The organism is Nonomuraea sp. NPDC050790, assembly GCF_044456745.1.
In the GTDB taxonomy this organism is placed as follows: Bacteria; Actinomycetota; Actinomycetes; order Streptosporangiales; family Streptosporangiaceae; genus Nonomuraea.
Window position 1 is genome coordinate 374,927 of sequence record NZ_JBITGF010000001.1, and the last position, 55,962, is coordinate 430,888.

General features: G+C 72.5%; 51 protein-coding genes and 1 riboswitch (1 of these 52 running past the window's edge). Of the genes, 24 read left to right on the forward strand and 27 right to left on the reverse strand.

All coding sequences use genetic code 11. The features are described 5' to 3' along the window. Positions 1 to 271: 271 nt before the first annotated feature. Together ACIBEJ_RS01810 and ACIBEJ_RS01815 are read right to left on the reverse strand one after the other, a co-directional pair. Entirely contained in the window at positions 272 to 961 is a 690-nt protein-coding gene (locus tag ACIBEJ_RS01810) for a CHAP domain-containing protein (RefSeq protein WP_397180661.1), read from the reverse strand. Between the two features lie 13 nt (positions 962 to 974). Further along, positions 975 to 1,111, reverse strand: a riboswitch (cyclic di-AMP (ydaO/yuaA leader). Positions 1,112 to 1,263: 152 nt separating this feature from the next. Further along, a complete protein-coding gene (locus tag ACIBEJ_RS01815) occupies positions 1,264 to 2,088 on the reverse strand; it encodes an aldo/keto reductase (RefSeq protein WP_397180662.1) in 825 nt (274 codons plus the stop codon). Positions 2,089 to 2,172: 84 nt separating this feature from the next. Here ACIBEJ_RS01815 and ACIBEJ_RS01820 point away from each other — a divergent pair, with 84 nt between their 5' ends. After that, on the forward strand, positions 2,173 to 3,093 hold the full coding sequence (locus tag ACIBEJ_RS01820) for a hypothetical protein (RefSeq protein ID WP_397180663.1): 921 nt from the start codon (positions 2,173 to 2,175) through the stop codon (positions 3,091 to 3,093). Continuing rightward, a complete protein-coding gene (locus tag ACIBEJ_RS01825) occupies positions 3,090 to 4,289 on the forward strand; it encodes a DUF6716 putative glycosyltransferase (protein WP_397180664.1) in 1,200 nt (399 codons plus the stop codon). The genes ACIBEJ_RS01820 and ACIBEJ_RS01825 overlap by 4 nt, the downstream gene beginning before the upstream one ends. Before the next feature lie 113 nt (positions 4,290 to 4,402). On the opposite strand, the gene ACIBEJ_RS01830 is transcribed toward ACIBEJ_RS01825, so the two are convergent. The 6 genes from ACIBEJ_RS01830 to ACIBEJ_RS01855 are packed head-to-tail and all read right to left on the reverse strand — an operon-like array spanning position 4,403 to position 11,826. Next, a complete protein-coding gene (locus ACIBEJ_RS01830; RefSeq protein WP_397180665.1) occupies positions 4,403 to 5,350 on the reverse strand; it encodes an FkbM family methyltransferase in 948 nt (315 codons plus the stop codon). A 41-nt stretch (positions 5,351 to 5,391) separates the two neighbouring features. Continuing rightward, the gene (locus ACIBEJ_RS01835; RefSeq protein WP_397180666.1) at positions 5,392 to 6,633 is read right to left on the reverse strand and encodes a polysialyltransferase family glycosyltransferase; all 1,242 of its coding nucleotides are present in this window, start codon (positions 6,631 to 6,633) and stop codon (positions 5,392 to 5,394) included. After that, positions 6,630 to 7,607 carry a glycosyltransferase family 2 protein gene (locus ACIBEJ_RS01840; RefSeq protein ID WP_397180667.1) on the reverse strand — a complete coding sequence of 326 codons (978 nt, stop codon included), beginning with the start codon at positions 7,605 to 7,607 and terminating at the stop codon, positions 6,630 to 6,632. The genes ACIBEJ_RS01835 and ACIBEJ_RS01840 overlap by 4 nt, the downstream gene beginning before the upstream one ends. Beyond that, entirely contained in the window at positions 7,607 to 9,655 is a 2,049-nt protein-coding gene (locus ACIBEJ_RS01845) for an N-acetylneuraminate synthase family protein (RefSeq protein WP_397180668.1), read from the reverse strand. Before ACIBEJ_RS01845 ends, ACIBEJ_RS01840 begins: the two co-directional genes overlap by 1 nt. Before the next feature lie 60 nt (positions 9,656 to 9,715). Further along, complete coding sequence (locus ACIBEJ_RS01850; RefSeq protein ID WP_397180669.1) at positions 9,716 to 10,381, reverse strand: response regulator; 666 nt, start codon at positions 10,379 to 10,381, stop codon at positions 9,716 to 9,718. After that, entirely contained in the window at positions 10,378 to 11,826 is a 1,449-nt protein-coding gene (locus tag ACIBEJ_RS01855; RefSeq protein ID WP_397180670.1) for an ATP-binding protein, read from the reverse strand. The genes ACIBEJ_RS01850 and ACIBEJ_RS01855 overlap by 4 nt, the downstream gene beginning before the upstream one ends. A 100-nt stretch (positions 11,827 to 11,926) precedes the next feature. Here ACIBEJ_RS01855 and ACIBEJ_RS01860 point away from each other — a divergent pair, with 100 nt between their 5' ends. Further along, complete coding sequence (locus ACIBEJ_RS01860) at positions 11,927 to 13,264, forward strand: cation:dicarboxylate symporter family transporter (protein WP_397180671.1); 1,338 nt, start codon at positions 11,927 to 11,929, stop codon at positions 13,262 to 13,264. A 4-nt stretch (positions 13,265 to 13,268) separates the two neighbouring features. Here ACIBEJ_RS01860 and ACIBEJ_RS01865 read toward each other — a convergent pair whose 3' ends face one another. The 4 genes from ACIBEJ_RS01865 to ACIBEJ_RS01880 all read right to left on the reverse strand — a co-directional run bounded on the left by ACIBEJ_RS01865 (position 13,269) and on the right by ACIBEJ_RS01880 (position 17,346). Further along, a complete protein-coding gene (locus tag ACIBEJ_RS01865; RefSeq protein WP_397180672.1) occupies positions 13,269 to 14,117 on the reverse strand; it encodes an SAM-dependent methyltransferase in 849 nt (282 codons plus the stop codon). A 33-nt stretch (positions 14,118 to 14,150) separates the two neighbouring features. After that, on the reverse strand, positions 14,151 to 15,530 hold the full coding sequence (locus ACIBEJ_RS01870; protein ID WP_397181983.1) for a sensor histidine kinase: 1,380 nt from the start codon (positions 15,528 to 15,530) through the stop codon (positions 14,151 to 14,153). Positions 15,531 to 15,689: 159 nt separating this feature from the next. Next, a complete protein-coding gene (locus ACIBEJ_RS01875) occupies positions 15,690 to 16,850 on the reverse strand; it encodes an MFS transporter (RefSeq protein WP_397180673.1) in 1,161 nt (386 codons plus the stop codon). Positions 16,851 to 16,857: 7 nt separating this feature from the next. Next, a complete protein-coding gene (locus ACIBEJ_RS01880) occupies positions 16,858 to 17,346 on the reverse strand; it encodes a VOC family protein (protein ID WP_397180674.1) in 489 nt (162 codons plus the stop codon). 139 nt (positions 17,347 to 17,485) lie between these two features. Between ACIBEJ_RS01880 and ACIBEJ_RS01885 the strand changes: the two genes are divergently transcribed. Then, positions 17,486 to 17,794, forward strand: coding sequence for a hypothetical protein (locus ACIBEJ_RS01885; protein ID WP_397180675.1), 309 nt, complete (start codon positions 17,486 to 17,488; stop codon positions 17,792 to 17,794). On the opposite strand, the gene ACIBEJ_RS01890 is transcribed toward ACIBEJ_RS01885, so the two are convergent. Genes ACIBEJ_RS01890 through ACIBEJ_RS01905 form a run of 4 tightly spaced genes read right to left on the reverse strand, consistent with a single transcriptional unit; the run spans position 17,754 to position 22,299 of the window. Next, positions 17,754 to 18,314 carry a TetR/AcrR family transcriptional regulator gene (locus ACIBEJ_RS01890; protein ID WP_397180676.1) on the reverse strand — a complete coding sequence of 187 codons (561 nt, stop codon included), beginning with the start codon at positions 18,312 to 18,314 and terminating at the stop codon, positions 17,754 to 17,756. The two genes, ACIBEJ_RS01885 and ACIBEJ_RS01890, sit on opposite strands and share 41 nt — an antisense overlap. 9 nt (positions 18,315 to 18,323) lie before the next feature. Then, complete coding sequence (gene pulA, locus ACIBEJ_RS01895) at positions 18,324 to 21,287, reverse strand: pullulanase-type alpha-1,6-glucosidase (protein WP_397180677.1); 2,964 nt, start codon at positions 21,285 to 21,287, stop codon at positions 18,324 to 18,326. Then, on the reverse strand, positions 21,227 to 22,048 hold the full coding sequence (locus ACIBEJ_RS01900; protein WP_397180678.1) for a hypothetical protein: 822 nt from the start codon (positions 22,046 to 22,048) through the stop codon (positions 21,227 to 21,229). Before ACIBEJ_RS01900 ends, pulA begins: the two co-directional genes overlap by 61 nt. Further along, positions 22,045 to 22,299, reverse strand: a complete 255-nt coding sequence (locus ACIBEJ_RS01905; RefSeq protein ID WP_397180679.1) for a hypothetical protein — start codon at positions 22,297 to 22,299, stop codon at positions 22,045 to 22,047. The genes ACIBEJ_RS01900 and ACIBEJ_RS01905 overlap by 4 nt, the downstream gene beginning before the upstream one ends. 217 nt (positions 22,300 to 22,516) lie before the next feature. Between ACIBEJ_RS01905 and ACIBEJ_RS01910 the strand changes: the two genes are divergently transcribed. The 6 genes from ACIBEJ_RS01910 to ACIBEJ_RS01935 all read left to right on the forward strand — a co-directional run bounded on the left by ACIBEJ_RS01910 (position 22,517) and on the right by ACIBEJ_RS01935 (position 27,639). Continuing rightward, positions 22,517 to 23,806 carry an extracellular solute-binding protein gene (locus ACIBEJ_RS01910; RefSeq protein ID WP_397180680.1) on the forward strand — a complete coding sequence of 430 codons (1,290 nt, stop codon included), beginning with the start codon at positions 22,517 to 22,519 and terminating at the stop codon, positions 23,804 to 23,806. Positions 23,807 to 24,004: 198 nt separating this feature from the next. Continuing rightward, positions 24,005 to 24,868 (forward strand): carbohydrate ABC transporter permease, encoded by an 864-nt coding sequence (locus ACIBEJ_RS01915; RefSeq protein ID WP_397180681.1) that lies wholly within the window; start codon positions 24,005 to 24,007, stop codon positions 24,866 to 24,868. Further along, on the forward strand, positions 24,865 to 25,713 hold the full coding sequence (locus ACIBEJ_RS01920) for a sugar ABC transporter permease (protein WP_397180682.1): 849 nt from the start codon (positions 24,865 to 24,867) through the stop codon (positions 25,711 to 25,713). The genes ACIBEJ_RS01915 and ACIBEJ_RS01920 overlap by 4 nt, the downstream gene beginning before the upstream one ends. Next, entirely contained in the window at positions 25,710 to 26,729 is a 1,020-nt protein-coding gene (locus ACIBEJ_RS01925; RefSeq protein ID WP_397180683.1) for a LacI family DNA-binding transcriptional regulator, read from the forward strand. The genes ACIBEJ_RS01920 and ACIBEJ_RS01925 overlap by 4 nt, the downstream gene beginning before the upstream one ends. Before the next feature lie 101 nt (positions 26,730 to 26,830). Further along, entirely contained in the window at positions 26,831 to 27,169 is a 339-nt protein-coding gene (locus ACIBEJ_RS01930; protein ID WP_397180684.1) for an ArsR/SmtB family transcription factor, read from the forward strand. After that, the gene (locus ACIBEJ_RS01935; RefSeq protein WP_397180685.1) at positions 27,166 to 27,639 is read left to right on the forward strand and encodes an SRPBCC family protein; all 474 of its coding nucleotides are present in this window, start codon (positions 27,166 to 27,168) and stop codon (positions 27,637 to 27,639) included. The genes ACIBEJ_RS01930 and ACIBEJ_RS01935 overlap by 4 nt, the downstream gene beginning before the upstream one ends. Before the next feature lie 270 nt (positions 27,640 to 27,909). Here ACIBEJ_RS01935 and ACIBEJ_RS01940 read toward each other — a convergent pair whose 3' ends face one another. Next, positions 27,910 to 29,766 (reverse strand): beta-N-acetylhexosaminidase, encoded by a 1,857-nt coding sequence (locus ACIBEJ_RS01940; protein ID WP_397180686.1) that lies wholly within the window; start codon positions 29,764 to 29,766, stop codon positions 27,910 to 27,912. Between the two features lie 58 nt (positions 29,767 to 29,824). Here ACIBEJ_RS01940 and ACIBEJ_RS01945 point away from each other — a divergent pair, with 58 nt between their 5' ends. The 4 genes from ACIBEJ_RS01945 (at position 29,825) to ACIBEJ_RS01960 (ending at position 33,888) form a co-directional block, all read left to right on the forward strand. Further along, positions 29,825 to 31,423 (forward strand): ROK family transcriptional regulator, encoded by a 1,599-nt coding sequence (locus ACIBEJ_RS01945; RefSeq protein ID WP_397180687.1) that lies wholly within the window; start codon positions 29,825 to 29,827, stop codon positions 31,421 to 31,423. Between the two features lie 91 nt (positions 31,424 to 31,514). Next, positions 31,515 to 32,126 (forward strand): amino acid-binding protein, encoded by a 612-nt coding sequence (locus tag ACIBEJ_RS01950; protein ID WP_397180688.1) that lies wholly within the window; start codon positions 31,515 to 31,517, stop codon positions 32,124 to 32,126. A 66-nt stretch (positions 32,127 to 32,192) separates the two neighbouring features. Then, positions 32,193 to 32,711: a MaoC family dehydratase gene (locus ACIBEJ_RS01955; RefSeq protein WP_397180689.1), complete on the forward strand. Its 519-nt coding sequence runs from the start codon at positions 32,193 to 32,195 to the stop codon at positions 32,709 to 32,711. A 13-nt stretch (positions 32,712 to 32,724) separates the two neighbouring features. Then, complete coding sequence (locus ACIBEJ_RS01960) at positions 32,725 to 33,888, forward strand: acyl-CoA dehydrogenase family protein (RefSeq protein WP_397180690.1); 1,164 nt, start codon at positions 32,725 to 32,727, stop codon at positions 33,886 to 33,888. On the opposite strand, the gene ACIBEJ_RS01965 is transcribed toward ACIBEJ_RS01960, so the two are convergent. Continuing rightward, positions 33,889 to 34,983: an FAD-dependent oxidoreductase gene (locus tag ACIBEJ_RS01965; RefSeq protein WP_397180691.1), complete on the reverse strand. Its 1,095-nt coding sequence runs from the start codon at positions 34,981 to 34,983 to the stop codon at positions 33,889 to 33,891. An 83-nt stretch (positions 34,984 to 35,066) separates the two neighbouring features. Between ACIBEJ_RS01965 and ACIBEJ_RS01970 the strand changes: the two genes are divergently transcribed. After that, on the forward strand, positions 35,067 to 35,645 hold the full coding sequence (locus ACIBEJ_RS01970; protein WP_397180692.1) for a TetR/AcrR family transcriptional regulator: 579 nt from the start codon (positions 35,067 to 35,069) through the stop codon (positions 35,643 to 35,645). A 34-nt stretch (positions 35,646 to 35,679) separates the two neighbouring features. Continuing rightward, a complete protein-coding gene (locus ACIBEJ_RS01975; RefSeq protein WP_397180693.1) occupies positions 35,680 to 36,153 on the forward strand; it encodes an NUDIX hydrolase in 474 nt (157 codons plus the stop codon). Here the strand turns inward: ACIBEJ_RS01975 and ACIBEJ_RS01980 are convergent. Both ACIBEJ_RS01980 and ACIBEJ_RS01985 read right to left on the reverse strand, forming a co-directional pair. Beyond that, positions 36,150 to 37,649: an MmgE/PrpD family protein gene (locus tag ACIBEJ_RS01980; protein WP_397180694.1), complete on the reverse strand. Its 1,500-nt coding sequence runs from the start codon at positions 37,647 to 37,649 to the stop codon at positions 36,150 to 36,152. The genes ACIBEJ_RS01975 and ACIBEJ_RS01980 overlap by 4 nt on opposite strands. Beyond that, positions 37,646 to 38,419, reverse strand: coding sequence for a cyclase family protein (locus ACIBEJ_RS01985; RefSeq protein ID WP_397180695.1), 774 nt, complete (start codon positions 38,417 to 38,419; stop codon positions 37,646 to 37,648). Before ACIBEJ_RS01985 ends, ACIBEJ_RS01980 begins: the two co-directional genes overlap by 4 nt. A 72-nt stretch (positions 38,420 to 38,491) precedes the next feature. Here ACIBEJ_RS01985 and ACIBEJ_RS01990 point away from each other — a divergent pair, with 72 nt between their 5' ends. The 3 genes from ACIBEJ_RS01990 to ACIBEJ_RS02000 all read left to right on the forward strand — a co-directional run bounded on the left by ACIBEJ_RS01990 (position 38,492) and on the right by ACIBEJ_RS02000 (position 40,565). Then, a complete protein-coding gene (locus ACIBEJ_RS01990) occupies positions 38,492 to 38,836 on the forward strand; it encodes a hypothetical protein (RefSeq protein WP_397180696.1) in 345 nt (114 codons plus the stop codon). Positions 38,837 to 38,847: 11 nt separating this feature from the next. Next, positions 38,848 to 39,609: an IclR family transcriptional regulator gene (locus tag ACIBEJ_RS01995; RefSeq protein ID WP_397180697.1), complete on the forward strand. Its 762-nt coding sequence runs from the start codon at positions 38,848 to 38,850 to the stop codon at positions 39,607 to 39,609. A 239-nt stretch (positions 39,610 to 39,848) separates the two neighbouring features. Then, a complete protein-coding gene (locus ACIBEJ_RS02000) occupies positions 39,849 to 40,565 on the forward strand; it encodes a FadR/GntR family transcriptional regulator (protein ID WP_397180698.1) in 717 nt (238 codons plus the stop codon). Between the two features lie 69 nt (positions 40,566 to 40,634). Here ACIBEJ_RS02000 and ACIBEJ_RS02005 read toward each other — a convergent pair whose 3' ends face one another. Further along, entirely contained in the window at positions 40,635 to 41,918 is a 1,284-nt protein-coding gene (locus ACIBEJ_RS02005; protein WP_397180699.1) for an ABC transporter ATP-binding protein, read from the reverse strand. 297 nt (positions 41,919 to 42,215) lie between these two features. Here ACIBEJ_RS02005 and ACIBEJ_RS02010 point away from each other — a divergent pair, with 297 nt between their 5' ends. The 3 genes from ACIBEJ_RS02010 to ACIBEJ_RS02020 are packed head-to-tail and all read left to right on the forward strand — an operon-like array spanning position 42,216 to position 45,573. Beyond that, complete coding sequence (locus tag ACIBEJ_RS02010) at positions 42,216 to 43,679, forward strand: glycoside hydrolase family 13 protein (protein WP_397180700.1); 1,464 nt, start codon at positions 42,216 to 42,218, stop codon at positions 43,677 to 43,679. Positions 43,680 to 43,684: 5 nt separating this feature from the next. Continuing rightward, positions 43,685 to 44,710: a LacI family DNA-binding transcriptional regulator gene (locus tag ACIBEJ_RS02015; protein WP_397180701.1), complete on the forward strand. Its 1,026-nt coding sequence runs from the start codon at positions 43,685 to 43,687 to the stop codon at positions 44,708 to 44,710. Then, the gene (locus ACIBEJ_RS02020; protein WP_397180702.1) at positions 44,707 to 45,573 is read left to right on the forward strand and encodes a carbohydrate kinase family protein; all 867 of its coding nucleotides are present in this window, start codon (positions 44,707 to 44,709) and stop codon (positions 45,571 to 45,573) included. Before ACIBEJ_RS02015 ends, ACIBEJ_RS02020 begins: the two co-directional genes overlap by 4 nt. Before the next feature lie 119 nt (positions 45,574 to 45,692). Here ACIBEJ_RS02020 and ACIBEJ_RS02025 read toward each other — a convergent pair whose 3' ends face one another. After that, entirely contained in the window at positions 45,693 to 46,757 is a 1,065-nt protein-coding gene (locus tag ACIBEJ_RS02025; RefSeq protein WP_397180703.1) for a hypothetical protein, read from the reverse strand. A 128-nt stretch (positions 46,758 to 46,885) separates the two neighbouring features. Here ACIBEJ_RS02025 and ACIBEJ_RS02030 point away from each other — a divergent pair, with 128 nt between their 5' ends. Together ACIBEJ_RS02030 and ACIBEJ_RS02035 are read left to right on the forward strand one after the other, a co-directional pair. Then, positions 46,886 to 47,905, forward strand: a complete 1,020-nt coding sequence (locus tag ACIBEJ_RS02030) for a sensor histidine kinase (protein WP_397180704.1) — start codon at positions 46,886 to 46,888, stop codon at positions 47,903 to 47,905. Beyond that, positions 47,902 to 48,549, forward strand: coding sequence for a response regulator (locus ACIBEJ_RS02035; protein WP_397180705.1), 648 nt, complete (start codon positions 47,902 to 47,904; stop codon positions 48,547 to 48,549). The genes ACIBEJ_RS02030 and ACIBEJ_RS02035 overlap by 4 nt, the downstream gene beginning before the upstream one ends. Positions 48,550 to 48,561: 12 nt before the next feature. On the opposite strand, the gene ACIBEJ_RS02040 is transcribed toward ACIBEJ_RS02035, so the two are convergent. The 5 genes from ACIBEJ_RS02040 to mreD all read right to left on the reverse strand — a co-directional run. Then, entirely contained in the window at positions 48,562 to 50,553 is a 1,992-nt protein-coding gene (locus tag ACIBEJ_RS02040) for a protein kinase (RefSeq protein WP_397180706.1), read from the reverse strand. A 446-nt stretch (positions 50,554 to 50,999) separates the two neighbouring features. Continuing rightward, positions 51,000 to 52,445: a thiamine pyrophosphate-dependent enzyme gene (locus tag ACIBEJ_RS02045; RefSeq protein ID WP_397180707.1), complete on the reverse strand. Its 1,446-nt coding sequence runs from the start codon at positions 52,443 to 52,445 to the stop codon at positions 51,000 to 51,002. A 106-nt stretch (positions 52,446 to 52,551) separates the two neighbouring features. Further along, positions 52,552 to 53,664, reverse strand: a complete 1,113-nt coding sequence (rodA, locus tag ACIBEJ_RS02050; RefSeq protein ID WP_397180708.1) for a rod shape-determining protein RodA — start codon at positions 53,662 to 53,664, stop codon at positions 52,552 to 52,554. Then, entirely contained in the window at positions 53,661 to 55,532 is a 1,872-nt protein-coding gene (gene mrdA, locus ACIBEJ_RS02055; RefSeq protein WP_397181984.1) for a penicillin-binding protein 2, read from the reverse strand. Before mrdA ends, rodA begins: the two co-directional genes overlap by 4 nt. Then, positions 55,414 to 55,962: the 3' portion of a rod shape-determining protein MreD gene (gene mreD, locus ACIBEJ_RS02060; RefSeq protein ID WP_397181985.1), read on the reverse strand. It continues 81 nt past the right edge of the window; the window shows 549 of its 630 coding nt (coding positions 82-630); its start codon lies off the right edge, out of view — the gene reads right to left on this strand; it ends in the stop codon at positions 55,414 to 55,416. Before mreD ends, mrdA begins: the two co-directional genes overlap by 119 nt.

Sequence of the window (55,962 nt, forward strand, 5' to 3'; positions counted from 1 at the left end):
GAAGGGCGAGAGGCGTGGCGTGGAGAGGTGCGGAGGGGCGAGGGTGCGGGGAAGGGCGAGAGGCGTGGCGTGGAGAGGTGCGGAGGGGCGAGGGTGCGCGGAAGGGCGAGAGGCGTGGCGTGGAGAGGGGCTCAGAGGCGAGGTGCGAGGGGCGCGGAGACGTCAGCGGGAGGCGAGGAGGAGCGGAAAAGGTGGGAAAGCGGAACGGCGCGCCCGAGGGGAGTGGGCGCGCCGTTCCTGGGGGGAGTGGAGCAGGGGAGATGGGGGGAGGCTAGGCGGAGTAGTCGGGGTAGCCGTAGCCGACGACCTGGGAGGTGGGGCGGGTGCGCTGCTCGACCTTGCCGTTGCCGGTGTTGCCCTCGACGGTGGTGATGGTGCCGTTGCCGTTGTCCTTGATGACGAACCCGACGTGGTTGATCGCGTCGAGGCTCTTGCTGCCGCTCCACGCGAAGAACACCACGGCGCCGGGCTTCGCGCTGGTGCCCCAGCGCTTGTTGTTCTTGAACCACTTGGCGTGGGTGACGGTGTAGGCGTCCCAGCCGACGGTGGTGCGGGCGCCCATCTCCTCGCCGACCCAGCTCACGAACATGGCGCACCAGGCGGCGTTCAGGTACGCCTGCCGGTTGCCGCCGTCGCGTGCGACGGTCTCGGCGGCGCGGGGCGAGTCCATGTACCACTTCTGGAACTTGGTGCCGCCGCCCCGGGAGTCCTCGCGGGTGCCGATCTGCTGCTTGGCCAGGGCCAGCACCTGGGCGGCCGTGGGCTTGGGCTTGTCGCTGCCGGTCTGCTTGCCGGGCTCTGCCTTCACGGCGGCCTCGGGCACCGACTGGGTGGCGGCGGACGCGTTGTGCGTGTCCGCCTGCGCGGGGGTCGCGAACGCCGCGGTGGCGGCGATGGTCACGCCGAGAGCGGCGCGGGTGAGGTTGATCTTGGGGGCACGGGTGAGACGATGCTTCGCCATCGGGTGGGGTGACTCCTTGCTTCCATGCCGCTTACCGGGTTAGCTGACGGGTTCGGGCGTGGAAGCTGCCCTACGGCGCGAGGCGCCGATTCACCCCAAAGGACCTGGGTCCCCGGTTCCGCGAGGGTGCGGATTCAGCGGTCACAGGCAAAGCCTGTGATGTGTGTGCGATGGTCTGGCAACGAACGGGTAGCCCGGACGTATGCCTTGGATGACCTGAAGGTAATACATGGGGCAAGGGGATTACAAACTCATAAATGACCTTACAAGGCTTGGTGCGGCCAAAAGGCCGCACCAGCCGGTCATCCCATCCAGTTAAAATTTGCTGGATCAGGTCCCAGACGGGTCCCGTTGTTGAGGGCTCCTATGGCCGCCATGTCCTCCGGGTCGAGCGTGAAGTCGAAGACGTTGACGTTCTCCTTGATCCGCGCCGGCGTGACCGATTTGGGGATCACCACGTTGCCGAGCTGGATGTGCCAGCGGAGCACGATCTGGGCGGGCGATCTGCCGTGTTTTCCGGCCAATGTGGCCAGCGCGGGGTGGTTCAGCAGGCCCTTGCCCTGGCCCAGCGGGCTCCATGCCTCGGTGAGGATTCCGTTGGCCTCGTGGAAGGCGCGCAGCTCCCGCTGGGGGAAGTTCGGGTGCAGTTCGATCTGGTTGATCGACGGGGTGATCTCGGCCTCGTCGATGAGCCGGGTGAGGTGCTCCACGCCGAAGTTGGATACGCCGATCGCGCGCGCCCGGCCATTTCGGTAGATCTTTTCCAGGGACTTCCATGCCTGGACGTATTTGTCCTGATCCGGAACCGGCCAGTGGATGAGGTAAAGATCGATGTAGTCGAGGCCGAGACGGGCCAGGCTCTCCTCCAGGGCCTGCTCGGCGCGGCCGTGGTCGGCGTTCCAGAGCTTGGTCGTGATGAACGCCTTCTCCCGCGGCACCCCCGACTCGCGGAAGGCGCGGCCGACCCCCTCCTCGTTGTAGTAGAGCTTGGCGGTGTCGATGTGGCGGTATCCGGCCTGGAAGGCGGTGGCGACCGCGCGTTCCGCCTCGTCGTCGGGCACCTGCCAGACGCCGAAGCCGAGCTGCGGGATCTGCACGCCGTCGGTGTTGAGCAGCAGAGAGTTCATGCGACCCATTGTTCATATGGCGTTCCCTGCGGCTTAAGGCGGCCGGGCTAGCTTGAACCCGTCGTGAAGAAGCAATGGGCTTGGGTGGAATCGCCGCTCCAGATGCTCTGCGCCGTCGAGGCCCATCACGCCGGGCTGCTCGGTGAGCGCACGGTCATCGTGCCGAGGGCGCGTCAGCGTGCGCTCGTGGCCACGCGCCGCGAGCTGGCCGGGCTCGACCTGCCGGACGGGCTCGAGCTGGCCAGGCCGAGCGAGGAGATGCCGCGACCGGTTCAGGTGGTCGGTGACGCCTTCTCCGGGAGGGTGCAGCTTCGCTGGCTGACCTCGCGGCCGGGCCGCATCGTCATCGTGGACGACGGGCTGGCCACGATCCGGCTGCTGGAACTGCTGGCCGCGGGGCCGTATCGGGCGCTGCTGCGGGCCAGGCACAAGGCGGGACTGCCGCGCAGGGTCCTCGGGACGGCGGCGGCGCTGCGGCTGGCCGCCTCCAGCACCGCGGTGTTCACCGCGCTGCCCGTCAAGGACGACCTCGCCGGCGCCGTGCGCGAGCGCGGCATCGACCTCGTCTCCCACGACTTCGGCTGGCTGCGCGCGCAACCCCTGCGCTCGCCCGGCCCCGCCGAGCGCACGGTCGTGCTCGGCACCTCGCTGGTGCGCAACGGGCTCGTCCACCGCGAGCGCTACCTGCGCTGGCTGACGGAGCTGGCCGCCAGCGAGCCGCTCGCCTACTTCCCGCACCGCCGCGAGGACCCCATCGACGTGGCCGTGATCAGGGAACGGCCCGGCATCACCGTGCACGACGCCGGGGTGCCCGCCGAGCTCACGCTGCGCGGCCTGGACGCGAGCCAGCGCGTCCTGAGCCTGCCCTCGACCGCCATCACCTCGTTGCGCGTGCTGCTCGGCACCCGCGGGGTCGCGGTCGAACCGGTCGAGGTGCCGGACGACTGGTGGACCAGCCGGGCGGCCCCGGCACTACGCTCACATCTGACGGGGGTTGCCGGGTGAGGATCCTGGCCGTTGCCGATTCCGACTCGTACTTGAAGTGGGCGTCCTGCCTGCTCGACGACCTGCCCGGGGACTGGGAGCGCGAGCTCGCGGTGGTGCGCACGCCGATCGTGCCCTCGCCGCAGCAGATCGCCGCCGCCGTCGGCGAGCGTCCCCTGCCGCCGGTGCTGTCGGCCCGCTCATTGCGGCGAACGGCCCAGCGGACGATGCCCGACGCGATCGTGGTGGCGTGCACAGGGCCGGTGGTGGACGTGCTGGTCGCCGAGGTGCTCGACGAACTGCGGCCCAGGCCCGTCTTCGTCACGGGATTGCCCGGCATCTCGGTCCCGGCCACCGACAAGGCCTGGCTGTTCCGCAGCGGGTGCGACCTGTTCGTCGTGCACAGCGAACGGGAGGCGGCCGAGTTCGGCGAGGTGGCCGGGCGGCTCGGTGGCGGGGGGCGGGTGGGGCTGGCCCGCCTGCCGTTCCTGCGCACCCCCGAGGAACTGCGCGGACCCGAGGGGATCGCCCGCTTCGAGCCCGACGGGCGCGAGCGCGACCGGGTGGTCTTCGCCACGCAGGCCAAGGTGCCGCGCGGGCGCGAGGAGCGCGAGCAGGTGCTGATGGCCCTGGCCAAGCTGGCCGAGCGCCGTCCCGACCTGGACGTCGTGGTCAAGCTGCGCGCCCTGGACGGCGAGCGGCAGACCCACAACGAGCGCCACCCCTACCAGCGGCTCTGGCAGGACCTCGGCGAGCCTGGACGGCTGCGCTTCGCGGCGGGCTCGATGGACGAGCACCTGGCGGTGGCGGCCGGGTTCGTGACGGTGAGCTCGACGGCGGCGCTGGAGGCGATCGCCCGTGACGTGCCGTCGCTGGTGCTGGAGGACTTCGGCGTCAGCGCCGAGATGATCAACCTGGTCTTCGAGGGCAGTGGGCTGCTGGGCACGCTCGACGACCTGGCCGACGGGGCCTTCCGCGAGGCGCAGGGGGCGTGGCGGTCGGCCAACTACTTCCACCCGGCCGAGGTGGGGACGTGGGTGCGGCTGCTGGATGAGCTGCTGGCGGGGCCGCGCGAACCGGCCCGCTCGCTGCTCGACGGCGCCGAGCACCTGGCCGCGCGGCGGCGGGCACGGCTGCGGGTGGAGGTCCCGCCCGAGGTGCTGCGCATCGGCTACCGCACCAAGCGCAGACTCTCCCGCGCCCTGCGCACCGGCTGAGCGCCGCGACCAACTGAGCGCCCAGGACAAAGCTGGGCTGAGCGCCGCGAAAAATCCCCCTAAGTCCGGAAAACTGGAACGTCCCGGAAACTACGATCAGACGTCCCGGACAACTAGGACGGGGCCACGTGGGGGCGGAGCACGTCCAGGTGTTCGGGACGGCTCGCCGCGACGACGTTCGAGCGGTAGAGGCCCACGGCGTCGGGCCGGTCGAAGTAGGCGCGGTCGCACGGCACCAGCGTGTTGTGGAGCTCGTCGATGAGGTAGACCCGCGGATAGTGCGCGTAGACGAGGTCGAGCAGCTCGCCGGTGTCGCACCCGCAGTTGGCCTGCAGCTCCGGATGCAGCTCGAACAGCAGCGCCGGCCGCGCCGCGAGCGTGGCCGTGGCGCCCTTGAGCACGAAGCCCTCGTACCCCTCCACGTCGATCTTGACCAGGTCGGCGGCACGCCCGCCGAGGTAGTCGTCGAGCGTGGTCATCGCGACCGTCACCGACTGCCCGCCGGGCCCGGCGTTGCGCGCGTCGGCCGAGTGCTTGCCCGACTGCTCGGCCGAAAGGTGCAGCTCAAGGGAACCGGCCTCGGCGCCGACGGCCGTCTCGGCCACCTCGACCCGCTCGCCCAGCCCGTTGCGCTCGATGTTGGCACGCAGGTGACCGAGGTTCTCCGGCACCGGCTCGAAGGCGATCAGCCGCCCCGACGGCATCCGGGCCCCGCCCGCGCAGGCGTAGACGCCGATGTTGGCGCCGACGTCGGCCACGAGCCCGCCGAGCGCGGCGAGGTCCTCGAAGAGCGAGACCTCGAACTCCTCGTAGTAGCCGCCCGAGATCGACGGCATGATCGTGTTGTCCCACGCGGGCCCGGTCAGGCGCACGCCGCGATAGGACACGACGGCGCCCGGGGCCACGCCCATGCGGAAGACGCGGTGGTAGACGAGGTTGACCAGCGGCAGCCTGCGCACGCTACGCCCGCGCAGCAGCACGCGGGCGAGCCGGCTGCGGTTGGCGGCCCGCGCGGCGCGCATCGTGGTGATGGCGAGCTTGTGCCTCAAGGTGCCGACCATGACACCACCCTGTCACGCGGCCAGGGTGGTGTCAGGAGATCTCAGGACAGCGCCCGGCTGAGCTTCCTCTTGAGCCGCGACAGCGGGCTCGGCTGCTCGGAGCCGGGCAGCAGGCCGACCGCGGACAGCCGCTGCTTCTTGAAGTAGCGGCCGCTGCCGTGGGCCTCGATGAACGCCGCCGCGTCCGGGCGCAGCTCCGGAAGCGACTCCGGCTGCATGCAGTAGCCGACCGCGCGGACCACCTCCTCCACCGGCGGCCGCCCGTCACACAGCAGCGCGTCCACGATCGTGGCCGGGATGCGGTTGCTGTTCTCGTACGGCGAGAGCCGTTCCAGCACCAGCTCGGTCCCGAACGCGGCGGCCGGCAGCCCGTAGAAATGCCGGGCGCTGACCAGGCCGGTCGAGAAGCAGCCGACGACCAGCTCGGGACGCAGTGCGGCGAAGCACACCTCGGCGGGCACGCTCTCGTCGGCCACCGACAGCTTCACCCCGAGCGGCTCGGCCGCCGCCCGCAGGAGCCGGGCGTGGCGCCGTCCGGCCGCCGGGTGCGGCTTGAACACCACGCTGGAGTAGCCGAGGTCGGCCAGGGCCCGCAGCATCGACTCGTGCAGCGACGCCTCCTCCTGCGGGGTGAGGATCTCCAGCGCCGACAGGTACTGGCCCAGGATCATCGCCTGGCCGGCCAGCATGTCGGGGGCGGTCGCGGCCACCTCGGTGACGACCCGCAGGAAGGCGTCGTCGGAGATGGTGGCGGCGGCCACGCCGTACTCGCTGAGCAGGAGGGGCGTGAGGCCAGGCAGCAGGTCGAGGTGAAGCAGCCGGGTGATGCGGCGGAAGATCTCGGCGGGCAGCGGGTCGCGGGTGGGGCCGTAGCTCATCAGGCCGTCGGCGTAGACGGTGATGGGGCAGTCGCGCACCAGGCCGGCGATCGTGCGCGCGGGCGGCACCGCGATCGACTCCAGCACCAGCTCATCGACCTGGTCGAGCTGGAGCCGGGTGCGCAGCAGCCGTTCCAGCATCGGCACCTCGATGACACGGGCCTTCCACGCCGACGGGTGCAGCGGCGCGATCAGCTCGTTCCACGACACCACCTCGTCGAAGCGCGAGCGCAGCACCGCGAAGCCGGGCGTGCGGTCCAGCGGCAGCGACACCTCGGGCACCGCGGCGTTGTTCGACACCAGCAGCATCCTGCGGCCCTCGTGCGGGCCGAAGGCGCCCTCGTCGATCGCCGCGGTCAGCGACATCGCGCCATAGAGCGTGGAGGCGTAGAACACCTGCGTCATGCCAGCTCCTCCCGGTCCCGGCGCAGGCGCACGGCCTTGCCGGGAAGTTCGGGGACGAGCGCGCGCAGCACTTCCTCGCGCTCGACCGACATCCGCGCGACCGAGTCGGCCACGAGGTCGGCGGGCAGCCCGCGCACCATGGCGGCCCCGCGCTCGATGAAGCGGGCGCGCAGCTCCGGGGTGAAGCGGTCGGCCAGCTCCAGGTGGTGAGCGAGCAGGGCACAGAAGTTGCGCACCGCCTTGCTCATGTACCGCTCTTCGAGATCCTTGAAGACCAGGTCGAAGGCGTCGAAGAAGTGCAGTTGCCGCTCGTCGCCCACCTGGGTCAGCGAGCCGGCCACCTGCCGCCGGTAGAAGACGCCGGCCGCCGACACCACCGCGAACGTGGCCGCCTCCCGGTGCAGCCGCCAGATCCACGGCCGGTCCTCGGCGGTGTGCAGCGAGCCGGGGAACTGCAGCAGGTCGCGCAGCGAGCGCCGGTAGACCCCCGCCCACGCGTACGGGTAGTCGACCATCGTCTTCACGTCGGCGGGCAGGATCGCCTCCTTCGGGTCGACGACCACGTTCCGCCGCGCCCAGGGAGCGCGGTGCACGACCCGGTTGCGGCCCGTGACCTGCACGTGGTCGGCGCGCACGAAGTCGCAGCCGAGCCCCTCGATGGCGGCGACCATCTCGCCCAGGTAGCCGGGCGCCAGCCAGTCGTCGCCGTCGAGGAAGCTCACGTAGCGGCCGGTGGCCGCGGCCAGACCGGCGTTGCGGGCGTCGGCCAGGCCCACCGGCGTCAGGTGCCGCAGCACCGACAGCCCCGGCACCGCCGCGTCCTCGACGATCTGCGAGGTGGCGTCCACGGAGCCGTCGTCGACGACGATGAACTCGAAGTCCGGCCGCGCATTGCGGGCCAGCGAGGCCACGGCGTCACCGATGTAGGCCTCGCCGTCCCGCACCGGGACGATCACCGTGAGCAGCGCCGCCATCAGACGGTGACGCGGCGCAGGCGGGCCTTGGGGGCCTCCTCACCGGGGAAGACGCGCTTGACGCCGTCGCCCAGTGCCTGCTCGATGATGCGGATGTCGCGCACCAGGTGCTCCAGCCCCGACGGTTCGAGCGAGGCGGCGTGGTCGGAGCCCCACATGGTCCGGTCGAGGGTGATGTGCCGCTCCACGGCCACCGCGCCCAGCGTCACCGCGGCCAGCGAGATCTGCAGGCCGCGCTCGTGGCCCGAGTAGCCGACCGGCACGCCGTACCGCTGCTTGAGGGTGGTGATCGTGCGGAGGTTGGCCTCCTCGGGAGGCAGCGGGTAGGTCGAGGTGGCGTGCATGATGATGAGCCGGTCGGTGCCGAGGATCTCGACGGCCTCGTCGATCTCCGGCAGCGTGGACATGCCGGTCGACAGGATCAGCGGCTTGCCGGTCGCGGCGAGCGCGCGCAGCAGCTCGCGGTCGGCGACGCTGGCCGAGGCGATCTTGTGCACCGGGACGCTCATCTCCTCCAGGAACTCCACGGAGGGCACGTCCCACGGCGAGGCGAACCACTGGATGCCCCGCTCGTCGCAGTACTTGGAGATCTGGGTGTACTCGTCGCGGCCGAACTCGGTCCGCTCCTTGTACTCCAGGTAGGTCATCTCGCCCCACGGCGTCTGCCGGATCTGCGAGCGCTGCTCCACCGGCACGCAGATCGACGGCGTGCGCTTCTGGAACTTCACCGCCTGGCAGCCCGCGTCGGCCGCCACGTCGATGAGGCGGCGCGCCAGCTCCAGGTCGCCGTTGTGGTTGATGCCGATCTCGCCGATCACGTAGACGGGCTGGTCGTCGCCGACCAGGATGTCGCCGACCGCCACCGGCGCCGACTTCAGCCGCAGCGCCGCGCGGGCCTGCGCGGGCTCGGCCACCGGCTCTGGGCGCGCCGCCGTCACCCGGTCACACAGCTCGCGTACGGCTCCCGCCCCACCGGCCCTGGTCAGCACGACCCGCGCGGCGGCGCGTACCCGGGGGTGCGCGTCGGGCACCGCGACCGGCCAGCCGACCAGCCCCATCGGGCCGAGGTCGTTGACGTCGTTGCCCACGTAGGCGACGCGCGCCGGGTCGAGGCCCTCGATGGCCAGCCAGTCGCGCAGCACCGTGGCCTTGTCGGCCAGGCCCTGGAGCACCGGCACGCCGAGCTTGCGGGCCCGCGCGGCCACGACCGGGTTGTGCTCGGTGGACATCACGAGCAGCTTGACCCCGGCCCGGCGCAGCAGGGAGATGCCCATGCCGTCGGAGCGGTTGACCAGGACCATCTCGCGGCCGTCGGAGTCGACGTAGGCGCGGTCGTCGGTGTGCACGCCGTCGAAGTCGGTGATGACGGCGTCGACGTCGATCGGCTCCGGCGCGTCCACGAACGGGGCGAGCGCGCGCACGATCTCCAGGTCGGCGGGGGAGTCCACCTCGACCGAGTGGGTCGGGGAGACCGGCTGGACGGCGACCTCGCCGAAGAAGCGGTGGCCGTGCTCGCGCAGCCCGGAGGCGCGCATGACGTAGAAGGCGCCGGTCTCGCGGTACTGCGGGTCGAGTTGCTGCCTGGGCAGGCGGACCGAGCGGTCGTGGTTGATGCCGACGCCCGCGGCGTTCCACAGGAACTCGTGGGTCGGGGTGGCGGAGAAGACCGCGTCCGCGCCGCCGTCCAGCACCTTGGCGATGGCCGCGTCGAGGTCGGCCGGGTCGATGAACGCGCTGGTGCACTGCACCAGGAGGACGACCTCGGGCTCCTGCCCGGCGGTGTCGAGCGCGTGCAGCACCGCGGACTCGCTGGAGGCCGACGGGCCGCTCAGCTCCGCCGGGCGGTCCACGACCAGGGCCCCGGCCTCGCTCGCGGCGGTGGCGATCCCCTCGTGGTCGGTGCTGACCACGACCTGGTCGATCAGCTCCGCGCGCACGCAGGCGCGTACGGCCCGCGTGACCAGCGGGATCCCGCCCACCGGGGCGAGGTTCTTCAGGGGTACGCCCACAGAACCTCCGCGGGCGGGAATGACGGCCAGGACTCGCAAGGTGACTCCTTGAGATACGTAGGTGCCACCCGAAGCTAGGCCCCCGAATTGAACCCCTCATTAACTGCGCGGGGTCATCCGGTAGAGAAGTTCTGGCCGTCCGACGCCCCCGTAGCGCGGCAGCCGTACGGCTGAGCCGATTTCCACCAGATACTCCAGATATCTGCGCGCGGTGACGCGTGACATCCCGGTCGCCGCGCCCAGGGCCTGCGCGGACATCCCCTCCGGGGCCGTGCCGAGCTCCGCGGCGACGGCGTCCAGGGTGTCCTGTTGCATGCCCTTGGGCAGTGCCGAGGTCCCGCGCAACGTGCCCAGGACGCGGTCCACGTCGCCCTGGCCGATGATCTGCCCGGCCTCCCGGCGAAATCTGGCGTACCTCTCGAGTTTCTCGTGGAGGGCGGCGAAGGTGAACGGTTTGAGAAGGTATTGCGCGATGCCCAGAGAAACGGCGGAGCGCACCATCGCGAGATCGCGGGCGGAGGTGACGGCCACGACGTCGCACAGCAGACCTCCGGCGCGCGCGGCGCGGATGACCTCGAGTCCGTGCATGTCGGGCAGGTAGAGGTCGAGCAGGATCAGGTCCACCGGCGTGGCGCGCAGGAAGCGCAGCGCCTCGCCGCCGGAGCGGACCACCCCGGCCACCTCGAAGCCGGCGACGCGCTCGACGTAGACGCGGTTGGCCTCGGCCGTGATCTCCTCGTCCTCGACGACGAGCACGGAGATCACGGCAGCCTCACCGTGAAGGCGGAGCCGTCCACCTCGATGGTGCCGCCCAGCCGCCGCACCGTCTGGCCGACCAGCGCGAGGCCGAGCCCCCTGCCGTCGCCCTTGGTCGTCCAGCCCTTCGCGAACGCCTCCGGCTCCGGCAGGCCGGGACCGTCGTCGCTCACCCTGACCACGATCCCGTCCGGTTCGGTGCGCACCGTCACCTCCACCCGGGAGGCCACCTCGATCGCGTTGTCGAGCAGGTTGCCGACGATCGTCACCAGGTCGCGCGCCTCCGTCTCCACGTCGTCCAGGCGGCTGTCCTCGCTGATCACCAGCTCGACGCCGCGCTCGGCGGCCTGGGCGCTCTTGCCCAGGAGCAGCGCGGCCAGCACGGGCTCGCGCACCGAGCCCACCACCCGGTCGGTGAGCTCCTGCGCCGAGCGCAGCTCCGCCGTGCCGAAGGCCACCGCCTGCTCGGCCCGCCCCAGCTCCACCAGCGTGATCACGGTGTGCAGGCGGTTGGCCGCCTCGTGCGCCGCCGCGCGCAGCGACTCGGCGAAGCCGCGCTCGGCGTCCAGTTGCCCGGCCAGCGCCTGCAACTCGGTGTGGTCGCGCACGGTCACCACCGCCCCCAGCTCGCTGGGCGTGCTGCTCACCTGCAGCACCCGGTCCCCGATCAGGTGGACGCGGTCCTCGCCGAGCTCGGGCGCGGGCCGTCCCTCCGCGTCGGGCGGCAGGTCCAGCAGCGTGCGGGCCGCGTCGTTGCAGAGCGTCAGCGTGCCGTCTCTGCCGACGAGAAGCAGCCCCTCCCGTACGGCGTGCAGCACGGCCTCGTGGTGGGCATGGATGCGCCCCAGCTCCACCGGCCCGAGCCCGTGGGTCTGGCGGCGCAGCCTGGCGGTGACCAGCCAGGTGCCCGCCCCGCCCGCGAGCAGCGCCAGCAGGGCCACCGGCAGCCACGCGAGCTGGTCGTAGAGCCGGGCGGTGATCCGGTCGACCGTGAAGCCCGCGCTGACCAGCGCGACGACCCGCCCGCCGTTCATGACCGGGGTGACGGCGCGCTTGGAGGGGCCGAGCGTGCCGGTGTAGGTCTCGGTGAAGGTATGTCCGCGCAGCGCCGGGGCGGTGTGGCCGAGGAAGCGCTTGCCGATCTCCGCCGGGTTCGGGTGGGTATAGCGGGTGCCGTCGGGCTCCATGATGGTCACGAAGTCGACGCCGGTGCGCAGCCGTACCCGTTCGGCGTAGGGCTGCAGCGTCGCGGTCGGGTCGGGCGCGCCGAGGGCGTCCAGCACGTCGGGTGAGGTGGCGATGGTCTTCGTGACCGCGCCGGCCGTGTTCGCCGCCTCCTCGGTGAGCAGGTGGTGGGTCTGCACCACCGCCAGCGCGGCGCCGCCCGCCACGGTGACGGCGACCACCACCAACTGCAGCAGGAGCATCTGGCCCGCGAGGCTCCAGCGCCGCATCGATCCCTCCCGATGTACGAAATGAACGCAATGGTGACCTGGGTCACTGTGCAGCGCATAGTCGCACAACCAGCAGTCCCCACCAAGCCGGAGACCCCCCATGCGTGATCGCACTCGCTATCTCTACCTGGCCGTCATCGTCGCGGTGGCGGCCGGAATCGCCATCGGGCTCGTCTGGCCGGACGTCGGCAAGGAGCTCAAACCCCTGGGCACGGGCTTCGTGGCCCTGATCAAGATGATGATCAGCCCGATCATCTTCTGCACCATCGTGCTGGGCGTCGGCTCGGTCACCAAGGCGGCCAAGGTCGGCAAGGTGGGCGGTCTCGCGCTCGGCTACTTCATCGCCATGTCGACCGTCGCGCTCGTCATCGGCCTGGTCGTGGGCAACATGCTCGACCCGGGCGCCGGGCTGCAGCTCACCGACGCCGCCAGGCAGTCGGCCGCGGCGGAGGCGGCCAAGGGCGGCGAGGCCAGCACGACGGACTTCCTGCTCGGCATCATCCCGACCACGCTGGTGTCGGCCTTCACCGAGGGGCAGGTGCTGCAGACGCTGCTCGTGGCCCTGCTGGCCGGGTTCGCCCTGCAGGCCATGGGCCCGAAGGCGACCCCGATACTCAACGGCATCGGCCACATCCAGCGGCTCGTGTTCCGGATCCTCGCCATGATCATGTGGGTCGCGCCGGTGGGCGCCTTCGGCGCGATCGCCGCGGTGGTGGGCTCGACCGGGGTCAAGGCCCTGCAGTCGCTGGCCGTCATCATGATCGGCTTCTACGCGACCTGCCTGCTGTTCGTCGGGCTGGTGCTTGGGCCGCTGCTGTGGCTGGTCGCCAGGATCCACCTGTGGTCGCTGCTGCGCTACCTCGGACGGGAGTTCCTGCTCATCCTGTCCACGTCGTCGTCGGAGTCGGCGCTGCCGCGGCTCATCGCCAAGATGGAGCACCTCGGCGTCAGCCGTCCCGTCGTGGGCATCACGGTGCCGACCGGCTACTCCTTCAACCTCGACGGCACCGCCATCTACCTGACCATGGCCACGCTCTTCATCGCCTCGGCCACCGGGGCGCCGCTGGGCGTGGGGGAGCAGATCTCGCTGCTGCTGTTCATGATCATCGCCTCGAAGGGGGCGGCGGGCGTGACCGGCGCGGGGCTGGCGACCCTGGCGGGCGGGCTGCAGTCGCACCGGCCCGAGCTGGTGGACGGGGTCGGGCTCATCGTGGGCATCGACCGGTTCATGTCCGAGGCCAGGGCGCTGACCAACTTCGCCGGCAACGCGGTGGCGACCGTGCTGGTGGGCACGTGGACCAGGGAGTTCGACCGGGAGCGGGCCATGGAGGTGCTCGCGGGGCGGGCGCCGTTCGACGAGGCGACCCTGCTGGACGAGGGCGAGCTCGCGGCGGGCAAGGAGGATCCGCGCGCCGCCGACATGCAGCCCGTAGGTTGACCCGTCAGGCCCGTCTCCCCGCCGTCGCGCGCGGCGAGGGGGCGGGCTTGCGGCCGATTCCCGCGTACCCCATGCGGGCCAGGTCCTCGTCCAGGAACATCGTGGCCTCGGGGTCGGCGAACGGCCAGACGGTGCCGAGCCCGGTGTCCAGGCCCGGCGGGATGAGCGCGTAGTCGCCGAAGAACGCCTCTATCTCCTTGCCAGAGCGCGGGCAGAAGGGCGCGCTGGCCTGCTGGTACACCTCGACGATCTGCTGCGTGCGCTCGCTCTTCCAGTCCGTGCTCAGGTGGGTCAGCGCGAGGGCGCTGCCGGGGGCCAGGGCCTCGCGATAGGCCGCGACGAAGCCGTGGGGGTCGTCGGAGTCGGGCACCAGGTGCAGGAAGAACATCATGAGCAGAGCGACCGGCCGGTCGAAGTCGATCAGGGCGCGGACGCCGGGGTCGTCCAGGACGTCGGCGGGGCGGCGGGCGTCGGCCTCCAGCATCATCACCCGTTCGGGGTCGGCCAGCAGCGCCCGCCCGTGCGTGCAGACGACGGGGTCGTTGTCGACGTAGACGACCTTGGACTCCGGCGCGTGCCGGTGGGCCACCTCGTGCACGTTCTCCCGCGCGGGCAGCCCAGAACCGAGGTCGATGAACTGCGTGATCCCCTGGTCCACGAGGTAGCGGACCACGCGGCCGATGAACAGGCGGTTCTGCCGCGCCCCCTCACGAGCTTCCGGCAGTACGGCCAGCACCAGCTCGGCCAGTTCCCTGTCGGCCTTGAAGTTGTCCTTGCCGTCGAGGAAGTAGTCGTACATGCGGGCCGCGTTCGGGATCCGCGGGTCGACGCCCAGGGGAGCCTGCTCGGTCATTCCCACATGATCGCGGCAGCGGCCGTGTGATTTCTATGGATTCGCGTTATCTGTCCATTCGGTGTGTCCGATTTCCCGGTGACCTGGGGCGAGCGGGAGCCGTACCACGAAGCGGGCGCCGCCGTTGGTCTCCTCGGCGCTGATGATGCCGCGGTGGGCCAGCGCGACGTCGCGGGCGATCGCGAGGCCGAGGCCGGTGCCGCCCGCGTCGCGGCTGCGGGCGGCGTCCAGGCGGGTGAAGCGGTCGAAGATGCGCTCGCGGTCCTCCGCCGGGATCTCGGCCCCGTCGTTGGACACCTCCAGCACCGCGTAGCCCTCCTCGGCCTCCACCGACACGGTCACGTGCGTCTCGGCGTGGCGCTCGGCGTTGTCGAGCAGGTTGGTGAGCAGGCGGGACAACTGCATGCGCACCCCCTCCACGACCACGCTGCCGGCCAGGACGTGGCGCACGGGGATGAGGTCGTGGCGGGCCGCGAGCTCCTCGCGCACCAGCGCCGACAGGTCGACCAACTCCTTGACCACGTCCACGCGCGAGCCGATGCGGGCCAGCAGCAGCAGGTCGGTGATGATGGCCTCCAGCCGGTCGGTGTCGCGCAGGGCGCCGGTCACCAGCTCGTTCACGTCGGTGTCCTCCGGGTAGAGCTGGGCGGACTCCAACTGGGCGCGCAGGCCGGCGATGGGCGTGCGCAGCTCGTGGGAGGCGTCGGAGGCGAACTGGCGCTGCTGGTCGGCGGAGCGTTCGAGCCGGGCGAGCGTGCTGTTGATGGACCTGGCCAGCTCGGCCACCTCGTCGTCGCCCGAGGGCTGCGCGACGCGGCGGCTGAGGTCGCTGGCGTTGACGGCGTCGAGCTGGGCGCGCATGACGGCCACGGGGCGCAGCGCGCGGCCGGTGACCAGCCAGGTCGCCCAGGCGGCCAGCCCCACCAGGATCGCCACCTGCGTGAACACCACGGCCTCCAGCACCCGCGTGGACAGCACGCCTGGGGTGCTACGGCCGGCGTAGACGACGGGGGAGTCGGCGGCGGTGTCGAGCCTGATCGCGGTCAGGTGGACGCAGTTCTCCTCCTCGCACACGACGGTGCTGATGATGCGGTCCTGCGGCGGCGGCCACAGCGTGCTGAGCGGCGGCAGGTTCGCGGCGGCGGCGCTGCGCGCGACCACCTGCCCGCCCGGCCGGACGACCTGCACGAGGTTCACCGTGGCGTCCGACAGCGGGATCGTGCCCCCGCGCAGGCCGCCGTCGCGGACCTGGGCGGTCACCTGTGAGGCCGCCTCCCGCGTGGAGCGCCACAGGCCGTTCTCGATCACGGATCTGGACACCGCGATGCCGCCGACCCCCACCGGGATCAGCACGGACGCGGCCACCGCGGTGGCGATGAGCGTGACCCGTCCGCGCAGGGACCCCGCCCACATGCGTGACACGTCCTGAGGCTACTAAGTGTGATTTGTCGTGCACGCCGAAGAGACGAAAGGTTTGCGCGATCCATACGGTAAACGACCAGTTCAGCGGGGGTGGATGGGGCTTCACCGGCCTGGTTCGCCGCTCACCCGCAGGTCCCTTCCGGCCGGGGCTCATCCGCCGGGCTCGCCCTCCGGCCGGATCCAGCGTCTGCGGCCCAGCGCGCCGGCCAGGCCGAGTGGTACGGCCAGCGCCGCCGCCCAGGCGAAGATCAGCGCGAAGCGGAGCTGCTCGGCCAGGCCGGCGACGGTGACCGCGGCCACCGCGCTGCCGAGGAACAGCGCCCCGGCGAAGGCCGACACCACGGTCGCCCTGGCCGCGGGCAGCACCTCGGTGGCCCAGGTCTGCAGCGAGGAGTGCATGGCGGCCCACGCCGCGCCCAGCAGCCCGGCGGCCGTGAGCGCGGCGGCGGGCGAGCGGGACCACGCCACCAGCGCGCAGGCGGTCACCGCGGCGGCGGCGCCGTACGCGATGAGCCGCCAGGCGTGCACGCGGCGGGAAAGGCGCCCGACGAGCTGGGAGAAGGCCAGGACAGCGACGCCGTAGGCGGCGGTGACGGCGCCCGCGACGGCCGCGCCCGCGCCCGCGGCCTCGACGGCGGCGGGCAGCAGCGTGAGCACGCCGATGACCACGCCGCCCTCGACGAAGGCGAGCGCGAGCACGAGCAGCGCGGGCCGCGAGCGGGTGACGGCGGCCAGCGGGGCCAGGACGCCGATGTGGGCGCGCGAGCGCGGCGGCGCGGGGAGGCGGCCGAGCGCCAGGGACAGGAGCAGCGCGGCCAGGCCGGTGACGGCGAAGGCGATCCGCCAGGTGGAGTACTCGACCAGGACGCCCGCCGCCGTCGAGGCCAGCGCGGTGCCCACGGCCACGCCCGCCATCAGGTTCGTGATCTCCCGCTGGCGGCGCTGGGCCGGGACGGTGTCGCCCAGGTAGACCAGGCTGCCGGGGATCGCCGCGGCGAAGCAGGCCCCGGCCAGGCCGCGGGTCAGGGCCAGCGCGAGCGCCGAGCCGGTGAACGCCGAGGCGATCGTGCTCACCGCGCCGAGCGCGAGCGCCACCCGCATCGTCGTGACCAGCCCCGCCCGGTCGGAGACCATCCCCCAGGCCGGCTGCATGATCCCGTACGCCAGCACGTACGCGCCCACCGCGTGCACGATCTGTGAGAGCGGCAGCCCGAGCTGCGCGGCCATCGAGACCATCATGGGCGGCATGGCGAAGCGGTCGAGCGTGCTGACGAACGGGACGGCCAGCAGCAGGCGGGGGGCGGGGGTCATGCCCCGATCAGACCACGCCCTGGTCGAACGCCTTGCCGCCGGGGTAGGAGACGAGCTCGAACTGCATACCCCACGGGGAAAGGAAGTAGATCCAGCGCTGGCCCGCGCTGGGACCCCTGCTGGCGGTCGGGCCGCTGTGCACGGTCAGGCCGCGTTCCTTCAGGTAGGCGACGGCGGCGTCGATGTCGTCGACGTACAGGGCGACGTGGTGGCCGCCGACGTCGCTGTTGCGCGGCTGGCCGGCGTTCTGGCCGGGCGCCTCGTACTGGAAGACCTCGAAGACGGCCTGGCCGCCGCAGCGGTAGAAGTGCATCTCGCGCATGATCGCGCGGGGGTGCACGTTGAGGTGCTCGGCCATCCAGTCGTCGGCGTGCTCGTAGGGGCCGAGCTTGTACATGAACTCGCAGCCCAGGACATCCACCAGGAACGCCCTGGCCTGCTCGATGTCGGGGACGGTGAAGCCGATGTGGTCGAGCCTGGATAATCCGGGAAGCATCGTGCGCCCTTTCGTCGGGGGCGTCCACCCTAGCTGTGACGGGGCTCACGGCCGATCGCCCTGCCCGCCGCGGCCTCCCGTGTAGTAGACATGAGACGGCTAGATCTATTCGTCTCAGCGTCTCGGTTGAGGAGGGTCGATGGAGACCCGGCGAGAGGAACTCCAGGCCGCCCTGGCCAGAGCCAGGGCGAGCGGCGATCCGGCGGTTCCCGAGGACGTGCTGAGCGATCTGGCGCGGCGCTGGTACGCCGCGCTCGGCGCCCGCATGGACGCCCTGCTGGAGGACGGCGCCCCGCCCGACGCCGTACGGCGGGCCTACGAGGATCAGTCGCGGGCCGACCCCACCTGGCGCTGGGTGCTCGACGCCCACCGCGACCACCCAGCCGTGGCGCGGACCGAGGAGTGGTTCATGCGGGTGACGCTGGGCGGCCAATCGCTGCCCATATGAACCGGGCGATCTCCGCGCTGCCGCCCAGCGAGGTGGTCGGGTGGGCGATCAGGCTGAGGATCACCCGGGTGGTGAACTCGACGGCCTGCTCCGGCGTGACCCGCAGCAGGTGGGCGTGGGGACCGGCGGCCAGGAACGGCGTCATCCCCTGGGTCAGGAACGTGATGAACGCGGTGTGCCCCGGCCGCTCGATCAGCATCGTGAACAGCTCCTCGGGCTCCTCCATGAGCATGCGCTGCAGCACGTCGTGGCCGCCGGTGAACTCCAGCGCGAACTCCACCGAGCGCGCGATCTGCTCCTCGGGCGGCGCCGCGGAGGCGAAGATCTCCGCGATCTGCTCGATGAACCTGGCCCCCTCGTGGCGCACCACCAGCTCGCCCATCCGGTCCTTGGAGCCGAACGCGCGGTAGACGGTCGCCCGCGAGACCCCGGCTCTGGCGGCCACGTCGCTCAGGGAGGTCTTGCGGTAGCCGTAGGCGGCGACGCACTCCAGCGCCGCCTGAATGAGCCGGTCGTCCACAGGCGGATTCTAGGGGGCGCTCACGAAGACCGCGGCCGTCCTGCCGGGGACGGTGAGCGCGCCGATGGCCGGGTCGAAGACGGACCGCCCGGCCACCGGGTCGGCCTGGTCGGGGTGGAGCGTGGTCCTGCTCCCCTTCAGCGCCGCCACGGTGACGGTGCTGGGCGCGGGGGTGGCGTTGAAGACGACGGTGACCGCCGCCCAGCGCGGGTCGAGGCCGGTGCCGTCCAGGCGCATGGCGATCACGCCGGGTGGCGCGGGCGGGAAGGAGATCCGCTCGCGCGCCCGCTCGCCCAGCGCGAACAGCGGCGACGAGCCCCGGATGCGCAGGAACTCCCCGAACCGCTCGCGGGCGGCGGAGATGGCCGCGCAGTCCGGCCGCAGCCCGGGATCGGCCAGCAGCGGCCGCGCGTAGGGCCACCTGGCCTCGTTGTCCGCCTTCGGCGGCAGCCCCGCGCCGAAGCCGTTGCCCAGGGCGCAGTCCCAGTGCAGGCGGTTGAACCAGTCGCCGGAGTCGTAGGAGTTGCGGTCCAGCGACTTCGAGCGCAGCCGCTCGCTGCCCGCGTGCACGAACGCTATCCCCTGCCCCAGCAGCGCCGTGGCCAGCGAGAGCGTCTGCATCCGCACCCGCGCCGCCATGTCCGTGCCCTGCGGGAGCTTGTACGCGAGCGCGTCGTACAGCGTCTCGTTGTCATGCGCATCCACATATGTCACGACATCAGAGGGATCGGCGGCATATCCGGCTTTTTGCCCGTTGTAGGGCACGTCGGCGCCGGCACGGCCGTCGGGCAGCACGTAGTCGCGCAGGTTGCCCGTCAGGCCGAGCGTGACGAGGTCCTGATAGTGCGCCAGCCGGGCCGCCGCGTCCCCGTTGGCGGGGCCGCCGTTGAGGTCGCCGGCCAGCCCGGAGCCGAAGCCCTGCACGCGCGGGTCGGCGTCGAACGGCCCGCCGCCCCGCACCCCGTCGCGCTGCCGGTCGTTGAACGTGGCGATCCCGGTCCCGGCCAGGTTGGCCTGGGTGGCCTGCTCGAAGCGGGCGTCGTCGGCCACCTCGCCGAAGTTCCAGCCCTCGCCGTACAGCAGGATGTCCTTGCCGTCGACGCCGTCCTCGGCGGGCGTGAGGGCGTCCAGAGCTTTGCGCACGGCCAGGATGTTCGCCTTCGGGTGGTGTCCCATGAGGTCGAAGCGGAAGCCGTCGACCTTGTACGCGCGGGCCCAGGTGACCACCGAGTCGACCACGAGCCGGCCCATCATGGCGTGCTCGGGGGCGGTGTTCGGGCAGCACGTCGAGGTGGCCACGGTGCCGTCGGGCAGCAGCCGGTGGTAGTAGCCGGGCACGATCGGGTCCAGGACGTCCATGGAGTGGGTGTGGTTGTAGACGACGTCCATGACCACGCGCAGCCCCGCCCGGTTGAGCCCGGCCACCATCGCGCGGAACTCGCGGGTGCGCGCGTCGGGGTCGGTCGCGTACGAGCCCTCGGGCACCGTGTAGTGCAGCGGGTCGTAACCCCAGTTGAAACCGTCCTTGGCCGCCGTCCGCGCGACGCACTCCTGCTGCAGCGGCGAGTCGGGCGGCATCGCGGCCAGGTCGCAGGCGGGCTCGCTCCGGTCGGCGCGGCGTTCCGGCACGGTGGCCAGGTCGAAGACGGGCAGCAGGTGCACGTGGGTGAGTCCGTCGCGGGCCAGGTCGCGCAGCGCCCGCATGCCCGCGCCGTCGCCGGTGAACGCCAGGTAGGTGCCGCGCCGCTCCGGCGCGACGGTGGGGTCGGCGGCGGAGAAGTCGCGCACGTGCAGCTCGTAGATGGACTTGGCGGGGCTGGGCGGGGGTTTGGTTAGGTCGTTCCAGCCGGGCGGGCGCTGGGCGTCCAGGCCGGCGAGCCTGCTGCGCACGCCGTCGGCGGCCACCGCCAGGCCGTAGGGGTCGGTGACCTCGTTGGTGACGACGCCGCCGTGCGCGGGGGAGTAGACCGTGACGAGGTAGGTGTAGTCACGGCCGCGCCAGGCCCGGGGGACGCGCACGGACCACACGCCGGTCTTCTCGTCGCGCCGCATGGCGTGTTCGGTGTACGCCGGGGAGTCGTCGTACAGCGCCAGCCGTACCCGCTGGGCGGTCGGAGCCCAGAGCGCGAGGCGGTCGCCGGTGTAGCCGAGGGGCTCGCCGGTGGCGTACAGGTCGTCGAGCACGCCCGGCAACTGCACGCCGGTGGCGCTCAGCAGCCGGCCGCCGGCGTCGCGTTCGACCGCCGCCACCTGGCCGCGCAGCGCCTGCGGCACCAGGCGGGCGTCGCGCGGGTCCACCTTGAAGGCGGGCAGCGCCTTGAGGTGCGGCCACTTCGCCCGCTGCGCGGCGGTGAGCGCGCCGGGCAGCAGCCGCAGGAGCCGTTTGCCACCGTCGGTCGTGGACTCCAGCGCCTTGACGGCGCCCTCGCCAGCCTGCCAGACGACGGTGTCGCGGGCGATCCAGTGGGCGCGCAGCCGCTTCAGGTCCACGTCGGCGCCGCCCGCCGGTCGCGGCAGCACGTACCCGTCCACGCCGGACAGCTTCCACGCCTCGCCCACGTCCAGCCGCTGGTCGGCGGGCTGGTCCTTCTCCTCACCCTTGTGCACAACGTAGCTCAGTCCCTTCGCGCCTTCGGCCAGCGGCACCCTCCAGTACACACCGAACGCGTCGCGGCCCGTGGGAGGCAGCGGGGTGTTCCCCTCCGTCGGTACGGCCGCGCCGCCCCACACGTGCAGGCCCCAGCCTTGGTGGTCCTGGCGCTGGTAGTGGACGACCAGCCAGTCGCGGGTGACGGGCTCGCCGGGCTTCGGGTCCGGGCCCTTTCGTGCCTGGGCGACGGCGGCGGCGTGCCGTCCCGCGCAGTCCTTGACGACCGCCTTGTAGAGGATCGGGGTTCCGGCCGCGATACCCCTCAGGTCATGAAATATCCGGTACGTACGGCCGGTGCCCGGGGCATCGTCGGTCCCCAGCACCCGCCACGGTCCTTCACCGGCTTGGCGGCGAAGGTGACCTGGTCGAAGCCGTCGCCCGGGACATGGGCCCGGATCTCGACCCGCTCGTCCTCGGGGGTGCCGCGGATCTCCTCGCCGGGCAGAGTGAGCGAGATCCTCGGTCCCTCGGCCGGGGCGCTCAGCTTGGCTCCTGCCCGGAAGACGACCGCGGACATCGGGGGCACGGTCACGCGCAGCGCGGCATCGGGGACCGAGGTCAGCGTGACCGGTTGGCCGGCGGCCGTCGCTCCCGGGGCGGGGCCGTAGAGCTGGTGGAAGGGGGCGGAGGGGGAGTAGGTCGGGACGCGCGCGCTCGCGGGCGCCGTGGCGTTGTTGACCGCGACCACGTACTCCACCCGCTGCCGGGCGTCGATGCGGGAGAAGGCGTAGAGGCCCGCCTGGGCCAGGCGTTCGATCTGGGCGCCGTCGGCCAGCGTGGGATGGCGCTCGCGCAGGGCGGCCAGGGCGGCGATGTGGCGGTACAGGGGGTGGGACGGGTCGTGGTTGTCCCTGGCGTGGGTGGCGTCGGTGCCGATCAGGTCGTCGTCGAGGTGGTGGTCGTCGGCGGCGTACAGGGCGGAGAGCCTCGCCGCGCCGCCCCTGCCGCCCGCGTAGGCGCGGGCGGCGTCCTGGAAGGGGAAGTCGAGGGTGGCGTCCATGCCGCCGCGGGTGGAGTAACGGCTGGTGAAGGCGGGGTCGGCGCTGAACACCTCGCCGAACACGAAGAACCTGCCCCGGTTCACCGCAGGGGAGAAACGTTCGGGTCGCCGTTGGCGAAGCGGTCGGTCATGGCGAAGTAGAAACGCTCGCGAGACAGCTCGTCGCGGGCGGCGTCCCTGGCCAGGGACTCGTCCCCCGGCTGTGCCCGGTCGCTCAGCGGGGTGGTCACGGGGGCGTCGGCGGGCTCCGCCGTACCCCTGCCCTGTGGTACGCCGACGAGCGCGGCGGCCAGGACCAGGGCGGTGAGCGTGCGTAAGGCGGGGCGGGAGCTCACGGGGGCACTCCAGGCGAAATGGAGGACGTTGCCCGGAACGTATGTGCTTGCGGCGGCCCCTGCAATGCCTTGCAGGGGATTGCTGCAAAAAGGTTGATGATCAGGGGTCCAGATGTAACAAGTTTGCAGACCTTGCAGAAAGTTCTTCTGGATTTGGTCATGTGGGCGTAACGTCCCGGTTGCTTGACCCGGTTCCGAGTACCTGAGGAGATGGACCATGCGGCGAGCCTTTCCGGCGGCGGCGGTCGTGGCAGCCCTTGTGTTGGCGGTTTCCGCGTGCGGCGGTGGTGAGAGCGCGGCTCCCGCCCCGGCGCAGTCGGCCGCCGACCCGTCGAAGATCAGCGGCGAGATCATCTGGTGGGACACGACCAGGCCCGACAGCGAGGGGCCCGTCTTCCAGGAGCTGATCAAGGAGTTCGAGGCCAAGTACCCGGCCATCAAGGTCAAGTACGTCAACGTGCCCTTCGACCAGGCGCAGAACCAGTTCCAGACCGCCGCCCAGGCGGGCACGGGCGCGCCGGACGTGATCCGCGCCGAGGTGGCGTGGACGTCGCAGTTCGCGTCGCTGGGCTACCTGCAGCCGCTCGACGGATCGCGGGCGATCGACAACGAGGCGGACTTCCTTCCCGGGCCACTCAGCAGCACGAAATATCAGGACAAGACGTACGCGGTGCCGCAGGTCACCGACACCCTCGCCCTGCTCTACAACAAGAAGCTCCTGGAGAAGGCGGGCCACAGCGAGCCGCCCAAGAACGTCACCGAGCTCAAGCAGACCGCCCTCGACGTCAAGTCCAAGGCCGGGGTCACCGGCCTGGCGCTCAACGTCGACGCCTACTTCCTGCTCCCCTTCATGTACGGCGAGGGCGGCGACACCCTCGACGTGGCCGCCAAGAAGATCGTGGTGAACTCCCCGGCCAACGTGAAGGCCATGCAGACCCTCTCCGACCTGGTCACCTCGGGGGCCGCCGCGAAGCCCGCCGTACAGGACAGCTACGTCAACGCGATGACCGCCTTCAAGGACGGCAAGGCCGCGATGATCTACAACGGCCCGTGGGCGCTGTCGGAGATCTACCAGGGCGCGGAGTTCAAGGACAAGGCGAACCTGGGCATCGCGCCGGTCCCGGCGGGCAGCGTCAAGGCCGGCGCCCCGACCGGTGGCCACAACCTGGCCATCTACGCCGGTTCCAAGAACATCCCGGCCAGCTACGAGTTCGTCAGGTTCATGACCTCGAAGGAGAGCCTGGCCAAGATGTCCGGGAAGCTCGGGCTGCTGCCGCCGCGTACCTCGGCCTTCACCGACCCGGCGGTCACCGCCAACAAGGACGTCACCGTCTTCAAGCCGGTGCTCGACTCGGCCGTGCCGCGGCCGTGGATCCCTGAGGGCGGCCAGTTGTTCCAGCCGCTGCTGGAGGGCTACCAGGCTCTCGTCGGTGGCAAGGAGACGCCCGAGCAGATGATGAAGACGGTCGACCAGAAGTACCGGGGCATCTTCAAGGACTGGAGCTGAGCCCCCGTGCCGGACTCGGGCACAAATAAGCCCGTGCCGGACTCGGGCACAAAGCAGCCCGTGCCGGACTCGGGTGTCGGTCAGCCTCTCGCTGAGCCCGTGTCGGCTGGGCGCGGGTGGGCTCGGGCCGCGGGGCATGCCCGTGGCCCGCGCCGGGCCTGGCAGCGTCACTGGTACGCCTGGGCGATGGTGGCTCCCGTGCTCGTCGTCATGGCGGTGCTCATCGGCTGGCCGCTGGCCCGCGGCGTCTACCTGTCGCTCACCGACGCCACCGAGGCCAACGTCGGCCGGACGATCGGGGTCAACGTCATCCCGTCCCGCTACGAGTTCGTGGGGCTGGACAACTACCTGGACATCCTCGGCAGCGGACTGTTCTGGGCCAAGCTCGGCTGGACGGTCACCTGGACCGTGGCCTGCGTGGCCCTGCACTACGGGCTCGGGCTGGGCCTGGCCGTACTGCTGCACCGCAAGCTGCGCTTTCGCTCGGTCTACCGGGTGCTGCTGATCCTGCCGTGGGCGATCCCCGCGTTCGTGGCCGCCTTCATCTGGCGCTACCTCTACAACAGCGATTACGGCGTCATCAACGCCATGCTGGAGGCGGCCGGGCTCGGCCCGGTGGGCTGGCTGAACGACCCGTTCACCGCCAGGATCGCGGTGATCGCGGTCAACGTGTGGCTCGGCGTGCCGTTCATGATGGTCGCCATGCTCGGCGGGCTGCAGTCGATCCCCAGGGAGCTGTACGAGGCGGCCGAGGTGGACGGCGCCTCGCCGTGGCAGCGTTTCACCAACATCACGCTGCCGTCGCTGCGGGCCGTCTCCAGCACGGTGATCCTGCTCGGCACGATCTGGACGTTCAACATGTTCCCCGTCATCTTCCTCGTGACCGGCGGCGGACCGGGCAGTGAGACGGAGATCCTGGTGACCTACGCCTTCCGCGAGGCCTTCACCGGCGTCAGGAACTACTCCGGCTCGGCCACCTGGGGCGTCATCATCCTGCTGCTGCTCGTGCTCATGGCCTTCGGGTACCGCCGGGCACTGCGCAAGACCGGGGAGGTGTGGTGAAAAAGCAGCTCAAGAGAGGCGAGAGAGGCCCGCTGGCGTCGATCGCGCTGCACGCGACGCTGATCGTCGCCTCGCTGATCTCCATCTTCCCCGTCGTGTGGCTCGTCCTGACCTCGCTCAAACCGCGCGACGGCTGGCTGTCGACCGAGCTGGAGCTGTTCAACAGCCCCTCGCTCGGCAACTACGGCCGCGTGCTGTCGGAGACGGCGTTCCCGACGTGGCTGCTCAACTCGGTGCTGGTCGCCGGGCTGACCATGCTGCTCGGCGTGTTCCTGGCCGCGACCACCGGCTACGCGATCAGCCGCTTCCGCTTCCCCGGCTACCGGGGCGTCATGTGGCTGCTGCTGATCACGCAGATGTTCCCGGTGGCGATCCTCATCGTGCCCCTGTACAACCTGATGGCCTCGCTGAAGCTGCTCAACCAGCTTCCCGGCCTGGTCATCGCGTACATGACGGTGGCGGTGCCGTTCTGCGCCTGGATGATGAAGAGCTACTTCGACACCGTCCCGCAGGAGATCGACCAGGCCGGGATGGTCGACGGGCTCAGCCCGTTCGGCGCGTTCTGGCGGGTGGTGCTGCCTTTGGCCCGTCCCGGCCTGGCCGTCACCGCTTTCTACTGCTTCATGACCGCCTGGGGCGAGGTCGCCTACGCGACCGTGTTCATGTCGCAGGAGGAGAAACGCACGCTCGGCGTCGGTCTGCAGCAGTTCGTCGGGCAGCACTGGTCGGACTGGGGGCTGCTGACCGCGGCCGCCGCGCTCATCGCGATCCCGGCCGCGGCGGTGTTCCTGCTGGTCCAGCGCCACCTGGTGACCGGGCTGACCGCGGGCGCCACGAAGCTGTGAGGCTCGCCGACATCGCCGCCCAGGCCGAGGTGAGCGAGGCCACGGTGAGCAGGGTCCTCAACGGCCGGCCGGGCGTCTCGCCCGCGACCCGGCAGGCCGTCCTCGCCGCGCTCGACGTGCTGGGGTACGAGCGTTCGCCCCGCCTGCGCCGCAACAGCGCCGGACTGGTCGGCCTCGTGACGCCGGAACTCGAGAACCCGATCTTCCCGGCCTTCGCCCAGGCGTTCGAGCGCGCCCTGGTCCAGCACGGCTACACGCCGGTGCTGTGCACCCAGACGCCCGGCGGGGCGGCCGAGGACGAGTTCACCGAACTGCTGGTGGAGCGCGGGGTGAGCGGCATCGTGTTCCTGTCGGGCCTGCACGCCGACACCGCCGCCCGCTCCGACCGCTACGTGCAGCTCATCGGGCAGGGGGTGCCGATCGTGCTGCTGAACGGCTATGCGGCCGACGTCCCCGCGCCCTTCATCTCCCCCGACGACCGGCTGGCGGCGCGGCTGGCCGTACAGCATCTCGTGGACCTCGGGCACGAGCGCATCGGGCTCGCGCTGGGGCCGCGGCGGTTCGTGCCGGTCATCCGGAAGATCGAGGGCTACCGGCGGGCGATGGCGCAGTTGCTGGGGGCGACCGACGTGGACGCTCTCATCGCCCACTCGCTGTTCTCCGTCGAAGGCGGCCAGGCTGCCGCCGCCCAGCTCCTTGACCGGGACTGCACGGGGATCGTGTGCGCCAGCGACCTGATGGCGCTCGGGGCGATCCGCGCCTGCCGGGAGCGGGGGTTGTCGGTGCCCGGCGACATCTCGGTGGTGGGGTACGACGACTCGCCGCTGATCGCCTTCACCGATCCGCCGCTCACCACGGTTCGGCAGCCGATTCGGGCGATGGTGGCGGCGGCGGTGCAGACGCTGATGGAGGCGTTCGGCGGGGCGCCGCCTCGGCATTCGGAGCTGATCTTCCAGCCGGAACTGATCGTGCGCGGCTCGACCGGCTCGGGTCCGCAGGTGGTCAGGTCGGCTTGAGGGTGGCCTGCGGTTGGGCTGAGTTCGTTGGTGTTGGTCCGCAGGTGGGGCAGGTGCCGCTTGACAGCAAGGGTGGCGGGCCGGTATAGAACCGTTTAGTTATGGAACTGGACAGTTATCAACGCCTTGACGCCACCTTCGCCGCGCTGGCCGACCCGACCCGGCGGGCCATCCTGGCCAGGCTGCGCGCGGGTGAGGCGAGCGTGCGCGAGCTGGCGGAGCCGTTCGCGATGAGCCAGCCCGCGATCTCCAAGCACCTGAAGGTCCTGGAACGAGCCGGGCTCATCTCCCGCGGCCGTGATGCCCAGCGGCGTCCCTGCCGGTTGGAGGCCCAGCCGCTCAAGGAGGCCACCGACTGGCTGGAGAACTACCGCGACTTCTGGCACGAGAGCTACCAACGGCTGGACGACCTGCTGGACGAGCTGAAGGAGCGGCCATGACGCTCACCGTGGAGGCGCTCGGGGAGACCGAGATCATCATGATCCGGCCGTTCGACGCACCGCGACGGCTGCTGTGGGCGGCGCTGACCGACCCGGAACTGGTGCCGCGGTGGCTGGGGGCGCAGGGGTGGCAGATCGTGCGGTGCGAGATCGACCTGCGGGTGGGCGGCGCGTGGCGGTTCGTGTCGGCCGGGCCGGGCGGGGCGGAGATGGCGCACGGCGGCATCTACCGGGAGATCGTGCCTGAGTCGCGGCTGGTGTTCACGGAGTCCTATGACGACCAGTGGGTGGAGGGCGAGTCGCTCGCCACCCAGACCCTGGACGAACACGCCGGCCGCACGACGCTGACGACGACGATCACATACTCGTCCCGGGAAGTGCGTGACGTGGCGCTCCGGTCCCCGATGGAACGGGGGGCGGGAGAGGGGTACCGGCGCCTGGACAAGGTCCTGGCCGACCTGACCCCCTAACCCGTCCGGCCTGTCCCCTTGGTCTGTCTCCGTGGCCTGTCCGCTTCCATGTCAGCTTGGCCGACCCACTTGCCTTACCACCTGGCCGGTCCGCCTGCCTGTCCACCTAACTGGCTCACTTGCCTGTCCACTTGGCCGGCCGGCGGGGCGGGCGTAACGGTGGCCGGCCACGCGCGGCTTGCCTGCCGTTTTCCTGGAAGGCCCCCAGCCCTGTGCGGCGGGCGGGGGCCAGGTGGCTGGGCCGTAACTTCTAGGGCTGGTTTTTGATCGTCACGAGGAGCGATCGATCGCCGAGACGTGCACCTCGACGGGGGGAAGTTGGTCGCGCCAGGCGTGCCAGTCCTGGCGGGTGCGGTGGGGGTCGTTGGTTTCGCGGGTGCGGCGGCCGGTGCCGCCGGTCTGCCACGGGTGGGGGCCGTCGAGGGGGCGGTACTCGCAGCCCGCGGCCTCCAGCCGGGCCAGGTGCGCCTCGCTCAACCGGCGGGTCAGGTCGGCGAAGTCGGCGGGACGGCCGGACCAGGCCGCCTCCGCGATCGCGCACGCCCTCGGGAAGGTCATGTAGTCGAGGTGGCGGTCGTCCGGGATGTACTCGCGCCACACCTGGAACTGCCCGCCCAGCACCCGCCCCCGCTCCTCCTCCGACCAGGCGGCGGGCAGGACCTCGAACGTGGCCGCGTCCTCCAGCGTGATCGGGCCGCCGATCGACAGCGGCTCGGTGGGCAGGGTCGACTGGTCGTAGTCGAAGTAGGTGGGGTACGTGGGCGCGCGGACCACCTCATACCCGGCCGCCGCGGCCTGGCGGGCGATCGCGTCGCCGCGCCAGCACATCACGATCGAGTCCTCGCGCACGCCGCCGGTCTGGAAGCCCTCGTCCCAGACGATCATGCGCTTGCCGCGGGCGGCGAGGTGGTCGGCGATCTGGCGCAGGAACCAGCCGTGCATGTCGCTCGCCCTGGTCACGCCGAGCGCGGCCATGTGCGCGGACACCTCGGGGTCGAGCGGCCAGTCCTCGGTCGGGCACTCGTCGCCGCCGAGGTGCACATACGGGGTGTCGATGGCCTCAAGCACCTCGTCCACCAGCTCGCACACCAGCTTGACGGCCGCGGGGATCGGCTTGAGCACGCCCGCGGAGACGCCCCAGCCGCCGAGCACCTCGCGGCTGCCGGTGCCGAGTTCGGGGAAGGCGGCCAGCAGGGCGGAGGCGTGGCCGGGCAGGTCGAGTTCCGGGACGACGGTGATGCCGCGCTCGGCGGCGTAGGCGGAGATCTCGGCGAGGTCGTCGAGGGTGTAGTAGCCGCCGTGGGGGGTGCCGTCGTAGTCGTTGGAGTAGCGCCGGTGGCCGATGAGCGTGTCGGGCCGGTGCGTGGACCTGCGGTTGATCGCCGGGTGCCGCAGACTCTCGACCCGCCAGCCCTGGTCGTCGGTGAGGTGGAGGTGGAGGCGGTTCATGCGGTGCATGGCGAGGAGGTCGACGTACTTGAGCACCATCCCCTTGGTCAGGAAATGTCGCGACACGTCCAGCATGCCGCCGCGCCAGCCGACCGCGGGCGCGTCCTCGATCTCGCCGCACGGCACCTCCCACCGCGCCTGCCGCGCCGCCGCCCGCCACGCGTCCGCGCTCAGCAACTGCTTCAGTGCCTGTACGGCATGCCGTACGCCGGCCAGGTCCGTCGCGGTGATCGCGATGCCGTCACCGGAGACGCGCAGCCGATAACCCTCGGCCGGCCCGCCGTCCTCGACCCGCACCGACAGCCCGCCCTGGCGTGACGCGTCGTCCGGCGAGGAGGCGGTCTGCGGAGATGAGCCGTGGGAGGCGTTCTGGGGTGAAGAGCCCTGGGAGGCGTTCTGTTGCGATGAGCCGTGGGACGCGGTTTGCGGCGCGGAGGCATGGGGCGCGTTCTGTGGCGCTGTGCCGTGGGGTGTGCTGCCGGATGCCGGGCCGTGCGGGGAGCTGTCCGGCGATGAGCCCGGCGCGAGGGGCAGGTTGAGTGAGTGAAGGAGCCGCCGTACCAGGTGGGCGACCCCGGGATCCGCGTGCAGGAGCGTACTCGCGTCGAGCGTGAACGAGCCGGGCTGGGCCGTGGCATGCCGGGGAGCAGGGACGAGGAGTGCGTATCGATCGCTCATGTCTGCAAATTAACAGGATGGTATCCAGAAAGAAAGACCATGTGGTACATCTTGGCCCATGCCGCGCACCGCCTCACCCCACACCGCCCGCCTCATCAACGACCGGGCGGCCTTCGACCTGCTGCTGGAACACGGCAGCCTGTCCAGGGCGGAGTTGCAGCAACGCACCGGGCTCTCCCGCGCCACCATCGGCGACCTCGTGGACCGTCTCGAAGCCGCCGACCTCATCACCCCGGTCGGCGAGTCCCCGGCCCGGCGCCGCGGCCCGAACGCCGTCCTCTACGGCGTCGTCGCCGCCCACGCGCACGTGGCGGGGGTGGAGGTGCGGGCAGGAGAGGTACTGGCCTCGGTCAACGACCTGACAGGCAGCCAGGTAGGTTCCGCCCGGCGTCCTCTGGACCCGGCCGCCGAACCCGACCAGCTCGTCTTCGACACCATCACCGCAGCTCTCCAGGACGCCCAGCTCTCGCTCGACCGCCTGGACGGCGTGGTCGTCGGCACCCCCGGCCTCATCGACCCCGAGACCGGCGACGTCTCCTTCGTCGGCGCCCTGCCCACCTGGCACGCCAACCTGCTGCCCGGCCTGCGCGCCCGCCTGGGCGGCCTGCCCGTCCTGGTCGAGAACGAGGTCAACCTCATCGGCCTGGCCGAGCACCGTCTGGGCGCCGCCCGGGGCGAGCACACCTTCGCCCTCCTCTCCCTGGGGACCGGCGTGGGCATGGCCGTGATCCTGAACGGCCGCCTGCATCGCGGGCGATCGGGCGGCGCCGGCGAGATCGCCTACCTGCCCCTGGGCCTGACCGGTGGCACCTTCCCCGACCTCATGACCGGCCCAGCCCTCCACTCCCTGCCCCAAACCCAAAACCCGACCCCACCCACCCCCCTCCCGCCCTCACCCGCACCGCTCGCAACCTCGCCCACGCCCTCGGTCACAACCTCTGCCACCCCTGCCCCCAAGGGCACTGGCCAGGCAGGCGACCTGTCAGGCGGCTTGGCCGGCCAGGGCGCTGACCTGTCAGGTGGCCAGGCCGGTGCTGGGCCGGATGGCGCGGACACGCCTGGTCGTCAGGCTGGGGGCGGCGCGGACATGCCTGGTCGTCAGGGCGGGGGTGACCAGGGCGGCATGGGCGGCGACGACGTGTCAGGTGGCTTGGCAGGTCGGGTGGCCGACTTGTCAGGTGGTCAGGCAGGCGGTGACGAGGCTGGCCGGGGAGGTGGCGGTCAGGCTGGTCTGGGAGGCGGCGACGAGACCGGGCGGGGAGGTGGCGGTCAGGCTGGGCAGGCAGGTGGGGAGCGGGTTGGGTGGTTGGGTGGTGTTGCCGGTGGGGGACTGGTCGTGGGGCGGATGGGGGTGGAGGAGCTGGGTGCGCTGGTCAGGCGGGCGTCGCCGGTGTTTCTGGACGCGCTGGCTGATCGGATCGTGTTCGCGGCGCGGGCCGTCTGTGCGGTGCTTGATCCTGGGGTCCTCATTCTCGCCGGGGTCATCGGCAGGGCGGGAGGGGAGGCGCTGGCCGTCAGGGTGGAGGAACGGCTGGCGAGGTCGATCCCGTTGCCCACGCGGGTGATGCCGGGGACCGTGGAGGGCGATCCGGTGCTGCGTGGCGCGGTGGTGGTGGCCTTGGAACGGCTGTATGCCCAACTGTTCGACCAGCAATAATGCGAGATAGCCGCATCATGCGCGACATATCCGTGGAACGTGGTGGAAACCTCGACACGGCACCGTGGACCCTCACGAAAGGGGGCGGACGATGCTGCTTCGGATCAGAGTGTCCCTGCCGGACCGGCCCGGCGGGCTGGGGCAGGTGGCCAAGGCACTGGGCGCACTCGGCGCCGACATCCTCCAGGTGACCGTCCTGGAACGGGAGGCCGGCCGGGCGCTGGACGAGTTCACCGTCAACTGGCCCGCCGCCGCGGGCGACGTGAGCGACCGCCTGTCCGGCGCGCCCGGCGTCCGCGTGGAGGGTTGCTGGCCGACGAGGGAGATCCCGGGCTCGGCGCCGGACTACGACGTGCTCACGCAGGTCGCCGCCGACCCCGCGCGCGGCCTCGCGACGCTGGTCGACGCCCTGCCCGCCCTGTGCGGGGCCGACTGGGCGCTCGCGCTGGCCGACGGAGTGGTACGGCATGCCAGCCTGGCCGCCCCCTCCACGTTCGACCTGCCGGACCCGCCTCTGCGCGCCGCCGCCCGAGCCGGAGCCGACCTGCGCCTCATGGTGCTGCCCGTCGCCGAACTCCACATCGTGGTGGCCCGCTCCGTCGGCCCCGCCTTCCACCGCGCCGAACTCCACCGCGCCACCCGCATCGCCGACGTGGTGGCCAAGCTGTCAGGCCGCACCCCGGAACCCACCCACCAGCCCTGACCCCTATCCGTTCGTCCAGGGGTGGGGCGTTGACCGGGTAAAGGTCTGATGATTAACGTGGCCAAGGTGACCGTGCACGAGCCGGCCATCGGCCGCTACTACGAGGACTTCGTGGTCGGTGACGTCTACCAGCACCCGCTCGGCCGCACGATCAGCGAGGCCGACAACACGTGGTTCACGCTGCTCACCATGAACACCAACCAGAACCACTTCAACGCCCACTTCGCCGCCAAAGCCCCGGTCGGGAAGATCATCGTGAACTCCGGGCTCACGGTGGCGATCGTGCTCGGGCTGTCGGTGATGGACGTGTCCCAGACGGCGATCATGAACCTGGGGTGGGAGGAGATCAGGCTCACCCACCCCGTCTTCGTCGGCGACACCGTCTACGCCGAATCGCTGGTCACCGCGAAGCGGGAGTCGCGCTCGCGGCCGTACGCGGGCATCGTCACGGCACGTACGCGCGGACTCAACCAGGACGGCGACGAGATCATGTCGTGGACCAGGACGGTCATGGTGTACCGGCGCGACGCCCCGCAGGACAAGGATTACTTCCCTCAGGCCAAGAACGGTCCCATGACCACGTGAGGAGCGACGCGCCGTGGACTTCGAGCTGACCGACGACCAGAGGGCCTTCAGGCAGACGTTGCGCGCCTTCGTCGAGAAGGAGATCCTTCCCGTGGCCACCGAATGGGAGCACGCGGGCAGGTACCCCACCGAGATCGTGGCGAAGATGAAGGAGATGGGGCTGTTCGGGCTGACGGTCCCGGAGGAGTACGGCGGGCTCGGCGCCGACATGGTGACGTTCGCGCTGGTCTTCGAGGAGATCGCCAGAGGCTGGATGGGCGTGGCGGGGACGATCGGCTCCCACTCGCTGTCGGCCTGGATGATCGCCCGCCACGGCACCGAGGAGCAGAAGCGCCGCTACCTGCCGGATCTGGCGAGCGGCGCCCGCCGTACCGGATTGGCGTTGACCGAGCCGGGAGCGGGCACGGACCTGCAGGGCATCCAGACGCGCGCGGTGCGCGACGGCGAGCACTACGTCGTCAACGGCGCCAAGACCTGGATCACCAACGCGCGCCACGCCGACCCGCTGCCGGTGCTGGTGAAGACGTCGATCACCGAGCCCGCGCACAGGGGCATGTCGGTGCTGCTCGTGGACGCGGGCACGCCCGGCTTCACGGTCAGCCGGGATCTGCCCAAGCTCGGCTACAAGGGCACGGAGACGTGTGAGGTCGCGCTGCAGGACGTACGCGTGCCGGTGTCGGCCCTGCTCGGCGGCGAGGAGGGCCGGGGCATGCAGCAGGTGCTGTCGGGGCTGGAGATCGGCCGGGTCAACATCGCGGCCAGGGCGGTCGGGGTGGCGCAGGCGGCCTACGACGCGGCGCTCTCCTACTCCCGGCAGCGGGAGGCTTTCGGGCAGCCGATCGCGGAGTTCCAGGCGGTCCAGCTCAAGCTCGCCGATCTGGGGACGGAGATCCAGGCGGCCCGCCTGCTGACGTACTGGGCCGCCTCGCAGGCCGACGGCGGCAAGCGGGTGGACATGGAGGCGGGGATGGCCAAGTACTTCGCCTCCGAGGTGGCGTTGAAGGCGTCGCTGGAGTCGATGCGCATCCACGGCGGATACGGCTACAGCCAGGAGTACGTCGTCGAGCGCCTCTACCGCGACGCCCCGCTGATGGCGATCGGCGAGGGCACCAACGACGTCCAGCGCCTGGTCATCGCCAAGGCGCTGATCAGCGGCAAGGGCAAGGTCGGGTGGTGATCAGGCGGGCAGCAGGCGCAGGAGCGCGTCGCGCAGCCCGGTGCGCCGCAGCGTCATGAACCGGTGCAGACTCCGCGAGCCGAACGCCACCCGCTGCGCGCTGCGCCGCCGCTCGGCGTCGTAGGCGCGCAGCGCTCCGGGCAGCGTGGCGTGCGTGGTCAGCGCCCGGGTGAGCGCCTCGGCGTCGAGGATCGCGGTGCAGGCGCCCTGTCCCAGATTGGGCGTCATCGCGTGGGCGGCGTCGCCGACCAGCGCAACGTTGCCGCCGCTGGTGAAGGAGGGCAGGGCGGGGTACAGGTGGCGCATCTCATAGCGGATCCATTCCGATGGGTCGGTTTCGTGCAGGATGCGGGGGATCGGGTCGTGCCAGCCGCGGAACAGCTCACGCAGTTCCGCCGCGGTGGTCGCCTCCGGCACCGTCGCGTACCAGTTGGTCCGGCCCGGCTCGACCGGCGTCATCCCGAAGAACCGCCCCGCGCCCCACGTCTCACCGTGGACATCGCTCGCGAACCCGGCGATGCCGATCCACGCCACCGTCCCCACGGGGCGGGGTCCGCTGCGTCCGCCGAAGTGCCGCCGCCGCACCGCGCTGCGGATGCCGTCGGCGCCGACCACGAGATCATGCCCGGCCGTGAGGTCCTCGCGCGCCTCGCCGCCGAACTCGATCGGCACGTCGAGCGCTCCGGTCAGCACGTCGAGCAGGTGCGGGCGGGCGATCAGCAGTTCCGGCCGCCCGGCCCTGCGCTCGATGCGCTCCAGCGGCAGGTGCGCGACCACCGCGCCGTCCGGGGTGCGGATGCGCCCTTCCCGGTACGGCACCGCCCGCCGCCCGAACTCCTGCCCCACACCCAGCCGTTCCAGCGCGGCCTGGGCGGTGGGGTGGATGCCGAAGGCGGTGCCGTACCTCTCGATCTCGGTGCGGCGCTCCAGCACGCGCACCGACCACCCCGCGCGCCGGAGCCCGATCGCGGTGGCCAGCCCACTCACCCCGGCCCCGACCACTACGGCCTTCCCCGGCACCAGCCCTCCGGCCCTGGCCTTTCCGGGTGCCGGTTCGCCTACACCGGCCCCGGGCTCCACTGGCTTCCTTGTCATGTCCCGCCTCCAGAAACTCGACTACCACAACTGTGGTACCACGTTTGGGGTAGTATCCGCAAAGGCCGAGGGAGAGGCGGAGCATGGCGAACCAGGACCGGCGCGACCTTCTGCGCGATGCGGCCATCCACGTGCTGGCGCGTGAGGGCGGGCGCGGGCTGACGCACCGGGCGGTGGACGGCGAGGCGGGGGTGCCAGGTGGCACGACCAAGAACTACTTCCCCGCCCGCGAGGACCTGCTGCGCGCGGTCGCCGAGCGCTGCCTGGAGCTCTACCGGGCCGCCGTCCCGCCCGCGCCGCCCGCAACCGTGGGAGAACTGGCCGCCAGGTTCGAGGGGTTGCTGCGTGAGGCGGCGGGGCCGGGACGCGACCGGCTGCTCGCCTACCTGGAGCTGCAGGCAGAGTCCGCGCGCCGGCCGTGGCTGGCGGAGATCCTCGACCCGATCGCGGCGGGCGACTTCGCCGCCTTCGAGGCAGCCCAGCGGGCGGCCGGGCTGCCGGTCAGCCGTGAGAGCGCCGCGCTGGTCACGCTGGCCGTGCACGGGGCGCTGCCGCACCTGCTGTCGGGGGGCGCGGACACGACGGCCGCGGCCGGGCTGGACGATCCGGGCGCGTTCGTGCGCGGGGTGCTGCGGGCGGTCTACCCGGACGCGCGGCTGTAGGCGGGGCTGCGACCTCAGGCGGGAGAATGCGGGGGTGACACCACTTCTGGCCGTGAGCGCCGTCGTGCGCGGGGACGGCGAGGTACTCATGGTCCGTCAGCGCAACGCCGGAGACCCGCACCCGATCTGGGGCCTGCCGGGCGGCATGGTCGAGGACGGTGAGCTGTCGGATCGGGCGGCCGTCCGCGAGGTGGCCGAGGAGTGCGGGCTGAAGGTGGGTCCGCCCACGCGGCTGCTGGCGGTCGTGCAGTTCCCGGTTCCCGCGACGCTGACCGCGCTGTACTTCGCCTTCGAGCGGCCCAGCGGGCCGGATCTGGTGCCCGCCGACCCCGACGGGGACGTGCTGGAAGCGGCGTGGGTGCCGGTCGGGGAGGCCGTGGCGCGGCTGGCGGACTTCCCGCTGGCCGTCATGCGCGAGCCCGCCACCGCCTGTCTGCGCGAGCCGTCCGGCCCGGTCCGCTACTGGACCTGGCCGGACGGGCCCGGCGGGCGCGCCACCGTCGTCTAGATCGTGGTCATCTGGTCCGCGGGAGCCTGATCCGCCGAAGTCCGCTCCAGCAACGTCTGGTCCGAAGGCGTCTGTGGTGAGGAGGGCGTCGTGGGTGGGTGGGTCGTGGTCAGGGGGAGCAGGGTCGTGGCCGGGGCGCCGGAGCGGGCTGCCGTCACCAGTGCCTCCATCCGCTCCTCCGAAAGGGCTCGGCGCGCGTTGTCGCGGAACTTGCGGGCCAGCTCCTCCCCGGTCAGCGGATGTTCCGGCCCGCCCCGGGAGGAGTCGACCCGGTGCTCCATACAGGTGCCGTCGGCCAGCCGTACCCGGAGGACGGCCGCGAAGGCGCGCGGGAAGATCTCCGTCGCGCGCGGGTCGGCCACGCACCGCACCCGTGCCGCCAGCGCCAGCCGCGCCGGATCCAGCTCGGCGAAGTCGTCCAGGCAGACGCCGAGCCCGCCCCCCGACCCGAGCAGCGCGGTCGCGACCGTGTAGGGACCGGAGAACTTGGCGTGGTAGGGGGAGCGGGGTGAGGCCTTCTCCTCGGCGGGCTCGGCGATCGTGCGCAGCACCGGCGCGGGCACGCCCAGCTCGATCTCGGCCCCCGCCAGCGCCTCAGGGCCGAGCCGGTCGCGCAGCGCGAGGGCGCAGTCGATGGCGGGGTGGGTGAAGTGGTTGGTCGGGTACGGCTTGTAGACGGTGCGCAGCAGTTCCCACCGCTCGCCCAGCCCGTCCAGCAACGCCCCGGCGTCGAACCGTCCGTCCAGCCATGCCTGGAAGAACCCGAACCGCCCCTCCAGCACCGTCGGCGGCCCGGTGACGCCCTCCAGCGCGAGCACCGCGGCGGACGTCCCGGCGTGCGCCGCCCAGCCGCAGTGGACCCGCTTGACGGTGCCGCCGGTCCGGTTGGCCTCGATGACGCCCGCGCCCATGCTGGCGGCGATGCCCATGGCGTCGGCCAGGCCCTGCGCGGGCAGGCCGTACAGCATCCCGGCGGCCACCGCGGCGCCGAGCGTGCCGCAGATGGACGTGGCGTGCTGGCCCTTGTCGAAGAAGAGCGAGTTGCCCGCCTCGGGCAGATAGGAGGCCATGCCGAGGCGGTTGCACACCTCTATCCCCGCGGCCACGGCGGCCGCGAGTGCCGTCCCGTCCGCGCCGGTGGCCTCCGCGGCGGCCAGCGCGGCGGGCACCACCGGGGCGCTCGGGTGCAGCACCGAGGGCAGATGGGTGTCGTCGTAGTCGAGCGCGTGCGCGAGCGTGCCGTTGACCAGGGCCGCCGAGGGGGCGGGCAGGCGGTGGCCGCTGCCGATCGCCGTGGCCTCCTCGGTACCGTTCCACCGCAGCGCCGCGCGCAGGACGGCGGGCGCGGCGTCGGCGTCGGACTCGGCGTAGGCGGCCAGGCAGTTGCCGAGCACGTCCAGGATCCGGCCCGAGACGTCCTCGCGGACCCGGCCGGGCAGGCCCTCGTCGCGGCAGCGCGCGGCGAAGGCGGCCAGCAGTTGTACGTGTGTGGTCATACGCGCTCCCCGGTCAGTACGGCCAGCGGCCTGACCGGTGCGCCGGTGGCCCCCACGATCGGCAGCGGGTTGAGTACCAGCAGGAACTCGCGCACCCCCGCGTCGAGCAGTTCGTGCAGCCGCATGGTCTCCACGATGTTGATCCCGGACTCCACGAGCATGATCCGGTGAACCGGCAGCGCGGCGTGGCCGCGATCCGGCGCGATGTGCTCGAAGGCGATCGTCTCGCCGCCGACCACGCGCGGGCGCCGCTCGGCCAGCCAGCGTCCGGCCTCGACCCCGGGTCCCGGTACGCCCGCCGTCAGGCCGGTGAACCGCCCGGGATCGTGCCAAACGCGCGACCAGCCGGTGCCGACCAGCAAGGCGTCGCCCTCGCGGATCTCCAGTCCCTCGGCGGCGGACTCCAGGTCGGCGGCGCTCACCTCGTAGCCGGGCGGCAGAGAGCGTGTGCCGTGGACGCGGGCCACGTCGAGCAGGACGCACCGGCCCACGTACGGGTCGAAGGAGTCGATGCCGAGGGCGCTGAAGCCGTCGTTGGTGGTGAGGGCGGCGGGGTCGGCTCCGCCGTACAGGAGGCCGTCGTGTGAGACGTGGGCCAGTGCGTCGACGTGCGTGCCGACGTGGCCGCCGGTGACGATCAGCTCGTTGGCGGCGGAACCGCCGTCGGCGCGGACCACGTCTCCGTGACGGCGCTCCAGGAGCATGCGGAAGGGGGGATGATTGGGCGACTGGGGCATGCCCCGCCGCATCGGCTGCGCCAAGTCGTACACACGCAACCCGTCCTGCCACATGGCTCACTCCCGGTTGTTCCAATTATTGGAATTAGGTTTCAGACTGTACCCATGATCTACCTGGTCTACCGGATGCGGCTCGCCGAACGCGCCCGCAGGGACATGGCGGCCTTCTGGGAGTGGCTGGAGGAGCGCGAGCGCTGGTTCTACCGTGATTTGCCGATGGTGAAGGAGGTGCGCTGGTTCTACAGCGTGGTGGGTGACGTATACATGCTGGAGAACTGGGCGGCCTTCGACGACGAGGCGGCATGGGGCGCCTACAGGAAAGCCCTGGCCAGCCTCAAGAGCGACTCATCCTGGGAGTCGCAGCGTGTGTCACAGGAAGAATGGTGGGCCTTCGTGGACACGAGAATCATGACTGACCCACCCGTACCGGTGGGGTTGCAGCGCAGGTGAAAGGCTCCAGCATGTCCAGCCAGACCGTCGCGACCGTCGAACGGGCGGCCGACGTACTCGTCCGCTTCGCCGAGGCGGGCACCAGCACGCTCGGGGTGACCGAGATCGCCGACAGCCTCGGCATGTCCAAGGCGGCGGTCCATCGGGTCCTGGCGTCGCTGCGCAGCCGAGGCCTGGTCGAACTCGACGAGGACAGCCGCCGCTACTCCCTCGGGCTGACCGCGATGCGGCTGGGGCTGGCGTATCTGGATCGCATCGACATCCGCCGCCTGGCCGCGCCCGAGCTGGCCGGACTGAGCGCGCGCACGACGGAGACGGCGACCCTGTCGATCAGGACCGGCCTCAGCCGCGTCTACATCGACCAGGTCAAACCGCCGCGCGAGGTCATCATGGCGGTCTCGCTCGGCGTGCCGTACCCGCTGCACGCGGGCGGCTCGTCCAAGGCGTTCCTCGCCTTCCTGCCCGAGGTGGAGATCGACTCCTACCTGTCGGCGCCGCTCGACCCGCTGACTCCGGCCACCGTCACCGACCCGGAGCGGCTGCGCACGGAGCTGGCGCTGATCCGCCGCCGCGGCTACGCCATGTCGATCTCCGAGCGCCAGCGGGGCGCCGCCTCCGTGGCCGCGCCGATCCTCGACCACCACGGCCTGCCCGCCGCGGTGATCAGCGTCTGCGGGCCCGCCGAGCGCTTCGTCGGCGAGGCCGACGCGTGCGCGGCGGCCCTTCTGGAGGCCACCGACCGACTTTCCGCACGACTCGGTCACCGCCGCTGAGCACCGGTTTTCTCCGGTACGGCCAGGCCGCTCCGGTTCTTGCCATTGACAGGGCCGCCACAGATTGGAACGCTGTTCCCAGAAGTGGAACGGGGCCCCTCGTACGGCGGGGTTCGGAACGGCAGGATCGGCCTCACCGTGGGGGAGGCCGAACCCGCCCCCCGGCGCCTCGCCGGCCCCGTCCGGCAGGGCCGGGCGGGGCCGATACCATCCGAGGCCCGCGAGTAGGGTCTGAGGGTGTGACCAAGAAGCCGCCCGCCTACCAGGCGCTCGCCGCCGAGTTGCGGGAGCTCATCGTGGCCGGTCGCTTCCGCCCCGGTGACCGGCTGCCGGTCGAGCCCGAGCTGTCGGCCGCCTACGGGGTGAGCAGGAGCACGGTTCGTGAGGCGCTGCGCCTGCTGGCCAGCCAGAACCTCATCGCCACGGTCAGGGGAGTGGCAGGGGGCAGCTTCGTGGTGACGCCGCGGCCCGAGCAGATCAGCGACTACCTCGCCACCAGCCTCAACCTGCTGGCCGTGGGCACGCGGCTCACCGTCGACCAGTTCCTGGAGATCCGCGACCTGCTGGAGGTGCCGGCCGCGGGGCTGGCGGCGCTGCGCCGTACCCCCGAGGACCTGGCGGCGCTGCGGGCCACGCTCTCCGGCCCCGGCCCGGCCGCGCCCGAGCAGCGGTACGAGCCGAACCGGCGCTTCCACGCCCTCCTGCTCGGCGCCTGCGGCAACCCGCTGCTGGAGGTGGTGGCCAGGCCCGTCTTCCAGGTCCTGGACGAGCGGTTCCAGCGCTCGCGGGCGCCGGGCGGCTTCTGGCGGGACGTCGAGCGCGACCACCGCGAGATCCTCGACCGGGTGGAGGCGGGCGACGAGCAGGGCGCCCGCGCGGCCCAGCACGCCCACCTGGCCCGCCTGCGCGGCACCTACCTCGCCATCGACCGCAACACCGCCCCCGAACCACTCTGACGGACCCAGCGCCTCGGATGGCACGCCTCAAAAGGGCGTGCCGCCGAGAGGGCGCGTCATCCGGAGGGCTCAGGTGGCGCGGCGGGGGGCGTCGATGCGGGCGCCCTCCAGCGTGAAGACCATGAGCCGGGAGACGTCCACGGCCACCTTGGCGGCGTCGTTGACCCGCCAGGCGGGCCGCACGCCCAGGCGGACGATGAGGTCGGTCCTGCGGTGGTGGCCGCTCTCCTGCTCGTCCACCTGCTCCTGCTCCTCCATCTCCGCGCGCGAGGCGAACAGCCGCCGCAGCAGCGTGCCCAGCCCCGCCGACTCCTGCGCGTGCCCGTTGACGCGCCGCCGCGGGTCGGGAGGCTCGGGTACGGCCACGCCCGGCGCCCCGCACTCCACGTAGGCCAGCCACTCGTGCCCGTGGTACTCCAGCGCCCTGACCCGGCCGAAGAACGCCGGCCCGTCGTAGGTCTCCGGCACCGGCGCCAGCCCGTCGGGCCGCATGCCGACCAGGACCTGGCTGCCCGTGTACTGCGAGATCGCGTACGCCCGGGGGTCGCTCCACGGGATCGTCAGCCGGTGCGGGCCGAAGTCCAGCATCACGTACTGGTTCTGCGGGGTGCGCACGGTCGCGCTCAGCAGGTTGAGCTGCTGGGAGTTGAGGAAGGCGGCGACGAACGCGGTCGCCGGGTCGTTGTAGATCTGCGCGGGGGTGCCGACGTCCTGCAGGACGCCGCGGTTCATGATGGCGATCCTGTCGGCCAGCGTGAGCGCCTCGACCTGGTCGTGGGTGACGTAGATCGTGGTGACGCCGAGCGACCTGACCAGGGCGGAGATCTCCATGCGCAGTTCGGTGCGCATGCCGGCGTCGAGGTTCGACAGCGGCTCGTCCATCAGGAAGATCTTGGGCTGGCGGACGATGGCGCGGCCCATGGCCACGCGCTGGCGCTGGCCGCCGGACAGGGTGCCGGGGCGGCGGTCGAGCGTCTCGTCGATGTGCAGCGCCTTGGACAGCTCCAAGACGCGCTCCTTGACCAGCGCGGGGTCGGCCTTGGCGATCTCCAGCGGGAAGGCGATGTTGCCGCGCACCGAGCGGTGCGGGTACAGGGCGCCGCTCTGGAAGACCATGGCCACGTCGCGGTCACGGGGGGCGAGGTGGTTGGCGAGCTTGCCGTCGAGCCACAGGTCGCCCTCGGTGATCTCCTCCAGCCCGGCGATCATGCGCAGCAGCGTCGACTTGCCGCAGCCGGAAGGCCCCAGCAGGACCAGGAACTCGCCGTCCTCCGCCTTCAGGCTCATGCGGTCGACCGCCAGGTGGTCCCCCGGGTAAACCTTGGTCACTTTGTCGAGAACGACCGAGCTCATGGGCAGCACCTTGCAGCCAGGTTCCGCTGTGATTGATGAGGTAGTACATCGCGGTTACAGCCTGATGTCCACCCTTGCCATCAAAAATCTCTATGGATTGGGTCCATGGGGGTTGACACTCCGCCTGACTTCTGTCTTGGGGTCACGCAAAGCTTCCGGCCCGTGAGTCGCCTCACTTAGGGGGTTTTATCCCGCTTTAAGGGTAAGTGGGCGAAAAATCAGGGGTTGGTGGTACATGGAAAGGCTTGCGTAAACTTGCGGCAAGAGATTTCATGTACGGGACTATTGGGGGATCACATGACCGACTGGTGGCGCGACGCCGTCATTTACCAGGTGTACGTCCGCAGCTTCGCCGACGGTGACGGCGACGGCGTGGGCGACCTGATCGGTGTGCGCGACCGCCTGCCGTACCTGAGAGGGCTGGGGGTCGACGCGGTCTGGCTCACCCCGTTCTTCACCTCGCCCATGGCCGACTTCGGCTACGACGTGGCCGACTACCGCGACGTGGACCCGCTGTTCGGCACGCTGGCCGACGCCAAGGCGCTCATCGACGAGGCGCACGGCCTCGGCCTGCGGATCATCGTGGACATCGTGCCGAACCACACCTCCTCGGCCCACCCGTGGTTCCAGGAGGCCCTGCGCGGGCACGGCCGCGAGCGCTACATCTTCCGCGACCGGCCCAACGACTGGGAGTCGATCTTCGGCGGCCCGGCCTGGACGCAGGTCGAGGACGGCCAGTGGTACCTGCACCTGTTCGACAAGGAGCAGCCCGACCTCAACTGGGACAACCCCGAGGTGCGCGCCGAGTTCGACTCGATCCTGCGCTTCTGGCTCGACCTCGGCGTGGACGGCTTCCGCATCGACGTCGCCCACGGCATGGTCAAGCCGCACGACCTGCCCGACATCGGGCACAGCGACCAGATCCGGATGATCGGCTCCGACGTCGTCCCGTACTTCGACAACGAGGGCGTCCACGACGTCCACCGCCGCTTCCGCCACATCCTCGACTCCTACCCGGGCGAGCGCATCGGCGTCGCGGAGGCATGGGCGCCCACGCCCGAGCGGCTGGCCCGCTACGTCCGCCCCGACGAGCTCCACCAGGCCTTCAACTTCCACTACCTGAGCACCCCCTGGGACGCCGCCCGCCTGCGCGAGGCCATCGACGCCTCCCTGGCCAGCGCCGCCTCCGTGGGCGCGCCGTCCACGTGGGTCCTGTCCAACCACGACGTCAGGCGGCACGTCACCCGCTACGGCAGCCTCGATCGCGCCCGCGCCGCCGCGCTGCTCACGCTGGCGCTGCCCGGCTCCGCCTACATCTACCAGGGCGAGGAACTGGGGCTGCCCGAGGTGCTCGACCTGCCGGAGGAGGTCCAGCGGGACCCGCAGCGGCTGCGCGACCCGGAAAGCGGCCGCGACGGCTGCCGCGTGCCGCTGCCCTGGACCCGCGAGCTGGGCTGGCGTCGTCCCTGGCTGCCCATCCCGGCGGGCTGGTCCGAGCTGAGCGTCGAGGCCCAGGACGGGGCCGCCGGCTCGACGCTGGAGCTCTACCGCGACGCGCTGCGGCTGCGCCACCACCTCGACGGCGACCTGCGCTGGCTCGACTCGCCCGAGGGCACGCTGGTGTTCGCCCGCGGCGACCTCGTCTGCGCCGTCAACCTCACCGCCGAGCCCGTCGACTTCGCCCTCGGCGGCGAACCACTCCTGTCGTCGGCCGCCACACCCGGCGCTCCCGATTCCGCTGTGTGGTGGAAAGTAAAGTAGCGCCCATGAACGGACACGCCCGCCTCGCCGACATCGCAGCCCAGGCGGGGGTGAGCGAGGCCACCGTGAGCAGGGTGCTCAACGGCAAGCCCGGCGTCTCCGCGGCCACCCGCCAGGCGGTCATGACCGCGCTCGACCTCATGGGGTACGAGCGCCCGCCCCGCCTGCGCCAGCGCAGCAACGGCCTGGTGGGGCTGGTCACCCCCGAGCTCGACAACCCGATCTTCCCCGCGTTCGCGCAGGCCATCGAGAAGGCGCTCACCCAGCACGGCTACACGCCCGTGCTGTGCACCCAGATGCCCGGCGGCGCGCCCGAGGACGAGTTCACCGAGCTGCTGGTCGACCGCGGGGTCAACGGGATCGTGTTCGTCTCCGGCCTGCACGCCGACACCACGGCGCGCATGGACCGCTACACCCGGCTGACCGACCGGGGGCTGCCGATCGTGCTGGTCGACGGCTACAGCGAGCACATCGACGCGCCGTTCATCTCGCCCGACGACCGGCTGGCGGCGCGGCTGGCCGTACAGCATCTCGTGGACCTCGGGCACGAGCGCATCGGGCTCGCGCTCGGCCCGCGCCGGTTCGTGCCGGTCATCCGCAAGATCGACGGCTACCGGCAGGCGATGGCGCAACTGCTCGGCGCGACCGAGGTGGACGACCTTATCGCCCACTCGCTGTTCTCCGTCGAGGGCGGGCAGGCCGCCGCCGCCCAGCTTCTCGAACGCGGCTGCACCGGCATCGTGTGCGCCAGCGACCTCATGGCGCTCGGCGCGATCCGGGCCTGCCGCGAGCGCGGCCTGTCGGTGCCCGCCGAGGTGTCCGTGGTGGGCTTCGACGACTCGCCGCTCATCGCCTTCACCGACCCGCCGCTCACCACCGTCCGCAAGCCCATCGGCGCCATGGCCTCGGCCGCGGTGCAGACGCTCCTGGAAGAGGTGAACGGCGCGCCCGCCCGGCACGTCGAGCTGGTCTTCCAGCCCGAGCTCGTCGTCCGCGGCTCCACCGGCTCGGGACCGCTGGTGAACCGGTGACCCACGACGTCCTGGTGGTCGGCGGGGCCGGCGTCGACACCACCGTCCGCGTGCCGGCGCTGCCTCTGCCGTACGCCGACACCCACACCGTGCCGCCGGTGATCGACAGGATCGGCAACACCGGCGCCGGCGTCGCGCTCGGCTGCGCCGCCCTGGGCCTGCGCACCAGGTTCGCCGACCTGATCGGCGACGACCCGCAGGGCGCGCTGGTGCGCCGGGCCCTGAGCGGCGTCGACTGCTCCTTCGGCACCGCCGCGGCGGGCACCCGGCGCAGCGTCCTGCTCGTCGGCCCCGACGGCCGCCGCACCTCGCTGTTCGACCCCCGCGCCACGCCCGGCGAGAAGCTGCCGCCGTCCCTGTACTCCGGCCCGCGCCCCCGCCACGCCCACCTGTCGATCACCGACTTCAGCCGGCACGTCTTCGCCGGCCTGCCCGGCGTCTCCACCTCGACCGACCTGCACGACTGGGACGGCGTCAACCCCTACCACGAGGACTTCGCCTTCCGGGCCGGTCTCGTCTTCCTCTCGGCCGCCGCCCTGACCGGCCCGGAAGCCGTGATGCGCCGCATCCTCGCCGGCGGCCGCGCGCACACCGTCGTGTGCACCCGCGGCGCCCGCGGCTGCCTCGTCCTGGAGCGCGGCGCGGGCCTGCGCGCCTTCCCCGCCGCGCCGCCGCCCGGCCCCGTCGTCGACACCAACGGCGCGGGAGACGCCTTCGTCTCCGGCTTCCTGTACGGCCGGCTGCGCGGCCACGACCTCGAGACGGCGGTCCGGCTGGGTTCGCTGGCCGGAGCCCACGCCTGCACGGTGGAGGGCACCCACGAGTCGCCGATCACCGAAGCCGCCCTCCTCGCCGCCCGCTGACCCGACCGCACGCTGACCCGACCGCACGCTGACCCGACCGCACGCTGACCCGACCGCACGCTGACCCACCGCGCGCTGACCGACCGCACACTGACCCCGACCGCACACTGACCGCGGCCTCACCGGCCGCCGAGCCCGCAGCGCAGGCAGGCGCCCCGCGTGCGGTAGTGGTAGCCCAGGGTGGCCACGCCGAGCGCCGCCGCCCAGACCGGCCAGTACGCCATCGGGCTCACCAGCCACGCCGACGGGTCCGTCCAGTCGGTCACACGCACCGCCATCGCCCCGGCCGAGGCCAGGACCGCCGTCACCGCCGCGCCCGCCACCACCGGCAGCCGCCTCGGCACCGGCCGCCCGGCGAGCACCGGCACCCAGCGCGGCCACACCTCGCCCCACGGGCGGACCAGTCCGAGCGTCAGCACGCCGCCCACCGCGGCGAACGTGGCCAGCCCCGCGCCAGCCCACGCCATCCCGGTCTCGTGCAGCCACCTGATGCCCTCCTGCGAGAACAGCAGCGGGATCTTCAGCGCCCACGCCCAGCGCACGACCGCGTAGAACAGCGGGACGGCGAAGGCCGTGTAGGCGGCCCACCTGCCCCAGCGCGCCGCCGCCGCGGGCGTGTTCCAACGGCGGCCGTCCCCCTCGGCCCGGCCGCAGCTCTGGCAGGCCCCGGCGCTCCGGCGGGCGAACGCCAGCGCCGCCCCCGTCCAGAGCAGGCCGCCGGCCAGGCAGATCAGCATGTTCACCACCGGCCAGGGGAAGGCCAGCTCGAAGTAGTTCGCGTCCGGCCAGCCGAACGGCAGACCCACCAGGAAGATCGGCGCGTAGCCGACCGCGGTCATGATCCGGGCGTCCGGCACCAGCACCACCAGCAGGAACGCCATCGCCCACGCCGGAGCCAGCAGCGCGATCTTGGCCGGGCCGCGCACCCGCCTGGTCATGGCCGCCGCCAGCAGGGCGCCGGCCAGGCCGAGCGCGGCGATGACCGGGGCGGTCGCGGCGGCGGTGGCCGTGCCCAGGAAGGACTCCGCCCTGGCATCCGGGATGTCGCCCTCGCCGAAGGGGAAGCCGGCGCCGCCGTACGCCCAGAAGAGCCCCAGAGCGCCGTACGCCAGCGACCACGCGGCCGCTCCCCACGTCACCCGGAGCGGCCAGCGGGCGGTCTCGGGCACTGTCGTCGTGTTCATGGGGCAAGCCTCGCGGCGCGGGCTCCAGGTGCCCATCCGCCGTTCGCCGGATCCGGCCGCCTGGGCGGCCGCCCGCCTCCGCCGTTCGGCGGATGCCGCCGCTCCACCGCCCCCCTACCCTCGAACCCATGTACGTGCTCATGGCCGTCGCCGCCGTCCTCGCGGCGGCGACGGCCCTCTTCCCGCGTCTGGCGCCCGCCTCCGTGCGCCCGACCCCCGAGTCCGCGGCCGTGGCGGCCGGTGCCGGCTCGCTGCTGGTCACCGCCGTCTCCGTGGTGGTGGGCGGCGATGGCGGGACCTGGCCGTTGTTCGCCGAGGTGCCCGCGCTGCTGGTGCTGACGCTGGTGGCGGCCAGGCGGCGGCCGTACGCCGCGCTCGCGCCCGGACTGGCGGTCGCGCTGATCCTGCTCAGGCAGGTGTGGGACGGTCCGGCCCTGCTGATCCTCGCTGCCTGCGCGGCCTGGGCGCTGCCCGCGGCCGCGGCGGCCGGGGCCGGGCTCTACCTGCGCTGGCTGGACCAGGCGCGGGGGCGGGCGGTGGCGGCGGCCGTACAGGACCAGCGGCTGGCTCTCGCGCGCGACCTGCACGACTTCGTCGCCCACGACGTGAGCGGCATGCTGGTGCAGGCGCAGGCGGCGGCCCTCACGCCGGGGCTGCCCGAGCCGGTCGCCGACGCCCTGCGGCGCATCGAGGACGGCGGCCATCGCGCGCTCGCCTCGCTCGACCGCACCGTCCACATGCTCGACGACCGGGGCCGCGCGCCCACGCCTGGCCTCGAACGGGTGGCGGAGCTGGCCGGCGGGTTCCCGCCGTCGGTGCGGGTGCGCTTCGACGTCGCGGCCGAGGGGGTCTCCCGCGAGGCTTCCGCCACCGCGTACCGGGTGGTGAGCGAGGCGCTGACCAACGTCCGCCGGCACGCGCCGCGGGCCGCCGCCGTGGAGGTCCGCGTGTCCGCCGGCCGGGACCGGCTGGAGGTGCGGGTTCAGGACGACGGGGCGGCGGGGCGTACCGACGGCAGGAGAGGTTCTTCCCGGAGGGGCGGGTTCGGCCTCGCGGGCCTGTCCGAACTGCTCGCCGCCGTCGGCGGCTCGCTGGAGGCCGGTCCCCACGGCGACGGCTGGCGGCTCGTCGCGGTGATCCCGGCATGACGGGGTACGGCGCGCCGACGCGCATCGTGATCGCCGACGACCAGGACGACGTCAGGATCGGCTTCCGGCTCATCCTCGACTCCCAGCCCGACATGACCGTCGTGGGCGAGGCCGCGGACGGCGCCAAGGCGGTCGAGCTGGCCAGGCACCTCAGGCCCGACGTCGTGCTGGCCGACATCCGCATGCCGGGACTCGACGGCCTGGAGGTCACCCGGCAGCTCGCCCGGGAGACCAGGGTGATCGTGGTGACCACGTTCGACCTGGACGACTACGTCCACACCGCCCTGCGCAACGGGGCGGCCGGGTTCCTGCTCAAGCGCTCCGGGCCCACGCTGCTCATCGAGGCGATCCGGGCGGCGATGGCGGGGGACACGCTGATCAGCCCGCAGGTGACCGTACGCCTGCTGCGCCACCTCCGCGCCCCCGCCGACCGGCCGCCGCCCCCGCCCGACCCGCTCACCGACCGCGAACGCGAGATCGCCGTCCTGGTGGCGCACGGCCGTACCAACGCCGACATCGCCACCGAGCTGTTCATCAGCCCGGGGACCGTCAAGACGCACCTGGCCAACATCCAGCGCAAGGTGGGGGCGTCCAACCGGGTCGGCATCGCCGCCTGGGCCTGGACCACGGGGGCCGCCCGCTGACCCTTCGGGAGGTCAGCCGAGTTCGACCCGGACGCCCCGGCTCAGGCCGGAGTCGTGCAGCTCGACGCCTTCGGCGCGGGCGGTCCTGGGCAGGTCGAACTCCAGCGCTCCGGTGAACGACTTGCCGGGTTCGATCCGGATCGGGGTGATCTCCTTGCCCGCCTTGTCCAGCAGCCTGGCGGCGCCGTGCAGGGCGTCGTCCTGGTCGATCAGCTTCTGCTGGCCCGGGTACAGGACCCTGGCCTCGGGTCCGATGTTGGACACCTGCACGGACAGGCGGCACTGCCGGACCTGGGCGGCCTTGGCGGGTTTGGGGCACTTGGTGGAGGTGACGGTGAACTTCAGCTTGCCGTCCTGGACCGCCGCGCCCTCACCCGCCGCCGACGGCCCGCGGAACAGCCACGCCATCAGCGAGATGAACAGCACGATCACCACCAGCACGATCACCGCCGCGATCAGGCACCCCCGCAGCCCCCGCCGCGCCGACCTGCGCGGTACGGCGAAGCCCGGGGGAGGCAACGGCCCCTGCCCGGTGACGGCCGGATGCGGCACCGCCCCCTGCCCGGCGACGGGCGGCAACGGCCCCTGCCCAGCCGCCGGTGGCAACGGCCCCTGCCCGGCGGCTGGCGGCAACGGCGCCTGCCCGGCGGCCGGTGGCAGGGGTCCTTGCCCGGCGGGTGGTGGCAGCGGTCCTTGTCCGGTGGCTCCGGTGCGGGGCAGCGGCCCCTGCCCGGTCGTGGATTGCTGGGCCAGCGGCACCGGCCCGGTCACCCCCGGCCCGCCCCGCCGAGGATCGCGCCCAGGCGTCCCGGACCGCCCGCCCGGCTGCCCCGAACGCGGGTCGTGCGCGCCGGGTGGCCCGGGGCGCGGCTCACGAGACCCGGGCCGCACCGGCCCCTGCCCCGGACCCGCCGGTCCGGGCAACGGCCCCTGACCCGTGGTGGAGTGCCCAGGCCCCTGCCTCCGAGGCCCACCCGAGCCGGGCATGCCGGGGGGTGCGGGGGCGGGGCCGCCGGGGTGTGGGGGAGCGCCCATGTGGGGAGCCTGGCCCGAAGGATGGGGCTGGGGCGCGGCGTGAGGGGGCTGGGGCGTGGGGTGAGGGGGCTGGGGCGGGGTGGGGCGGTGGGCTACCGCGGGGTCCCACATGCTGGTCAGGTGGCGCGTGGCGGCGAGCTGGGCGGCGGGCTCGTCGGCGGCGCCCACGAGCTCCAGCAGCAACTGGCGCGACGCCGGTCGCCGCGCCGGGTCCGGGTGGATGGCCGCGGCCACCAGCCGGTCCAGGGGCGCGGGCAGGCCGCGCAGGTCGGGTGGTGCGGTGCGAGCGCGGGCGGCCATGACGTAGGCGTCGCCCTCGCCGAACGGGTGCCCGCCCAGCCCCGCGTACGCGATCAGCGAGCCCCACGCGAACACGTCGCCCGCGGGGCTGGTGCGCCCCTCGAAGACCTGCTCCGGCGCGATCCACCCGGGCGTGCCCATGACCATGCCGGCGTTGGTGTGGCGGGAGTTCACGTTGGTGGAACGGGCCAATCCGAAGTCGATCACGCGTGGCCCGGCGAGGGTCAGCATGACGTTGGCCGGCTTCAGGTCCCGGTGGACCAGGCCGGCGGCGTGGATGGCGGTCAGCGCCGCCGCCACCCCGACCGCCGCCGCGTGGAGCACCGACGGCTCCAGCGCGCCGTGCTCGATGAGGTGGTCCTCCAGCGAGACGCCGACGATGTACTCGGTCACGAGGTAGAGCAGGCCGTCGTGCTCGCCGTGGTCGAGGACGCGGGCGGTGCAGAACGAGGCGACCTTGCGGGCGTTGGACACCTCCTCGTGGAAGCGCGCCCGGTAGACGGGGTCGGCGGCGAAGTCGCGGCGGATCGCCTTCAGCGCGACCTTGGCGCCGTCGGGGCCCTTGGCCAGGTAGACGGTGCCCATGCCGCCCGAGCCGAGGCGCTTGACCAGCTCATACGGGCCGATCTCGGACGGGTCCTCGGGGGTCAGCGGACCGCGCTTTCCCACCCTCGCCGCCCTCTCACCGTCGTCATCCCGCCGTCTCAAACCGACCGATCCTCCGCCCGGCATGCCTTTTCTCCCAAGACTCTAACGGTTGAGAGACGATCAGGCGTCGCGCTCGGTCTCATCGCAGGCAGGGGCTCTGAGGCTCCGGAGGGTCCGGCCGCGGCGGGAAGGGTACGGCTCCCGCCCCGGGGATCGGCGCCACCACGGTACGGGGGCCCTCCGGAGGGTGCGTCGGTTATCGGACCCAGCTCACGCCCGGGCCGGACTTCATGCGATCACCCCCTTCCTGGAGGCCGGAGATCGAGGCGCCGGGCGGCGTCCGGCACGGGCGTGGAAACGTGCCTCGGACACGAACCGCGCCGGCCGGGACGCCGCCGGAGCCTCCCGCCGTGTCCGCCGCTCAACAGGGTGCGCGGCGGCGCACGCGGGCCGGTGGCCCGCCCGTCTCAGGGCCCGTTGACGGGCACCTCGACGAGCATGGGCAGATCGGAGGCGGTGGCGATGCGTACCGCGGCGGTCAGGGCCTCGGCGGACTCCACGTGGCTGGCGGCGAGGCCGTACCCCTTGGCGATGGCGCAGAGGTCGGCGCCGGGACCGGCGCCGTCGAGGCGCGAGAGCCAGCGCAGCATCGCCTGCGTGCCGTCGGTGAGGACCACGACCGTCAGCGGCACGCGGTAGGCGGCGGCGCTCCAGAGGGCGGCGACGGCGTGCTGCAGCGAGCCGTCGCCGACGACCGCGACGACCGGCCGGGACGGCTCGCCGAGCTGGGCGCCGATGGCGGCGGGCAGCCCGTGCCCGGCGCCGCCGCCCGCGGCGCACAGGAACGAGCCGGGACGGTTGATCCTGATCTGGTCGTGGAAGGCGGGGCGGCTGGGCGGGGACTCGCAGACCCAGACCGTCTCCTCGGGGGCTCCGGCCGCCACCGCGGCCAGCGCGGTGCGCAGGCTCATGGGACGGCTGCCGCGGGGCGCGGGGGAGGGGGCGGGCCAGGTGCCGGGCAGCGGCTCCTGCCTGACCTTGGTGAGTTCGGACAGGGCCGCCAGCGCCTGCCGTACCTCGCCCACGATGACGTCGCCGTAGGCGGCGCCGGACGGGTCGCTGGTGAGCAGGACGGCGGTGACGTCCTCCGGCGGCGGCACCCCCGCGGCCAGGACCAGGTCGTGGCCGGCGAGTTGCCGGGCGGCGGCGCCGGGGCCGGGCAGCAGGGCGCCGCGGTAGTGCGGGTGCGACTGCGGGAAGGACACGCGGCCCGACCGGGCCGCCTCCCACACCGGCAGGGCGCAGCGCTCGGCGAGCTCGACCGCCGCCGCCCAGCCGCCGGAGGCGTCCACGTCGGCGCCGACGACGAGCACGGGCGAGCGCGCGCGGTCGAGCCGCTCCGCCAGCACGGCCAGCGCGACCGGATCGGGAGCGGCCGAGGCGGCCAGGGGCCGGATCCGCGGAACGAGGTCCGCCTCGGCTCCGAGGTCGGTGGGCAGGGACAGGAAGACGGGGCCGCGCGGCGGGGTGAGGGCGACGTGGTAGGCCCATTCCAGCGCGGCGGGCACGTCGCGTGGCGCCGGCGCGCAGGACCACTTGGCGGCGGGACGGCAGCCGTCCCCGCCGTGCCCCTGCCCGGCGGTGACGATGAGCGGGGTGCGGTTGGCGGCGGCCCCCAGCACGGCGCCCGAGGCGTGGGCGGCGCAGCCGAGGTCCACGAGGGCGGGGCGGCCGGTGACGGAGGCGTAGCCGTCGGCCATGGCGACCACGACGGCCTCGTGGAGCCCCCTGACGCGGTGGACGTCGTCGGTGTAGGCATCCACGGGACAGGCGTCGGCGCCAGGGCCGCCGAAGACGGTCGTGAGGTCCCGCAGCCGCATCCAGTCGGCGATGGCCCGGCTTGTGGTGCTCATGTCATTGATGGGAACTCCACTGCCTCAATGAGGCAATCATCCGTTTCGGTCGACGGAACGCCGGACGCGAATTGCCGGGATCCGTTCCGGCAGGGAAAACCGCAGGTCAGTGCCCTTTGGGTGGATGGCCCCGGTGAATCGACTGCAGGACGCCGATCGCGGCCAGGGTGGACACCGCGGCCGACCCGCCGTACGAGACGAGGGGGAGCGGGACGCCGATCACCGGGGCCAGCCCGAGCGCCATCCCGATGTTCACGAACGTCTGCACCGCCAGCCAGCACACCACCCCCGCCGCGGCGACGCACCCGAACGAGCCCGCGCGCCCCGCGATCCGCAGCCCGCGCCACAGCACCACCGCCAGCAGCGCCACGATCAGCGCCGAGCCCAGGAAGCCGAGCTCCTCGCCCGCCACGGTGAAGACGAAGTCGGTGTGCTGCTCGGGTACGAACCGTCCCGCGGTCTGGTCGCCGTTGAACAGCCCGCGCCCGAACGCGCGCCCGGAGCCGACCGTGACCAGCGCCTCCTTGGCGGTGTAGCCGGCGCCGAGCGGGTCGGCCCCCGGCTCGGCGAAGGCGATGAGACGGCGCACCTGATGCGGCTGCAGCAGTTCCAGGAACCAGGCGGCGGCCCCCGCTCCCGCCGCCGCGCAGGCCAGCGCCAGCAGCCACCGCAGCGCCACCCCCGCCGCGAACAGCGCCCCCATCACCACGGCGGCCAGGATCAGCAGCGTGCCCATGTCGGGCTGCAGCATGATGAGCGCGGCGGGCGGCGCCGCCAGCGCGAGCGCGAGTCCCGCCTGGCTCAGCCGCGGCCGCCGCTCGCCGTCGTGGCGCTCGGCCAGGACCGCGGCCAGCGCCAGCACGAGCGCCAGCTTCGCCGGCTCCGACGGCTGCACCTGCAGCGGCCCGAGCCCCAGCCACGCCTGCGCCCCGTTCACGGTACGGCCCAGCGGTGTCAGCACCGCCGCCAGCCCGAGCAGGGCCGCCAGATAGGCCCACGGCGTGTACGCCCGCAGCGCCCGATGCCCCGTGGCCGACAGCGCGACCATGGCCGCGACCCCGACCGCGAGGTTGACGAGCTGCCGCTTGAGGTAGGTGAGCGGGTCCTGCCCGGCGTCCACCAGCCTCGGCTCGGTCGCCGACCACACCAGCAGCGCGCCCAGCCCGCACAGCGCCATCGCCGCCCCCGCCAGCACCCAGTCGGGCCGCTGCGCCCTCACCGCAGCGCCGCCTTCCTGCCCTCCAGCCCGTACATGCCCGACCAGATCTCCCGTACGGCCGGCGCCGCCGTAGACGCGCCCGTCCCGCCCTGCGAGACCACGACGACCACGGCGTGGCGCGGCTCGCCCGCCGGCGCGAAGGAGGCGAACCAGGAGGTGTCCTTCTTGCCGTATGCCTCCGCCGTGCCGGTCTTGCCGGCCACGGCCAGCCGGTCCAGGGGGAACCCGGCGAAGGCGCCGGCCGCCGTCCCGCTCTTGGGCACCTCGGCCAGCGCCCTGCGGATGTAGGCGAGCACCTTGCCCGGCACCGGCAGCCGTCCGGCCACCTTCGGCTTGATCCGCCGCACCACGCTGCCGTCGGCCCGCACGACCGCCTTGCCCACGCGCGGGGTGAACAGTTTGCCGCCGTTGGCCAGCGCCGCGTATGCCCTGGCCAGTTGCAGCGGCGTCACCAGCACGTCGCCCTGCCCGATGGAGAAGTTGGCCGCGTCGCCCGCCCACCAGCGGTGGCCGTCCGCGCAGCTCTCCTTCGCGATCGCCCGGACGTAGGCGGACCTGGCCCGCTTGGCCTCCTTGCACGAGGTCTTCCTGGTCTGCCGCCAGAACTCGCGCTTCCAGGACCGCGTCGGCAGCCGCCCGGCCGCCTCGCCGGGCAGGTCGATCCCGGTGCGCTTGCCGAACCCGAAGGCCGCCGCCATCTTCTGCATGGGGTCCTTGGGGCGCTTGACCGGCTTCGTCCCGCCGTCCTTGAGCCACATCTCGTAGGCGAACCGGTAGAAGATCGTGTCGCACGAGGCGGTCAGCGCCCGGCTCAGCGGCATGCTGCCGAGCGGGATCCCGCGGAAGTTCCTGAACGAGCGCGCGCCCACCTGGAACGAACCCGGGCAGCCGTAGATCCCGTCGAGCGCGTAGCCCGACTTGACCGCCGCCGCGGCCGAGGTGATCTTCCAGGTGGAGCCGGGCGCCCACTGGCCCTGGATGGCCTTGGGCTGCAGCCTGCCACGCAGCTCGCGGTAGTCACGGCCGGAGATGCCGCCCGACCACACGTCGGGGTCGTAGCCGGGGTGGGCGGCCAGCGCGAGCACCCGTCCCGTCCGCACGTCCAGGACCACCGCCGCGCCCGCGTCCGCGGGCAGCCGCCGCTGGCGCGCCCCCTCCACCGCCCGGCGCAGCGCCCGCTCGGCCACCTCCTGCACCTCGGCGTCGATGCTGGTCACCAGGTCGTGCCCGGCCACCGGCGGCGTCGCGGCGAGCGTCCTGACGACCTGGCCCGTCGTGTCCACGACCACCTCGCGCCGGCCCGGCCGCCCGCTCAGGTCGGCGTCGTAGCGGGCCTCCAGCCCCTCCTGCCCCGCCAGGCCGATGCCGCTGGCCGGGTCGCCGCCGCCCGACGGGGCGACGTAGCCCAGCGTGTGCGCGGCCAGCTCGCCGCGCGGGTGCTCGCGCACCGGCACGGGCTCGGCGCTCACGCCGGGGAACAGCTCGGGCCGCTCGGCGATCTGCAGCGCCGCCCGCGTGCTCACCTCGTGCGCCACGGGGATCGGCTGGTACGGCGAGCCCGGCCAGCACGGGGGCCGCACGCCTGCCGTACACAGGCGGACCTGCTCGGAAAGGCGCGCGGCCGGGACGCCGAGCACGGCGGCCAGCCGCTCCAGGACCGCGCGCCCGCCGTCGCGGCGGCGGGTCAGCGCCACGTGGTCGACCGTGACCGCCAGCCGGGTGCGGTTGCGCGCCAGCGGGCGGCCGCGGTCATCGAGGATCCCGCCCCTGACCTGCGGCACGACCACCTGCCTGACGTGATCTTCCGCGGCGGCCCTGGCGTAGTCGTCGCCGTGACGCACCTGCACGTCCCACAGCCGGATGAGCAGAATGAGCAGCGAGAAGGCGATCAGCACGTGCAGGACCAGCAGCCGGGAACGCATCGGGCGCCTTCCACCGCATCGGGAACCAGACGAGGGGACTCGCGGCCACCGTGTACGCGGCGGCCAGGGGCAGGACGTGCACGAGCGCCGGGCCGGCGGCGCGCGGATCGCCGAGCGCCGCGTGGACGCCCGCGGTGAACAGCAGCCCGGCCAGCACCCCCAGCGGGAAGGTGGCGACGGCGGGCAGCCTGAGCAGGTGGCCGGCCACGTACCCGGCCAGGCACAGGGCCAGCGCGTCCCGCCCCACCGGGTGTACGGCGGGCGGGATCAGATCCAGGATCGTCCCCGCGGCGAACCCGGCCACCGCCCCCGCGACAGGACCCCGCAGGCGGGCCACGGCCAGGACCACCAGCAGGGTCAGGTCGGGGGTGACGCC

Coding starts and splice junctions, on each gene's coding strand:
- ACIBEJ_RS01830 (WP_397180665.1), bottom strand. CDS start 5,350: ATGGTCGGCACCTTGAGGCACAAGCTCGCCATCACCACGATGCGCGCC.
- ACIBEJ_RS01815 (WP_397180662.1), bottom strand. CDS start 2,088: ATGAACTCTCTGCTGCTCAACACCGACGGCGTGCAGATCCCGCAGCTC.
- ACIBEJ_RS01910 (WP_397180680.1), top strand. CDS start 22,517: ATGCGGCGAGCCTTTCCGGCGGCGGCGGTCGTGGCAGCCCTTGTGTTG.
- ACIBEJ_RS02030 (WP_397180704.1), top strand. CDS start 46,886: ATGTACGTGCTCATGGCCGTCGCCGCCGTCCTCGCGGCGGCGACGGCC.
- ACIBEJ_RS01810 (WP_397180661.1), bottom strand. CDS start 961: ATGGCGAAGCATCGTCTCACCCGTGCCCCCAAGATCAACCTCACCCGC.
- ACIBEJ_RS01950 (WP_397180688.1), top strand. CDS start 31,515: ATGCTGCTTCGGATCAGAGTGTCCCTGCCGGACCGGCCCGGCGGGCTG.
- ACIBEJ_RS02025 (WP_397180703.1), bottom strand. CDS start 46,757: ATGAACACGACGACAGTGCCCGAGACCGCCCGCTGGCCGCTCCGGGTG.
- ACIBEJ_RS02045 (WP_397180707.1), bottom strand. CDS start 52,445: ATGAGCACCACAAGCCGGGCCATCGCCGACTGGATGCGGCTGCGGGAC.
- ACIBEJ_RS01945 (WP_397180687.1), top strand. CDS start 29,825: ATGCCGCGCACCGCCTCACCCCACACCGCCCGCCTCATCAACGACCGG.
- ACIBEJ_RS01870 (WP_397181983.1), bottom strand. CDS start 15,530: ATGTGGGCGGGGTCCCTGCGCGGACGGGTCACGCTCATCGCCACCGCG.
- ACIBEJ_RS01935 (WP_397180685.1), top strand. CDS start 27,166: ATGACGCTCACCGTGGAGGCGCTCGGGGAGACCGAGATCATCATGATC.
- ACIBEJ_RS01875 (WP_397180673.1), bottom strand. CDS start 16,850: ATGACCCCCGCCCCCCGCCTGCTGCTGGCCGTCCCGTTCGTCAGCACG.
- ACIBEJ_RS01940 (WP_397180686.1), bottom strand. CDS start 29,766: ATGAGCGATCGATACGCACTCCTCGTCCCTGCTCCCCGGCATGCCACG.
- ACIBEJ_RS02005 (WP_397180699.1), bottom strand. CDS start 41,918: ATGAGCTCGGTCGTTCTCGACAAAGTGACCAAGGTTTACCCGGGGGAC.
- ACIBEJ_RS01980 (WP_397180694.1), bottom strand. CDS start 37,649: ATGACCACACACGTACAACTGCTGGCCGCCTTCGCCGCGCGCTGCCGC.
- ACIBEJ_RS01835 (WP_397180666.1), bottom strand. CDS start 6,633: ATGACGCAGGTGTTCTACGCCTCCACGCTCTATGGCGCGATGTCGCTG.
- ACIBEJ_RS01885 (WP_397180675.1), top strand. CDS start 17,486: ATGGAGACCCGGCGAGAGGAACTCCAGGCCGCCCTGGCCAGAGCCAGG.
- ACIBEJ_RS01880 (WP_397180674.1), bottom strand. CDS start 17,346: ATGCTTCCCGGATTATCCAGGCTCGACCACATCGGCTTCACCGTCCCC.
- ACIBEJ_RS01840 (WP_397180667.1), bottom strand. CDS start 7,607: ATGGCGGCGCTGCTCACGGTGATCGTCCCGGTGCGGGACGGCGAGGCC.
- ACIBEJ_RS02010 (WP_397180700.1), top strand. CDS start 42,216: ATGACCGACTGGTGGCGCGACGCCGTCATTTACCAGGTGTACGTCCGC.
- ACIBEJ_RS01965 (WP_397180691.1), bottom strand. CDS start 34,983: ATGACAAGGAAGCCAGTGGAGCCCGGGGCCGGTGTAGGCGAACCGGCA.
- ACIBEJ_RS02035 (WP_397180705.1), top strand. CDS start 47,902: ATGACGGGGTACGGCGCGCCGACGCGCATCGTGATCGCCGACGACCAG.
- ACIBEJ_RS01970 (WP_397180692.1), top strand. CDS start 35,067: ATGGCGAACCAGGACCGGCGCGACCTTCTGCGCGATGCGGCCATCCAC.
- ACIBEJ_RS01855 (WP_397180670.1), bottom strand. CDS start 11,826: ATGCGGCGCTGGAGCCTCGCGGGCCAGATGCTCCTGCTGCAGTTGGTG.
- ACIBEJ_RS01860 (WP_397180671.1), top strand. CDS start 11,927: ATGCGTGATCGCACTCGCTATCTCTACCTGGCCGTCATCGTCGCGGTG.
- ACIBEJ_RS01995 (WP_397180697.1), top strand. CDS start 38,848: ATGTCCAGCCAGACCGTCGCGACCGTCGAACGGGCGGCCGACGTACTC.
- ACIBEJ_RS01930 (WP_397180684.1), top strand. CDS start 26,831: ATGGAACTGGACAGTTATCAACGCCTTGACGCCACCTTCGCCGCGCTG.
- ACIBEJ_RS02015 (WP_397180701.1), top strand. CDS start 43,685: ATGAACGGACACGCCCGCCTCGCCGACATCGCAGCCCAGGCGGGGGTG.
- ACIBEJ_RS01990 (WP_397180696.1), top strand. CDS start 38,492: ATGATCTACCTGGTCTACCGGATGCGGCTCGCCGAACGCGCCCGCAGG.
- ACIBEJ_RS01865 (WP_397180672.1), bottom strand. CDS start 14,117: ATGACCGAGCAGGCTCCCCTGGGCGTCGACCCGCGGATCCCGAACGCG.